The 57,671-nt window shown below is 70.2% G+C and carries 42 protein-coding genes (2 of these 42 only partly in view); 25 read left to right on the top strand and 17 right to left on the bottom strand.

The genetic code is table 11. The features are described from left to right. Positions 1-33, bottom strand: partial view of a DEAD/DEAH box helicase family protein gene (locus ACYU8V_RS06245; protein ID WP_460845966.1) — the 5' end (the start) only. The gene continues 2,139 nt to the left of window position 1, outside the view; only the first 33 of its 2,172 coding nucleotides appear in the window; its start codon is at positions 31-33; its stop codon lies off the left edge, out of view. Between the two features lie 258 nt (positions 34-291). Here ACYU8V_RS06245 and ACYU8V_RS06240 point away from each other — a divergent pair, with 258 nt between their 5' ends. The 5 genes from ACYU8V_RS06240 to ACYU8V_RS06220 all read left to right on the top strand — a co-directional run bounded on the left by ACYU8V_RS06240 (position 292) and on the right by ACYU8V_RS06220 (position 11,925). Continuing rightward, positions 292-1,215, top strand: a complete 924-nt coding sequence (locus ACYU8V_RS06240) for an ARPP-1 family domain-containing protein (RefSeq protein ID WP_460845965.1) — start codon at positions 292-294, stop codon at positions 1,213-1,215. 37 nt (positions 1,216-1,252) lie between these two features. Then, positions 1,253-1,651 carry an HIRAN domain-containing protein gene (locus ACYU8V_RS06235; protein ID WP_460845963.1) on the top strand — a complete coding sequence of 133 codons (399 nt, stop codon included), beginning with the start codon at positions 1,253-1,255 and terminating at the stop codon, positions 1,649-1,651. A 156-nt stretch (positions 1,652-1,807) separates the two neighbouring features. Continuing rightward, the gene (locus tag ACYU8V_RS06230) at positions 1,808-4,327 is read left to right on the top strand and encodes a GmrSD restriction endonuclease domain-containing protein (RefSeq protein WP_460845961.1); all 2,520 of its coding nucleotides are present in this window, start codon (positions 1,808-1,810) and stop codon (positions 4,325-4,327) included. Between the two features lie 69 nt (positions 4,328-4,396). After that, on the top strand, positions 4,397-10,420 hold the full coding sequence (locus tag ACYU8V_RS06225) for a DUF4011 domain-containing protein (RefSeq protein ID WP_460845959.1): 6,024 nt from the start codon (positions 4,397-4,399) through the stop codon (positions 10,418-10,420). A 53-nt stretch (positions 10,421-10,473) separates the two neighbouring features. Then, on the top strand, positions 10,474-11,925 hold the full coding sequence (locus ACYU8V_RS06220; RefSeq protein WP_460845958.1) for an ADP-ribosylglycohydrolase family protein: 1,452 nt from the start codon (positions 10,474-10,476) through the stop codon (positions 11,923-11,925). A 1-nt stretch (position 11,926) separates the two neighbouring features. Here the strand turns inward: ACYU8V_RS06220 and ACYU8V_RS06215 are convergent, their stop codons facing one another. The 8 genes from ACYU8V_RS06215 to ACYU8V_RS06180 all read right to left on the bottom strand — a co-directional run bounded on the left by ACYU8V_RS06215 (position 11,927) and on the right by ACYU8V_RS06180 (position 26,061). Beyond that, positions 11,927-12,391: a 5' nucleotidase, NT5C type gene (locus tag ACYU8V_RS06215; protein ID WP_460845956.1), complete on the bottom strand. Its 465-nt coding sequence runs from the start codon at positions 12,389-12,391 to the stop codon at positions 11,927-11,929. After that, entirely contained in the window at positions 12,388-13,395 is a 1,008-nt protein-coding gene (locus ACYU8V_RS06210; protein WP_460845954.1) for a hypothetical protein, read from the bottom strand. The genes ACYU8V_RS06215 and ACYU8V_RS06210 overlap by 4 nt, the downstream gene beginning before the upstream one ends. A gap of 44 nt (positions 13,396-13,439) precedes the next feature. After that, entirely contained in the window at positions 13,440-16,871 is a 3,432-nt protein-coding gene (locus tag ACYU8V_RS06205) for an AAA family ATPase (protein ID WP_460845952.1), read from the bottom strand. Positions 16,872-16,903: 32 nt separating this feature from the next. Next, positions 16,904-18,073 (bottom strand): exonuclease SbcCD subunit D, encoded by a 1,170-nt coding sequence (locus tag ACYU8V_RS06200; protein ID WP_460845951.1) that lies wholly within the window; start codon positions 18,071-18,073, stop codon positions 16,904-16,906. 61 nt (positions 18,074-18,134) lie between these two features. Then, positions 18,135-19,988: an ATP-binding protein gene (locus ACYU8V_RS06195; RefSeq protein ID WP_460845950.1), complete on the bottom strand. Its 1,854-nt coding sequence runs from the start codon at positions 19,986-19,988 to the stop codon at positions 18,135-18,137. 139 nt (positions 19,989-20,127) lie between these two features. Beyond that, positions 20,128-21,921, bottom strand: coding sequence for a hypothetical protein (locus tag ACYU8V_RS06190; RefSeq protein ID WP_460845949.1), 1,794 nt, complete (start codon positions 21,919-21,921; stop codon positions 20,128-20,130). Between the two features lie 431 nt (positions 21,922-22,352). After that, positions 22,353-23,771, bottom strand: coding sequence for a type I glutamate--ammonia ligase (gene glnA, locus ACYU8V_RS06185; RefSeq protein ID WP_460845948.1), 1,419 nt, complete (start codon positions 23,769-23,771; stop codon positions 22,353-22,355). 112 nt (positions 23,772-23,883) lie between these two features. After that, positions 23,884-26,061, bottom strand: a complete 2,178-nt coding sequence (locus ACYU8V_RS06180) for a glutamine synthetase III family protein (protein WP_460845947.1) — start codon at positions 26,059-26,061, stop codon at positions 23,884-23,886. Between the two features lie 165 nt (positions 26,062-26,226). On the opposite strand from ACYU8V_RS06180, the gene ACYU8V_RS06175 reads away from it, so the two are divergent. The 5 genes from ACYU8V_RS06175 to ACYU8V_RS06155 all read left to right on the top strand — a co-directional run bounded on the left by ACYU8V_RS06175 (position 26,227) and on the right by ACYU8V_RS06155 (position 33,737). Continuing rightward, complete coding sequence (locus tag ACYU8V_RS06175; RefSeq protein ID WP_460845946.1) at positions 26,227-26,682, top strand: RDD family protein; 456 nt, start codon at positions 26,227-26,229, stop codon at positions 26,680-26,682. Positions 26,683-26,705: 23 nt separating this feature from the next. Beyond that, positions 26,706-27,578, top strand: coding sequence for a DUF6612 family protein (locus ACYU8V_RS06170; RefSeq protein ID WP_460845945.1), 873 nt, complete (start codon positions 26,706-26,708; stop codon positions 27,576-27,578). A gap of 102 nt (positions 27,579-27,680) precedes the next feature. After that, complete coding sequence (locus tag ACYU8V_RS06165; protein WP_460845944.1) at positions 27,681-27,887, top strand: hypothetical protein; 207 nt, start codon at positions 27,681-27,683, stop codon at positions 27,885-27,887. A gap of 50 nt (positions 27,888-27,937) precedes the next feature. Beyond that, entirely contained in the window at positions 27,938-30,820 is a 2,883-nt protein-coding gene (locus ACYU8V_RS06160; RefSeq protein ID WP_460845943.1) for an ATP-binding protein, read from the top strand. A 133-nt stretch (positions 30,821-30,953) separates the two neighbouring features. Further along, positions 30,954-33,737 (top strand): hypothetical protein, encoded by a 2,784-nt coding sequence (locus tag ACYU8V_RS06155; protein WP_460845942.1) that lies wholly within the window; start codon positions 30,954-30,956, stop codon positions 33,735-33,737. Positions 33,738-33,740: 3 nt separating this feature from the next. Here ACYU8V_RS06155 and ACYU8V_RS06150 read toward each other — a convergent pair whose 3' ends face one another. Genes ACYU8V_RS06150 through lipB form a run of 5 tightly spaced genes read right to left on the bottom strand, consistent with a single transcriptional unit; the run spans position 33,741 to position 38,049 of the window. After that, positions 33,741-34,445: a DUF4191 domain-containing protein gene (locus ACYU8V_RS06150; RefSeq protein ID WP_460845941.1), complete on the bottom strand. Its 705-nt coding sequence runs from the start codon at positions 34,443-34,445 to the stop codon at positions 33,741-33,743. Between the two features lie 22 nt (positions 34,446-34,467). Then, positions 34,468-35,403 carry a lipoyl synthase gene (lipA, locus tag ACYU8V_RS06145; protein WP_460845940.1) on the bottom strand — a complete coding sequence of 312 codons (936 nt, stop codon included), beginning with the start codon at positions 35,401-35,403 and terminating at the stop codon, positions 34,468-34,470. A 21-nt stretch (positions 35,404-35,424) separates the two neighbouring features. After that, on the bottom strand, positions 35,425-36,393 hold the full coding sequence (locus ACYU8V_RS06140; RefSeq protein WP_460845938.1) for a hypothetical protein: 969 nt from the start codon (positions 36,391-36,393) through the stop codon (positions 35,425-35,427). After that, the gene (locus tag ACYU8V_RS06135; protein WP_460845937.1) at positions 36,393-37,322 is read right to left on the bottom strand and encodes an ABC transporter ATP-binding protein; all 930 of its coding nucleotides are present in this window, start codon (positions 37,320-37,322) and stop codon (positions 36,393-36,395) included. Before ACYU8V_RS06135 ends, ACYU8V_RS06140 begins: the two co-directional genes overlap by 1 nt. 10 nt (positions 37,323-37,332) lie before the next feature. Then, positions 37,333-38,049, bottom strand: a complete 717-nt coding sequence (gene lipB, locus ACYU8V_RS06130) for a lipoyl(octanoyl) transferase LipB (protein WP_460845935.1) — start codon at positions 38,047-38,049, stop codon at positions 37,333-37,335. Positions 38,050-38,227: 178 nt separating this feature from the next. Here lipB and ACYU8V_RS06125 point away from each other — a divergent pair, with 178 nt between their 5' ends. Then, a complete protein-coding gene (locus ACYU8V_RS06125) occupies positions 38,228-38,761 on the top strand; it encodes a hypothetical protein (RefSeq protein ID WP_460845934.1) in 534 nt (177 codons plus the stop codon). On the opposite strand, the gene sucB is transcribed toward ACYU8V_RS06125, so the two are convergent. Then, complete coding sequence (gene sucB / locus ACYU8V_RS06120) at positions 38,746-40,560, bottom strand: 2-oxoglutarate dehydrogenase, E2 component, dihydrolipoamide succinyltransferase (protein ID WP_460845933.1); 1,815 nt, start codon at positions 40,558-40,560, stop codon at positions 38,746-38,748. The genes ACYU8V_RS06125 and sucB overlap by 16 nt on opposite strands. A gap of 153 nt (positions 40,561-40,713) precedes the next feature. Between sucB and ACYU8V_RS06115 the strand changes: the two genes are divergently transcribed. Continuing rightward, positions 40,714-41,097 (top strand): hypothetical protein, encoded by a 384-nt coding sequence (locus ACYU8V_RS06115; protein WP_460845932.1) that lies wholly within the window; start codon positions 40,714-40,716, stop codon positions 41,095-41,097. Here the strand turns inward: ACYU8V_RS06115 and ACYU8V_RS06110 are convergent. Continuing rightward, positions 41,054-42,574, bottom strand: a complete 1,521-nt coding sequence (locus tag ACYU8V_RS06110; RefSeq protein ID WP_460845931.1) for a leucyl aminopeptidase — start codon at positions 42,572-42,574, stop codon at positions 41,054-41,056. The genes ACYU8V_RS06115 and ACYU8V_RS06110 overlap by 44 nt on opposite strands. 24 nt (positions 42,575-42,598) lie before the next feature. Here ACYU8V_RS06110 and gcvT point away from each other — a divergent pair, with 24 nt between their 5' ends. The 4 genes from gcvT to ACYU8V_RS06090 are packed head-to-tail and all read left to right on the top strand — an operon-like array spanning position 42,599 to position 45,281. Further along, complete coding sequence (gcvT, locus tag ACYU8V_RS06105; RefSeq protein WP_460845930.1) at positions 42,599-43,702, top strand: glycine cleavage system aminomethyltransferase GcvT; 1,104 nt, start codon at positions 42,599-42,601, stop codon at positions 43,700-43,702. Position 43,703: 1 nt separating this feature from the next. Continuing rightward, the gene (locus tag ACYU8V_RS06100) at positions 43,704-43,964 is read left to right on the top strand and encodes a hypothetical protein (protein ID WP_460845929.1); all 261 of its coding nucleotides are present in this window, start codon (positions 43,704-43,706) and stop codon (positions 43,962-43,964) included. 10 nt (positions 43,965-43,974) lie between these two features. Further along, positions 43,975-44,769 carry a thymidylate synthase gene (locus ACYU8V_RS06095; protein ID WP_460845928.1) on the top strand — a complete coding sequence of 265 codons (795 nt, stop codon included), beginning with the start codon at positions 43,975-43,977 and terminating at the stop codon, positions 44,767-44,769. Continuing rightward, positions 44,766-45,281 carry a dihydrofolate reductase gene (locus ACYU8V_RS06090; protein ID WP_460845927.1) on the top strand — a complete coding sequence of 172 codons (516 nt, stop codon included), beginning with the start codon at positions 44,766-44,768 and terminating at the stop codon, positions 45,279-45,281. The genes ACYU8V_RS06095 and ACYU8V_RS06090 overlap by 4 nt, the downstream gene beginning before the upstream one ends. Before the next feature lie 4 nt (positions 45,282-45,285). Here the strand turns inward: ACYU8V_RS06090 and ACYU8V_RS06085 are convergent, their stop codons facing one another. Beyond that, a complete protein-coding gene (locus ACYU8V_RS06085) occupies positions 45,286-45,537 on the bottom strand; it encodes a hypothetical protein (protein WP_460845926.1) in 252 nt (83 codons plus the stop codon). An 84-nt stretch (positions 45,538-45,621) separates the two neighbouring features. Between ACYU8V_RS06085 and ACYU8V_RS06080 the strand changes: the two genes are divergently transcribed. The 9 genes from ACYU8V_RS06080 to ACYU8V_RS06040 form a co-directional block, all read left to right on the top strand. Continuing rightward, positions 45,622-46,464, top strand: coding sequence for a L,D-transpeptidase family protein (locus ACYU8V_RS06080; RefSeq protein WP_460845925.1), 843 nt, complete (start codon positions 45,622-45,624; stop codon positions 46,462-46,464). 44 nt (positions 46,465-46,508) lie between these two features. Then, positions 46,509-47,450 carry an LLM class F420-dependent oxidoreductase gene (locus tag ACYU8V_RS06075; protein WP_460845924.1) on the top strand — a complete coding sequence of 314 codons (942 nt, stop codon included), beginning with the start codon at positions 46,509-46,511 and terminating at the stop codon, positions 47,448-47,450. 4 nt (positions 47,451-47,454) lie between these two features. Then, entirely contained in the window at positions 47,455-48,345 is an 891-nt protein-coding gene (gene dapA / locus ACYU8V_RS06070) for a 4-hydroxy-tetrahydrodipicolinate synthase (protein ID WP_460845923.1), read from the top strand. After that, entirely contained in the window at positions 48,342-50,021 is a 1,680-nt protein-coding gene (locus ACYU8V_RS06065) for a ribonuclease J (protein WP_460845921.1), read from the top strand. Before dapA ends, ACYU8V_RS06065 begins: the two co-directional genes overlap by 4 nt. Positions 50,022-50,319: 298 nt before the next feature. Continuing rightward, positions 50,320-53,001, top strand: a complete 2,682-nt coding sequence (locus ACYU8V_RS06060; protein WP_460845919.1) for a DNA translocase FtsK 4TM domain-containing protein — start codon at positions 50,320-50,322, stop codon at positions 52,999-53,001. Between the two features lie 5 nt (positions 53,002-53,006). Continuing rightward, on the top strand, positions 53,007-54,611 hold the full coding sequence (locus ACYU8V_RS06055; protein ID WP_460845918.1) for a helix-turn-helix domain-containing protein: 1,605 nt from the start codon (positions 53,007-53,009) through the stop codon (positions 54,609-54,611). 45 nt (positions 54,612-54,656) lie between these two features. Further along, positions 54,657-56,063 carry a 30S ribosomal protein S12 methylthiotransferase RimO gene (gene rimO, locus ACYU8V_RS06050; RefSeq protein ID WP_460845917.1) on the top strand — a complete coding sequence of 469 codons (1,407 nt, stop codon included), beginning with the start codon at positions 54,657-54,659 and terminating at the stop codon, positions 56,061-56,063. After that, the gene (gene pgsA, locus ACYU8V_RS06045; RefSeq protein WP_460845916.1) at positions 56,060-56,689 is read left to right on the top strand and encodes a CDP-diacylglycerol--glycerol-3-phosphate 3-phosphatidyltransferase; all 630 of its coding nucleotides are present in this window, start codon (positions 56,060-56,062) and stop codon (positions 56,687-56,689) included. Before rimO ends, pgsA begins: the two co-directional genes overlap by 4 nt. 143 nt (positions 56,690-56,832) lie before the next feature. After that, on the top strand, positions 56,833-57,671 hold the beginning of the coding sequence (locus tag ACYU8V_RS06040) for an ExeM/NucH family extracellular endonuclease (RefSeq protein WP_460845915.1). The gene runs 7,843 nt beyond the window's last position; 839 of the gene's 8,682 nt are visible here — the first part of the coding sequence; the start codon lies at positions 56,833-56,835; its stop codon lies beyond the right edge, outside the window.

The raw sequence follows: 57,671 nt of genomic DNA, 5'->3' as shown, positions 1-57,671 counted from the left end.
TATGCGATCCCGGCAGCCCGAGGCCGTGCCCATGGTTCTCCCTCGTTCCCGTCGCGTGCGATTCGCTTCCGCGGTAGATGGATATCAAATCCGTCCGACGATTACGGCCGAATGCAGATTCCGCTCCCGGCGGAAACGTCCGCCGCCCAAGGATGAGACATGCCGCCGAGGACCCTGCGGGCTATCCGCGGCAATACCGGCAAGATCATCGGAGGTCGGATTCTGTCGGGACCTCCTGATCTCCTCTCCGCATCTCGGGGCTCGTGACGCAGGCAGCAGGAGGAGTCCGACATGCGGCAGTTGCACGTAGGGATGGGAGAGACCCGCGGCGCTCTCACCGTCTTCCCCATCTGGGGAGAGTTCGCCGTGACCAGCGGGTACGTCTGGGACACGTCGGTCGCCCTGGTCGCGGAGGCACAAGGTGGCCCGACCGTCGCCTGCCTGCAGGTGTCGAACCCGGCGCCCGCGCCCCTCCTCGTCTTCGAGGGCACGATCCTCGAGGGCGGCTGGCAGAACAGGATGGTCGCTCACTCCACGCTCATCCCCGCTGCCTCGAGCGAGCCCGTCCAGGTGGTCTGTGTCGAGCAGGGGCGTTGGCACGGCGATCAGGCGCACCGCTCGCTCGGCCGTCGCGGCAGTGCGCGGGTCCGGCTCGGCCTGCGTGACTCCGCCGACCCGCAGGGTGCCGTGTGGAGTCGCGTCGCGGAGTATGAGGAGGCTCGGGGCGGCACCATGACGAGGTCGTACGTCGAGCACGCCGACCGCGCCGCCATCGACATTGCCACCCTCACTGCCGGGCTCCGTGCGCTGCCGGGACAGATCGGCGTCGTCGTGGCGATCGCTGGTCAGCCGGTCTTCGCCGAGGTCTTCCCCGACGACCTGACCCTGGCAGCCCAGTTCGAGGCGCTCGTCCAGGCTTCTGCTCTGGACGCCCTTGGTCTCCCCCGGAGCGCACGCCCGCGCGTCGGGCACGCCGCTTCCTCGAACGCGCCAGTCAGGTCGTGCCGAGCGAGCGGATGGCGGCCGGTCTCGGTCACACCGTGCGCGGTCAGAGCGAGTACGCCGATCTCGAGGCCCTGGTCTGGAACGACACCGACCTTCACCTGGTCCTCACCAACCCACGTCACCAGCTTTGCTTGGCAGTGTGAGCACGCGACTCAGGTTGAAATCCTCAAACTCCGGCGGGGAACTGCCGAAGGTGGAATCGTGTCGTGACGCATGGGCATCGACTCGGAGATCTCAAGGAGCAGAGATGGGCCTGTTCGGCACGAAGGGGAGGACCCGGAACACCGCGTCGCATCGCGCGGCGTTCTCGCCGGTCGAAGGCGAGCAGCTCTTCGTGGGGGAGAGCTTCTATCAGGAGTCGTTGGTCGCTCTCCTGGTCGGCCGTGGCCACTCTGCCGAGGGCTTCGTCGGGAGCCGGCGACCGTTGCGGGAGCCCTTCACCGCTCGCCTGACACCCGAGCTGAACAACGAGTACGACGCCAACGCGGTCGCTGTCTTCGTCGATGGACATCAGGTCGGTCATCTGTCCCGTGCCAACGCCGCCGCCTATCGGCGTTCCTTCGGGCGCAGTGTCGCCGAGGTGCCGGTGGAGATCTACGTGAAGGCCGGCGGCAACGGCTTGATCTCGATATGGCCCGTCAACTGAGTCCGCGGATCCCTTTCTCAGCATTCGATGGTCTGGTTAACGTGAGTTTCGTGTCTCTGGAGGTGCCGTGGGCATGCTGAAAGCGCCCGGCAAGCTGATCACGGACTACGACCGGTCCGACTTCGCGCTCAAGTTCAAGGGCTGAGGAGCCATTCGATGAAGGCCAACACCCTGAGTCCGATGGAGATCTTCGGAAATCAGATCCGCTACGTGGTGCCGCTCTACCAGCGGCCGTACGTCTGGAACCAGAAGGAGCAGTGGGAGCCTCTCTGGGAGGACATGCGCACCCTCGCCGAGCGGGTGTTGGAGCATCCGGTCGGGTACGGCGTACCGCCTGTATCTCCGCATTTCCTTGGGGCGATCGTGCTCGACCAGCTGCTGAGCTCGGTCAACCTGATCGGGTCACGCGCCGTGATCGACGGTCAGCAGCGGCTGACCACCCTCCAGTTGCTGCTCGATGCAGCCCAGCTCGTCGTGGCACGACACGGACGGCCTATCGACGCTGAGTCGCTCAAGGTGCTGATCGCCAACAACCCCGCCATCGCGACGGACCCGGACCACATCTTCAAGGTGTGGCCGACCGATCGCGACCAGGCGGCGTTCCGCGCGGCCATGGACGATGACGCCGTGCCCACCGCGGCCCAGGCGGCCACGAGCATCGCGAAGGCTCACGCGTTCTTCGAGCGCGTGATGACCGCGTGGGCCCTCGAGCAGGACAGCGAGCGGTCGACCGAGGAGCGGCTGGGCGCTCTCGCCGAGGCGCTTCGCCAGCACCTGCGGCTCGTCGTCATCGACCTCGAGCCGGGCGACAACGCCCAGGTGATCTTCGAGACGCTGAACCACCGAGGTGCGCCTCTGCTCGCAGCTGACCTGATCAAGAACCTGGTCTTCCAGGTTGCGACAGCGCAAGGGCTTGATGCCGCGGCCATGTACGAGCAGTACTGGAAGGAGCTCGACGGCGACTACTGGCGTCAGGTGATCGCGCAGGGCCGTCTCTATCGTCCGCGGATCGACGTCTTCATGCACCGCTGGCTGGTGATGACGCTCAAGCGAGAGGTGAAGGCCGACCGGGTGTTCACCGACTTCCGTGACAACGTGATCCTGGTCGATGGAGTGGACGTCCAGCAGGTCCTCAAGACGCTCGCGGCAGATGCCGCGGTCCACCGTTCGTGGGAGAGCCTTCCGGTGGACTCGGTGGCCGGCCTCTTCCGCTACCGAGTGCTCCAGGCCATGGACTCACAGGTGTTCGCGCCACTGTTCCTCTGGCTCACCCGTTTTCCCGACTCTGAGATGCCCCGCGAACAGCAGGAGAAGGCGCTGAGCTCGATCGAGAGCTGGGTGGTTCGTCGCATGCTCGCGCGCGTGACCACCAAGGACTACAACAACGTCGTACTCGACCTGCTGACCGCCCTCGACCGGACCGGGCCAGCTCGCGCGGGTGACACGGTCGAACGATTCCTGTCCGATGCCTCGGCGGAGTCGAGGTTCTGGCCGTCGGACGAGACCGTACGGGCGAACCTGTGGGGTGAGCGGGTCTATCGCACGATGACGCGGCCGCGGGCGCGCATGATTCTCGAAGCGCTGGAAGACGCCGCGAGAACCGAGCTGGGCGAGGGGCAGCCGGCTCCTCGGAACCTGACGATCGAGCACGTGATGCCCCAAGGGTGGCGGGAGTACTGGGACGACGCTGCCGACCCGACGCGAGCGGAGCGACGCGACGAGCTCATTCACACGCTTGGGAACCTCTCGCTGGTGACCGGTCGGCTGAACCCGGCGCTGTCCAACCGCCCTTGGTCCGACGCTGAGGCCAAGGCGAAGCACCTGGGCTCCAAGGGCAAGCGCGACTACCTGCTCCAGCACAGCAATCTCAAGCTCAACGCTCGGCTCGTCCACGAGCACCCGGACACCTGGGACGAGGACTCGATCGTCGCTCGTACCGAGGATGCGATCGAGTCGTTGATCCGCATCTGGCCGGCACCGAAGGACGCCGTCCAGCCAGACATCGTGGTCCACCAGGCCTCAGCGGCCGAGACCGCCGAGCCGATAACGGACGATAGCGACTGGGCCGTCGGTGAGGGTGCGATCCAGGACGCAGAGCGTCTCTGGTCGGAGGTCAGCCCGGTCGCGAACCGGTTGCTCATGATCCTCAGCTCCGTCAGTCCCGAGCGCATCGGGGCCGACGACCTGGCGGAGGCGCTGGCCGTCGAGTCAGGTCCAGCGGGAGTGGCCGAGATCGTCGCCGCCATCGGACAACGAGCTGCCCGACTGGGGCGGCCATCTCCGGTGTCCTGGCAGGAAGGCGCCCCGCCGGCGTACTGGATGGCGCCGGATGTCTCCGCGACGCTGGTTGCCGGGTGCCGCCCCCGCGGCGCGAGTGCGGTCTCGGCCACGACGACGCGGGAGCGCCAGGAGATCCGAGGCAGTCTCGCCCCGCTTCTGGAACGCGGACTGGTCGCTGTGGGCGACACGCTTCGCTGCGAACGGCTACGCACCGGCGAGGTCTTCACAGCAACGATCACCGCCGACGGCCGGCTCGAGACCTTGCTGGGCGTCTACGGGTCGCCGTCTCCTGCTCTCTCGGACCTGGCAGGTTCGGCTCGCAACGGTTGGAGCGACTGGGTCCACGAGGCCACGGCGGCGACCCTTGCTGAACTCCGCGCCGCGGTCGAGGGCTGAAATGAAACGCGTCGTTGACGCAGTTCTCCGGACAGGATGGCGAATGTGACGAATCTCGTTGGAACGCCCATGACGAGCTTGCGAGTCGATCTCGCTCACGTCGGAGCGATCGGCTTCAGCCATGCAAACGCGCGCTTCCCGGTGATCACCGAGCTCTCGGTCAGCGACACGGCGTTCGCCGGCTCGGCGAACGTGCGCATGACCGTCAGGCTCACCTGCCTCGGGCAGGAGATGGCGGAGCCGTGGGAGATCGAGATCCCGCACGTCGGAGCCGAGCCGGTCGTGTTCCAAGGCCCGCAGATCCAGCTCGTGTTGAAGCCGCTCGCCTTCGCTGAGGTCGACGAGCGGTTGGCCGGTGAGTTCGTCGTCGAGCTCGCGTCGGATGCGGGCGTCGCGTTCACGCGCACGTTCCCGGTCGACATCGTCGCCTACAACCAGTGGCAGCTCTACCCGAGTGCCGAGACACTCGGTGAGTCCCTCGCGACACTTGCGCCCTTCGTGCAACCGAACCATCCGGCGGTCGAGGGCGTGCTCAGACGGGCGAGGGACATCCTCGAGGCACAGACGAAGTCCGCGTCGACGGAGGGCTACCAAGGCGACACCCAGCGCGTCATCGACATCGTCCAGGCCATCTACCTGGCGCTTCAGGCCCGGCGGATCCGCTATTCGGACCCGCCGGCGTCGTGGGACGCCGACGTGCAGAAGATCCGTCTCGTGCCGGACGTGGTCGGTGTGGACGTGGCCTCGGGCGTTGGGACCTGCCTGGACACGACGATCACGTTCGCATCCTGTCTGGCAGCCGCCGGCCTGAATCCGGTTCTGATCATCATCACCGGTCATGCGCTGGTCGGCGTCATGACAGGCGAAGAGATCGAAGGTCGCGGAAAGATCGACCGCCTCCCCGAGTCTGTCGTTACTGACCTCAACGTCTTCAAGACCCTCGTCGATGGTCACTTCCTGCTGCCTGTCGAGACGACGGTGCTGACCGCTTCGACCCCGGTCGCTTTCGATGAGGCCGTTCGTGCGGGCAGCACGCGGTTGGCCAGTGCGGCGTTCGCCGCCATCACGGACGGAACTGAAGAGCTGCGACCGGGTGGCTTCGTCGGCGCCGTCGATGTCAGCCGTGCCCACCACAACGGGCTACGCCCGCTCCCGGCGGTGCTGCGGCGGGGCGACGCCGTCGAGATCGTCGAGTACCGACCGTTCACCCCGCCGGACTTCGTGCAGGCCGCGACGCCCGTCCGCACGAGCGCCAGTGGGCGCGTCCTCGTCGACAACGCGCCGGGTCGGGTGCAGAACTGGAAGCGGGCACTGCTCGACCTCTCGGGCAACAACCCGCTGCTCAAGCTCCCGAGCCGCGACACGGTCGCGCGGGCCTTCGTTCCGCCCGGCGCACTGGGGCGAATCGAGGATCATCTGCATCGAGGCGGCTCACTTCGCCTGTATCCGTACACCGAGGTCACCCAGGAAGACGTCGCTCGTGGTGTCCAGTCGATCGCGCAGCTCGACGCCGACGACCTCGCGGCGCGCCTGTTCCGCGACGGGTTGCTGTTCCTCACCTACGGTGCGGACACCTATCTGACCCGACTCCGCGGCCTGGCGCGCAAGGCGAGGTCCAGCCTCGAGGAGAGCGGCAGCACGAGCCTCTTCGCGGGCTTCGGGATTCTCAAGTGGGAGCTGGAGGGCAAGGCGATGGAGTCGCCTCTCATCCTCGCCCCGATGAAGCTGACCGGCGGGACGGGGCGCAACAAGCTGTTCGAGCTGAGCCTCGACGAGAGCGGCACGTCCACGCCCAACTTCTGCCTGCTGGAGAAGCTCGAGGAGCAGTTCGAGATCAAGATCCCGGGGCTCCGGGAGCCCCAGGAGGATGGCGCCGGCATCGATGTCGATGCCGCCTTGCAGGCCGTCCGCGAGGCGCTGATCCAGCACCAGCTGAGCTTCTCCGTCGAGGAGGGGCTGGTGCTCGGGAACTTCCAGTTCTCGACCTTCCGGATCTGGAAGGACGTGGACGATCACTGGTCGCGGTTCCTCGAGGCTCCGGTCGTCAGGCATCTCGTGGAGAGCTTCAACGAGGACTACCCGACGCCGTCGGAGACGAGCTACGCGGCCGTCGACCTCCCGCTGCCGGCTGACGAGTCCCAATACGAGGCCATCCAGGCAGCGATCAACGGGGAGACCTTCGTCCTCGAGGGGCCGCCCGGCACAGGCAAGTCCCAGACGATCACGAACATCGTCGCCGGAGCGCTGGCGTCCGGAAAGCGGGTCCTCTTCGTCGCCGAGAAGCCGGCCGCTCTCGAAGTCGTCAAGCAAAGGCTCGATGCTGTCGGTGTCGGGGCGTTCTGCCTCGACCTGCACGGTCGGACCCGCAAGCGCGCGGAGGTCGCGGCCGCGATCCGCAATGCGCTCGAGATCCAGACCGGCGTCGATCGAGTCGAGGTCGACACGATCCGGGTAGAGATGAGGTCAACAGCGCGCGAGCTGGACCGGTACGCCGAAGCGTTGCACTCCACCGACGGCGTCGGCTACTCCGTGTGGTCGGCGCGGCAACGTCTGCTCGCAGCAGGGGAGGGGCCGTCTCTCGACCTGGACCTCGACGGGGTCACGCTGTCCGACGAACAGCTCGCGTCGATCCGTCAGGCACTCGAGAACTACCCCGACACGGCCCGACTGGCCGAGAGCCAGGGCGACCAGCCCTGGCTGCTAGCCGGGTCAGGGCCTCGCATCGACGACGTCGCGCCCGGCCTGGCGCGACTGGCGCAGGTGGTCCAAGCGTTGCCGACGGCACACCCGGTGCTCGGCGCGGCGGTCCGAGCAGTCACCAGTGCGCAGGGCTTCGAGACCCTGCTTCGGATCATCGCTCAGCCGCTTCCGGCGACGCACGTCATCGACCAGGTCACATCGCCCGGCTGGGAGCACCTGTTCCAGACTTGGCGCACGACCGTCGACCAGTGGGCGACCACGCCGCCGCCCGTCCTGGCGAGGATCGACGCATCGATCCTCAACGCGCCGATCGACCAGTGGCTCGAGTCGGCCCGACAGGCGGCGGCGAGCGGCATGTTCGGTCGGAAGGCGAAGCTCAGGGACGCTGCTCAACCGCTCGCCGCGTTCTCGGCGACGGCCGTGGAGCCCGATCAGCTGGTCGCCGTGCTCGAGCAGCTGATGACAGTGCGCTCGCAGGTCGCCGACCTTCGACACCGGCTCGCGGCCGCCGTGCCAGGAATGGAGCTGCCGGAGGGCTGGCACCCGTACGGCAGCGAGGGTGTGAAGGCTCTCGACGCGCGTCGCGTCGAGCTGGCCGCGGTGGCAGAGCTTCTCAGCGACGACACCGCCACCAGTCAGGCCCTGCGCTCCATCCCCGGGAACGCGGTCAGCCTCGATCAGGTGACCGCGGCCAACCTCAGGTTGGTCGCAGAGGAGTGGCGCGCGTTCCTCGCGAACCTCGACGCTGATGACGCAACCGTCGAGCGGTGGCTCGCCGGCCGTCCGCTCGTCGATGCGTGGAGCGTGAGCATCCCCGCTTGGCGCGCCGACCAGGCCGAGGGCTTCCGTCGTCTCCGACGATTCGCCGACCTCCACGGGGGGCTCCAGCCGCTCTCGGCCGCCGGCTTCGACAAGGCGGTCGAGCAGCTCGTGACCGGTGAGGTCTCGGCGTTCGACGCTCTTTCGGCGTTCGAGCGAGGTCTCGCCCGGGCGTCGTTGCACCGGCTCTGGCATGTCGGAGCGCTCGACCGCTTCGATGCGGAGGCGCACGACGTACGCGTCCACCGCTTCGCGACGGCCGACTCGCGGTGGCGCAAGGTCCAGTCGGCCGTGATCCCGGACCTCGCGGCTGAGCGGAGACCCTTCTCGCCTGGCACCGTGACGGGTCAGGTGGGTGAGCTCCTGCGCGAGGTGAACAAGGTCCGTGGCGGAAAGCCGCTGCGCTTCCTTCTCGAGCATTACCACGAGACCCTGTCAGCGATCATGCCCTGTTTCTTGATGAGCCCGGAGTCGGTTGCCCAGTTCCTCCGCCCAGGACTCTTCACCTTCGACCTCGTGGTGATCGACGAGGCCTCCCAGGTCCGGGTGGCCGAGGCAGTCGGTGCGTTGGGTCGCGCCAAGTCCGCGGTGATCGTCGGCGACAGCAAGCAGATGCCGCCGACCGGGTTCGGAGGAAGTCGCTTCGCCGAGCAGGAGTGGGATCCGTACGCCGAGGTGAGCGAGATCCCGGCCGACCAGGAGAGCATCCTCACCGAGTGCATCCAGTCGCGGATCCCTCGTCGCTGGCTGTCGTGGCACTATCGCAGCCAGTCCGAGGGCCTGATCGCCTTCAGCAACGCGAACTACTACGAGGGTCGCCTCGCATCCTTCCCCACGCCCAACGACAGCGACCCGCGGATGGGCCTGCGTCTGCGTCCCGTCGCCGGTAAGTTCCTCCGCAGCGGCAAGGGCGCGGAGCTCCGCACGAACCCGATCGAGGCGGCCGCCGTGGTCGACGACGTACGCCGCCGCCTTCACGACCCGGAGGAGTCCGGGAGCTCGATCGGCATCGTCACGTTCAACGCCCAGCAACAGGCACTGATCGACTCGATGCTGCTCGACAGCGACGACGAGCTCATCCGCGAGGCGTACAACCGGGAGGGCGACGCCCGCCTGTTCGTGAAGAACCTGGAGAACGTGCAGGGCGACGAGCGCGACGTGATCCTGTTCTCGATCGGGTACTCCAAGGACGACAACGGGAAGCTCCCGCTCCAGTGGGGCCCGCTGAACGCGGAAGGCGGCGAACGTCGCCTCAACGTCGCCATCACGCGCGCTCGCAAGCAGGTGGTGGTCTTCTGCTCGTTCCAACCCGAAGACATCGATCTGAGCCGGACCGGCGCGAAGGCCATCGCTGACCTCCGGAACTACCTCCTCATTGCGCGCGACGGGGTCGAGTCCAACGCCGCACTCATCGCCCGCAAGCCAGGCGAGACCGATCGGCACCGTGGCGAGATCGCTGCACGGCTGAGAGCCGCCGGACTGGTGGTCGATGAGGACAAGGGACTGTCCGACTTCCGGGTCGACCTGGTCGTTGCGAGCCCGGGCAACCCCGAGCGCCCAGCGCTGGTGATCCTTCTCGACGGTCCGCGGTGGGCGCGGGGCCGGAGGACCCAGGACCGCGACGTCGTCCCGGTCGAGGTTCTCGGGGCGCTGATGGGTTGGCCGGACGTGATGCGGATCTGGCTACCCGATTGGGTCAGCAACGCCGACCTGGTGGTTGAGCGGGTACGGGCTCGTGCAGATGCGGCGCAGGCCGAGCTCGCGAAGCGCAACCCGGTTGTCGACCGCGCGGAGGAGACGCCGACGGATCCGGTCCGCGAGCCGGCCGCGGTCCTCGAGCCGGCCGGGGTCCCCGAGCCGGCGGCGGTCCTCGAGCATCCTGACGTTCCCGAGGCCGATGTGCAGACGGCGTCATCCCTGGACTCCATCGCTCGTGTCGTTGCCGAAGACACCACGGCTCCGGAGTCGAACGACGCGATTGCGCGCTCCGCATCGCCGGAGAGTGCGATGTCGGGAGAGGTCGACGCCGGAGGCGCGGAGTTCGTCCCGGCCAGCGCCGGGGTCATCGGCGCGCGAGAGGTTCTCGATGCCTTGCCCGACCCGGAAGCATCCGCCCTGGTCCGTGCCCAACTGCTGGACGTCATCGACGCCGAGGGACCCGTCGCCATGGCGCGTCTGCTCCGGCTCACCGCCCGTCGGTTCAACCTGAACACCGTGCGTGCCGCGCGTGCGGCAGAGATTCTCAGGCTGGTGCCTCGCGAGCGGGTCAGGACGAGCAGGCAGTTCGGTGACTTCGCTTGGCCCGCGCGGCTGGACCCCACCGGCTGGACGGGTTTCCGCTACGTCGACCCCGACGCCAGCAGGACGCTTGAGGAGGTGGCTCCCGAAGAGATCCGGAACGCGATGCGCGCGGTTCTCGACGAGTTCGAGATCGAGCTGGCCGACGACCTGCTTCGCCGTACGGCCGAGCTGTTCGGAGTGACGCGTCTGGGGGCCAACGTCCGTAGCCGGCTGGAGGGTGTCTACCACGCCTATCTCGTGCCGAACGACGGTGAGTCGCCTACCGAGGACTGAGGAGCTGGCGCCTACCGAGGTGTTGTGTCGGGGGTCTTCACCATGCTGTCGGAATGAAGCTGACCCCCGCACAGATGGACCGTGCCTGCGGCGTGCTCCTCGGTGGAGCGGCCGGAGACGCGCTCGGTGCCGGCTATGAATTCACGTTCCCCGGTCCCGACCTGGTGCCTGTGATGAAGGGCGGAGGTCTGGGCGGCCTCGCGCCGGGGGAGTGGACCGACGATACCGACCAGGCGATGGCCATCGCGGGCGTAGCTGCGACCGGACTCGACCTCCGTACGCCCGAGGCGCTCGACGGGATCGCCGCCGGCTTCCTGGAGTGGTACGCCGCCGGGCCGGCCGATATCGGCATCCAGACCAGCAATGTCCTCAGCCTGGCGTCGTCGGCCCGCCCGACGAGCTCGGGCATGACTGCCGCAGCGCGGGCCGTCCACGAGCGGACCGGGCGCAGCGCAGGCAACGGCTCGCTGATGCGAACGGGGCCGGTGGCGCTTGCCTACCTGGACGACCCGGTCGGACTGGTCGAGGCGGCGATGGCGGTGAGTGCCTTGACCCATCACGAAGATCTCGCGACAGAGGCTTGCGCCGTCTGGTGCCTGATGATCCGGCACACGGTGCTCACCGGACGACTCCCATCATGGAGCGACATTGCGACCTGGGTGCCGTCGCCCGACCGTTGGCGTGAGGTCCTGGCCGAGGCCGAGCGCACGGCGCCCGGGGATTTCCGGCAGAACGGCTGGTCGGTCGGCGCACTCCAGGCCGCCTGGTCGGCGATCACCCACACACCCGGCGACCACTGCGGCCAGCTCGTCGATGCGCTCGGCACGGCGGTCCGCATCGGCCACGACACCGACACCGTCGCCGCCATCGCAGGTGCTCTGCTCGGCGCCCGCTGGGGTGCCAGCGCGGTCCCTGCGGCGTGGCGCCGCGTCCTCCACGGCTGGCCGGGGCTCACCGCGGCCGACCTCGATCGGCTCGGGCACCTCATCGCATCGAGCGGCCAGCCCGGGGTGTACGGATGGCCGCTGACCGACCGGATCGACTACTCGGTGTACCGGTCACCGATGGCGCGGGTGAACCACCCGTACGACGACGGCGTGCTGCTCACCGACGCCTCTGCGCTCGACGAGCTGCCTGAGGGCATCACCGCGATCGTCAGCCTGTGCCTCCTCGGCCGCGACCAGGTCCCTGCTGGCGTCGAGCACGTGGGCTACCGGCTCATCGACCATGCTGCCGCGGACGTCAACCCCAACCTGGATTTCGTGCTCACCGACGCAGCGCGGACCGTGGCAATGCTGAGAGCAGAGGGTCACCGGGTGCTGCTGCACTGCGTCGCGGCGCAGAGCCGCACGCCGGCGGTCGGCGTCGCCTACGCACTCCTGCTCGGCGTACCCCTCGACGAGGCGCTGCCTGCGGTGTGCTCGGCTCTGCCGGCCGCCGCTATCAATCCCGGGTTCCGGGCGGCACTGACGCGGATGTCCGCCCGCGGTGGTCTGTCGGACTAGGTCAGGACCGCTCGCGCAGATAGGCGACCACGGACGGCCAGTCGGGGAAGTCCTCAGACCCGAACTCGATCAACTCGCCCTCGAAGTCGGCGGCCCCGTTGTGCGCGGCCCGGTCGTCGACGAGGAAGTCGCCACGGTTGAGATCCTTGTGGTGGGACAGGATCAACCGCTTGTACGCCGGGCTGCCCTCGTCGTCGCCCAGGTGGAGGTGCACCCACTCGACCTTGTGCTGCCAACCCGACGGGTTCCTCCACGGTGCGGTCGAGAGGATGTAGGTGTCGAAGAGACCCGCGAGCTCGTGGAACGCGTCGATCGCGCCCGGCATCGCCGGCATGAGGGCGAAGATCCCGGGGATCTCGTCGGCATTGTCGGTGTACCTCTTCGCAACCGTTCGGTCGATGCCCTGCAAGCGGGTCGTGAAGTCGACGAGCGTGTTGTCCATGTCGATGTAGAGGATCTTCTTCATACGATCGCTCCCGCGTCGGACGACTGCTCGGCCGCCACCTGCAGCGCCCGGTACACCATCTTCTGGTCGCCCAGACGGCGTCCGAGCTGCCGCTCCAGTCCGGCGATTGGGACCAGATTCTGCGGCGCTCGCTGGTCCTTGTACTCCACCGAGGCGTACCGAGGCAGGAGCCGCTGGGACAGCGCCGCGAGCTTGACCGCCTCGCTCGCCGGCAGAGTGGCGGCGCACTCGACGCGCACCACCCCCACCCAGGGGGAGCCGGGCCGGCATGGGAGTCGCAGATACCAGGCGTACCGCTCCCAGCTGGTTCCCATCAGGAACACCGGTGTCCGCTCGCCGGCACCGAGGCGGGCGACGACGGCGTTCAGCTCCGGCGGGAGGTAGATCGCCCGATGCGTCTTGATGAACCCCAGCGCACGCGGCAGGTGGTCGCGTGAACGAAGCGGACCATCGATGACGAGGAGATCGGTGTCCGGTACGGCGCAGTGCGCGGTCGCCGCCGCGCGCGCGTTCGCAGCAGTCACGAGTTCAAGCGCGAGCAACTCGCGCTGCAAGGCCGCCGACAGCGTGACTGCGGGGGACTCCGACTCGTCGGCAGCGACGTGATGAGCCCGAAACTCACCGGCCCGAGTCGCCACGTCGGTGGTGTGCGCATCCGTGGTGAAGAGTCCGCGCCGCTGCTCCGAGACGAGCATGTGCGCGCCACCTTCGAGACAGCAGCACACGGCGCCCGACGCGTAGGAAGCCGCGACGCCAAGACTTGCGTTCGTCCCGTCCGGGTCCGGGATCCACACCCGGGCCTCGATGCGACGGACCCCGTCGACGAACACGACCGCTCCGGGCTCGGGGCCCTGCGGCGGCACCACCACCGGCTCCCACTGGTCGACAGGAGTCTCGACGCTGGCGTCGATGCGGGCTGTGGAGTCCGGAACCGAGGTTGCGTCCCCGGAGTCCTCCATCGCTGATCCGTACGCCGGGTCCCAGCCGTCGATGTGGAACCGCATCCGGCCGCCGCTGGTCGGTCGGCCGGCAGCGCCGACAGGGTCGTTCATGCGGACTCCTTCTCGACCCGCGACGTCCGGTTGTCGTGGCTGACCAGGAATCGGGTCGGGGTCCGTTCGGCGAGCGCCGCGACGTGGGTAACCACGCCGACCATCCGTTCACCCTGTGCGAGGTTCTCCAGCGTCGCAGCGACCGTCTCCAACGCGTCGGGGTCCAACGTGCCGAAGCCTTCGTCGAGGAAGATCGAGTCCAGCCGCGCGGTTCCGCCCACAGCCAGCGAGGCGAGTTGCTCGGACAACGCGAGCGCGAGCGCCAGCGACGCCTGGAAGGTCTCTCCGCCGGAGAGGGTCCGCACGGATCGTTGGGAGTCGGCATCCAAGTGGTCGATCACATAGAACTCGCCCTTGTCGTGGGTGAGGGTGAACTGGCCGTCGGAGAGCTGGAAGAGCCTCTCGGATGCACCAGCGACCAGCGTGTCGAGGGCGGCGGTGGCGAGCCACTGCTGGAACTTGTCTGAGCGCAGCAGCGTCCGCAGCTCCCCGGCGACCACGGACCGCTCCCGGGCATCTTCTGCCTTGGTGACCACGTCGCTCTTGCGCGCCAGCGCCTCTCCGAGTTGCTGGGTGGTCGCGGCGGCTTGGGTGTAGGCCACCGCGACAACGCGTTCCGCGGCGCGTGGGTCCGCTTCGACCTCGTCGGCGGGGAGGCCGTTCTCGGTGAGTGTCTCGACCAGTGACGCCAGGTGGCCTGTCGCATCGTCGGCGGCGATCCTTCGCGCCTGCTGAGCGGCTGCGGCCGCCTTGGTGTGCTCGACCGAGCGTGCGGCGGCCCACGCGACCAGCTCGGCGAAGCAGCCACCCAGGTCGGTGGTGAGGCGATCGGCGGGGAAAACCGGCGGACCCCACGCCGCGAGGGCGTCGCGGGCGGCGCTCAGTGCGTCGCGGTCCGCCGTGACCGCCGCCTGCGCTGACTGCAGTTCCTGCGCAGCTGCCGAGGCCTGGGCTCGAGCTTCGTCGGCGATGCAGGCAGCAGTGTTGCGGGCTTCGGCCAACCGGTCCGCTTCTGCGAACAGCGGCGGTAGCTCGTCGGGACCCGGCAGGTCACGGATCCGGGCGGTCAGGTCCGCCTCCTGGGCACTGAGCTGCTCCTGGCGAGCCGCGGCGGCGGATGCCGCGGCAGCGACCTGGGTAGCGGTCGCGCTCAACGAGGTGGCGGTCGCCTCCGCCTGCTCTGAGAGGGTACCGCGACGATCTGCTTCAGCCTCCGTCTCCTGCGCCACGGAAGTCGCGGCGGGCAGAAGGTCGGCCTCGAGCTCCTCCGCGGTCCGTCCGGCCCAGGTGGACAACGCGCCCCATCCGGCGCTGCTGTCGGCGCTGGTCGTGTCGACGTCGGGCGCGCCATCGGCTTCGACGCCGGTATGGGCGCGCACCAGGGCGGAGCGGTGAGCGTCGCTGCGTTCCCGGACTTCGCTGACCCTCCCGCGTGCTGCCGCGAGGGCCTTCTCGGAGTTCTCCATCGCTTCGGCGGTCTGGTCGCGGCGAGTGAACGCCGCGACGGCCCTCTCCCGTACGGCGCTCACGGTCTCGGTGGCGCTGGCAGCGAACCTCTCCGCGGCCGCGGCACTCAGCCCGTCGCCAGTCAGAGGAGCCGGATTGGGAACGGACTGGTCATCGCTCTCGAGGTCCGCCAGCGTCGTGACGATCCGAGCCACGGCGGATCGGATCGATCCGCCGAGAGCGTCGTGTCGGGCGGCGAACGACTCCAGCGCTCGCACTGCCTCCCGATGCTGCTCCTCAGCGGTGCGGTGAGCGGTCTTCGCGCGCTCCCACGTCGAGGTCAGCGCCTCGACGTCGGGTCCGTCCGAGGTCGGGGGGAGAGTGGTGACGGTCTGGGTGCAGACCGGGCACTCGTGACCGACGGCGAGTGTGGGCCGCAGCGCGGCAGCGGCGTGGAGGGATCGGGACGCATCCAGCTGCGCCCACGCCGCGTCGAGGAGCGCGGTGGCGTTGCTGAGCATCGCGTCGGACCGGGCGACCTCGGACCGGAGCTGTTCGACGGTCGCCTCCTCGCTGTCCCAGCCGTAGCTGTCCGACACGAGGACGGCGATGTCGGTGTCCAGCGCGGAGAGGACGCGCGGGTCGGGAAGCCCGAAGCAGGCGGCCGAGGCGTCGGCCGAGGCTTTCTTGGCCTCGTGCAACGCCTCCTCAGCCGCGGCCAGCTGCGCAGCCGCCTCCCCAGCGGCCTCGGCAACATCGTCCAGGTCGGCCGGCACGACGACGGCTCGTACCCGCCGGAGGCGGTCCTGGATGTCAGCGAGCTTCGTTGCCGCCTCATCTCGGGCGGCGCGCGCCTCCTGCGCAGCGATGCGCGCCTGCTGAGCGAGCTCCGTCCCGCGCTGCGCCGCAGCCGTCGCGGTGGCTGCTGCCTTCGTGCTCTGCTCGGCGTCCTGATGCGCAGTCACCAGCGACGCACGCACCTGCTCGACCTGGCTGTGCACCTCGGCTGCTGCCTCGAGACGGCTTCGCTGTGGACCGGCCTCGAACACCTTGGTCGCATCCACGTACGCGGCAGCGGAGGCCGCCGCCGCCTCGGCGGCAGCCGAGTAGGCACCGGTGGCCCGGGTGAGAACGGCCTGCCGGTCGGCGAGTCCCTCGGGCGCGCGCAGCCGGATCAGGGCCTCGGCTGCATCGGCTGCCTGCTGGGCGGCCTCCCGGTGCTTGGCTTCCTCGGTCCGAGCGGTCAGGACGGGTGCGACCAGGTCGCTGATCGTCTCGTCGAGGACAACAAGGGAGTCGCGACGGGTGGTGGCTTCGGCGAGCGCGGCCGGAGTGACCTCCGCCAGTTCTCGGAGCTGGTCGGCGTACATCTCCACCTCTTTGTCGGCCTCCTTCGCCCGCGCCCCGGCGATCCGGCCGATGTGCTCGTAGTGCCCGCCGCCGAGCAGCTTGAGCAGGATGGTCTGTCTGTCCCTGGGGGTGGCCTTGAGAAACCGCCCGAACTCGCCCTGGGGCAGCACGACGCACTGGCAGAAGTCGTCGAACTCCATGCCGAGGAGCTCGGCCACTGCAGGGGTGAGGTCTCGGACCTCGGAGACCAGCACCTCGGTCTCTGCCGGGGCGTCGCCAGGTACAGGGCATGCGGCTGGGTCGAGGAACCGCTCGAGGCGCGCGGCCTTCTGCTGGATGGTCTGTCCGACGCGCCGCACCTCGCGGACCACTTGGTAGCGGCGCCCGGAGACGTCGAAGATGAGCGAGACGGTGCACCGGTTTGTCGTCGGCGCGAGCGCGTAGGAGATCGCGTTCGCGCGCTCCCACCGGTGCGCGGTCCCGTACAGCGCGAAGGTGATCGCGTCGATGATGGTGGACTTCCCAGAGCCGGTCGGTCCGACGAGGGAGAAGTAGTCGACGTCGGTGAAGTCGACCGACGCCGGCTCGCGGAACGAGGCGAACCCGTCGAGATCGAGGCGGACTGGGCGCATCTGGTGACTCCTGCTGGGGCTGGGCCGGCGCGTCAGCGGCCGGCAGTGAGCTCGTCGTTGATGGTGTCGAACATGGCGCGGACCCGTTCGTCGTCGGAACCGACATGGGCGCAGTACTCGGCGAACAGTTCCGCCGGACTCTTCGCCGCGACCTGGACGCTGGAGACCTTGCCCGAGCCGGTGTTGGTGAAGTCGGAGTGGATGTGGATCTCGAGGGCGTTCGGGAGCGCTTCGACGATGTCGTCCCGCAGGCCTGCGTATGTCGACTGCCTGACCCTCACCCGCAGCCAGTCCTCTCCGTACTCCTCGGCGGCGGCGCGTAGCTGCTCCACGGTCCCCTCGACGGTCCGCAGTCGACGAGCTGACCTCAGTGGCAGATCGGTGACCTTCGCCGGTGCGCCGGGGGATGCCTCGACGAGCAGGACGGTCGGGGTGTTCTCCTCCTCGCCGAAGTCGACGGCCAACGGTGACCCGGAATAGTGGACCGGGCAGCCGGCCGGCAGGTCCTGACGTCGGTGCAGGTGACCCAGGGCGACGTAGTGGGTGTCGACGGGGAAGATCCCGGCCGGTACGTGGTACTCGAAGATGGACTGGGCCATGCGTTCCCCACCACCGAATGCGCCGCCCGTGCAGGTGACGTGCGAGGTCATGATGTTCACCCCGTCCGGGTCATAGCCGCCGTGCAGGTGGTCGACGATGTTGCGTACCCACTGGTCGTAGGAGCCGACATTGCGTGCCGGGACGTTGTCGCCGGGCGTGATCAGCTGAGCGGCTCGGACGGCGTAGCGCTGGGAGAGGAACGGTATGACGGCGACATTGACTGGCTCGTCGGTCGACCGAGCCCTGAACGAGTAGACGCCGCCCTTGTCGCGGGCGCGCGCCTGGCCGTACAGGTTGATGCCCGCCGCCCCCATGAGCGGCCGGTAGGCCTCGAAGGTGGGGCCGTGGTCGTGGTTGCCGGCGATCGCAATCACCTCGATCCCGTCCTTGGCGAGCGTGAGCAGTGTGCTGACCACCAGGCGCTGGGAGTCTGCGGTGGGCGTGGCGGTGTCGTAGATGTCCCCGGCGATGACCACGGCGTCGACCTCGTGGGCGCGTGCGTGGCCGACGATCTCGGCGAGCACGTTCTTGTGCTCGTCGAGTCGCGGGCGCCCCTTGAGCGTCTTGCCGACGTGCCAGTCGGAGGTGTGCAGGAACTTCATCGTCGACTCCTGAGCGTCGGTCGTGCGTCGTGGGTGGCGGCTGCTGCGAGGACGGGCAGGGTCAGAACGGGGGTGGCTCGTCGCCGATTGCTCCGTCGTCCTCGTCGAGATCGGGCAGGAGCGCGAACGGGTCTGCCGCGGCTGGATGCGTCGCAGCCCCCGCGGTGGCGTCGCCTGATGCCGACGAGGTGAACGTCGGGTCGGTGACCTCGGACAGTCGCGTCGCCCAGGCGGGAAAGGGGAACTCGACAGCGAGGGGCACCGGGATCTCGGGTTGGGAGATGAACATGGTTCCCGGCTTCGCCAGCGTCGCCCTGCCGCGCTGGGATGCCGGCAGGAACCCGTATTCCGGACGGCCTGCTTCCGCAGGGTCGAGGCGGCCCACGATCTTGATGGAGGAGTTCGAGACGATGCGTCGCTCGACCTCGGACGCAGTCTGTTGTGCACCGATGAGGATGATGCCCAGCGAACGACCGCGCTCAGCGATGTCGAGGAGGACATCCTTGATGGGCGAGGAGCCGTCTCGCGGCGCGTACTTGTTCAGCTCGTCGAGCATCGTGAACAGGAGACCGCCTGCTCCCGCGGCCTCCTTCCGCTCCGTCTCGGCGTTCAGGACGACACCGACAACGAACCGTTGTGCCCGGTCGTGCAGAGCGTGGAGGTCGACGACGGTGACCTGTTGGTTCGCCGTCGAGACGCGTCGAGCCGAGCTGTCCGGGAGGTCGCCGCGGATGATCGGGGAGAGGTGGCGCTGCGAGGACCGCAGTCGCCGCAAGAAGGCGTTGACGGTGCCGATGCCGGTGACCGGACCGGCCCATCGGGGCCGATCGAGATCATCGGTGACCTTGTCCGCGATGAAATCGATCAGCTCGGGCCAGGTTCGGATCTGCACGCCGTTGATCGACACGGCTCCGTCGTTGCCTGCCGCGGTCGCCTCCGACTTCAGCCGAGCGGCCACCTGGTGCACGACCATCGTGTACTGGTTCTTGTCGTCCTCGGCGTCGGCGAACACGAACCGCAGCAACTCGCGATCGCAGAACTCAGCGAGCGTCCACCAGAAGGCGTTGACCCCCGACGTACGGCCGCGGACGTTGGGGCGCCCCGTCTGGTCATCGGCGAGGGGAGGGGAGTAGAAGCCGACCGAGGAGAAGGGTGTGGCCGTCAAGCCCAGTCGGGTGTACCTGGCCGACTGGGTGTCGGTCAGCTTGTTGTTGGCTTGGTCGAGGAACAACAGGTCTTCGCCCTTGACCGAGAAGATGAGGGCCTTGGCGTTGACCGCCCTCGGACCGAGCGCTCCGCAGGTGAACACCGCGTGGAGCAGGAAGAGCGCGAAGCTCGTCTTGGTGGCGACCCCAGAGATACCGGAGATCGAGACGTGTGCGCCTCGAGTGCCATCGAGGAACTCGAGGTTGCAGAAGACGGGCGCACCGTCACGCCCCAAGCCGACGGGGATCTTTGCGTCCATCTGGTCGAAGTACAGAGCGCGATCGCGTTCGATGCCGGCGGCCCTGTGCGCGAGGCTCCCGGGGCGGGGCGGCACGTAGCACTCAGGGTCGACCCGGGTAGCGGTGACCTCGGCGACCTCCTGGATCTGACCAGGCATGATGCCTTCGGCGATCAAGAAGACATCGGATCCGAAGGTGGCGCCCTCGTGGCGGGACACGACGTCAGTCACGACGCCGGAGGTGACGACAGTGCCGACACCGGGCACGTCGCGCGAGCAGGTGACGACGTCGTCGAGCTGGAGGTACGCGTCCTGCGAGATGGCGACGTGGAACTTCAACGGGGTCGAATCAGCCGTGCCTGCGACCATCCCCACCTCGCTCGCGATGAGCTGGTGGCCAGTCTGTTGACCGTCACTCTCGGACGTGCTGCTCAACGGGTCCGGTGTCGACGGGGGCGACTGGCTGCTCATGCCGAACATGCTCCTGACTTGACGGGCTCCAGCGACGGGCGTCGCATCGGGTGGTGCTTCTGGCTCTCGCCACCGTAGGGACGACCCCCGACAGAGCTGTCCGCAGGTCGACGTCGTGAGGATGGCGAGGGGTTCCTCATCACGGCTCGTATCGGGCGACGATGCCCTGCAACAGGTCATCGGCAGGCAAGTTCGCAAGACGTGCATCGGGTCCGGCCATGCGGCGACCACTGGCCTCAGCGTGGGGGGAGATCCCGAGGTGGTCCCGGGCCTGTTTGAGCGTGGCTCCGCGGGCTCGTAGCGCGTTGACCGCGACTCCGTACCGTCGTGCCCGCTCCTCCCACGTGGCTGATATTCGGAGCTTGGCACCCACCTCCATGGACACGTTCTCCACGACGGCTGCCGGCACGGCGGGAAGGATCTCTGAGATGCGACGTTGCCGATCTTCGTGGGTCATGAGGGGGAAACGATCCAGCTCCTCGGCCCCCAGCTCCGCGAGTGCCGTCGCGACGAGGGCAGGAATCTCAGCTCGCGCGTTCGACTGCATGTCGCGCTTGGCATTCGATTGATGCTCCCGTGCGCGGAGGACCTCGGCAGGGCTGGGGCATCCCGGGACCAAGCGCACAACGTCTGGCCCGACCGTGCGGAGGTGATCGTCGGCCTCGAGGCAGACGTCCTCGGGGGCCTCCCTGACCGCCATGGACATCTTGCGCTGGTCGATCCCGAGCAGAGCGGCGGCGTCCTTCTTCGATACGCCGGCTGCGAGGAGTGCGCGGGCAACGGTCGCGTAACGGAGCTCCCGTTCGGATCGCTGCGGATCGAGCGATCGGGACACCTGCTGCGCCACGAGGCCGGCGCGTGCATGGCCGAGCTCGGCGTAGGCCGCCTCGATCGATCGACGCAGCTCGGCAGAGCTCGACATACCCAGCCGGTCGCGCTCTGCCGGGCTGAGGCTGCCGAGATAGTCGGCTGCGGTCATGGCCGCACGCGCCTCATCGCGCTCCTGGAGACCCGCCTTCTCGACCAATCGGCGAAGCCTCCTTTCGATCAGGCGAGCGACTCGGGGTTCCTCGTTCGAGGTCAGATCCCGTACGAGCGTGCTCGTCCGTTCGTGCTCGAGGTGGTCGAACGACTCGTCCGCGAACACGGCCGCGGCCAGCTTCTTCGCACGCTCGTCCAACGGCCCACCGACGCGACGCTCGTAGATGTCCTTCAACGAGCGTGCGAAGTGGAGCATCTCCTGGAAGTCCTCGACGACGTAGTCGAACCGGTCGCCCAACAGGTACGTCGGGTCGCTGACCAGGCGTTCGATCGCGGCGCGGTGCGCCGGGTGCAGAAGCGTGCGCGTCCTGACCACGTGAGCGGTGCCGACCCGGGCGAGGTCGGACCAGCGGCGGTTGCGCTCCCCGTCCACGGTCACCGGCCGGGAAGGTCCCGCGAGGAGGTCGATGTCGGAGATCGCGTCGGTGTCCGCGACAAGGCTCCCATCGGCCTCGATGTAGACGAACGGCCATTCGAGCAGGTGCTCGAGCGCGGTCCCGGGCGGTAGGGCCAGCTCCGGCAGTTGCAAGATCTCGGAGTCAGTGGGCTCCAGCCGCTGCAGTTCCTCGAGTGCCAGAGGCCGCCAGTCGATCCCCTCCGCCCAGCCGTCGGCCCGCGTCGCCCACTGATCGACGAGTCCGGGGACGGCGGCTGCGGCCACTTCCCCCACGTAGTGGCCGGTCGAGTCCGCGTGCTCGACGCTCCACGTGTCCAGATCGTCACCGGCCGGGCCGCTTGACTGGATGAACTCGTCGTCCGCGGTCCGGCGGGCTGCCACGAAGAAGTCCGCATCGCCGTCGCGGACAGCGGCACAAGCTGCGCGGAGGTCGTCCATCGTGGGCTTCTGGATGTCATCTTGACCGTCGACGCTCAGGTACCACTGCAAGGTCAAGGCCACCCACCTGTGAAGCCTGCTGCGCGCTGTGTGACCGCCCAGCAAATCCGGAGACTGCTCTTCGTCGCCCGGCCAGTCGGCCGAAACGCGCTCTTCTGTGCAGCCTAGTGAAGGAGGTCGGATGCCATGGGGGATTCGACGCGAATCGCGACTCAGTTGTGCCGGTTACGTCGAGATTCGGCTCAAAGCCGCGGTGTTGGCGCTGCCCAGTCGCTGGGCGCGGATGAGGCACGGGAGGTTGTGGTACACGAGCGAGTGGTGAGCCGATCGAGATGCTCGGCTATGTGCACCAGAGATGCAACGGGCCAACGCCCCGACAACGAGAAGCGCCGCCGAACGACCACGAAGGTCGCCGGCGGCGTTCTCCCCAGGTCAGCGATGGTCTCGATACGCCCGCGCCATGGCTCGAGCTACTCGACCACGACTGATCAGATGTCGTAATACAGCTCGAACTCGTGCGGGTGCGGCCGCAGCTGGACCGGGGCGATCTCGTGGGTGCGCTTGTAGTCGACCCAGGTCTCGATCAGGTCCGGGGTGAAGACGTCGCCCTTGGTGAGGAAGTCGTGGTCGGCCTCGAGGGCCTCCAGGACGGCACCGAGGGAGGTCGGGACCTGGGCGATCTCGGCCATCTCGTCCGGCGGGAGCTCGTAGATGTCCTTGTCGATCGGGGCGGCGGGCTCGATCTTGTTCTGTACGCCGTCCAGGCCGGCCAGCATGAGCGCGGAGAACGCGAGGTACGGGTTCGCCGACGGGTCGGGGAACCGGGTCTCGATGCGCTTGGCCTTCGGGTTGGTGCCGGTGATCGGGATGCGGACCGACGCCGAGCGGTTGCGCGAGGAGTAGACCAGCGAGATCGGCGCCTCGTAGCCGGGCACCAGGCGGTGGAAGGAGTTCACCGTCGGGTTCGTGAACGCCAGGACCGCGGGGGCGTGGCGCAGGATGCCGCCGATGTACCAGCGGGCCATGTCGGAGAGGCCGGCGTACCCGGTCTCGTCGTAGAACAGGGGAGACCCGTCCTTCCACAGCGACTGGTGCACGTGCATGCCCGAGCCGTTGTCGCCGAAGATCGGCTTCGGCATGAAGGTGACCGACTTGCCCTGCTCCCAGGCCGTGTTCTTGATGATGTACTTGAACTTCATGACATCGTCGGCGGCCTTGAGCAGCGTGTCGAAGCGGTAGTTGATCTCCGCCTGGCCGGCCGTGCCGACCTCGTGGTGCGCCCGCTCCACCTGCAGGCCCACGGCCTCCAGGTTGGCGCTCATGTCGGCGCGCAGGTCGGAGTAGTGGTCGTACGGCTCGACGGGGAAGTAGCCGCCCTTGAACCGGGTCTTGTAGCCCAGGTTGTCGCCCTCGGCGCCCGAGTTCCACCAGCCCTCGATCGAGTCGATGTGGTAGTAGCCCTCGTTCGCGCCGGTCGAGTAGCGGACCTGGTCGAAGATGTAGAACTCCGCCTCCGGCGCGAAGAACGCCGTGTCCGCGATGCCCGTCGAGGCTAGGTAGGCCAGCGCCTTCTTGGCGATGTTGCGCGGGTCGCGCGAGTACGCCTCACCGGTGATCGGGTCGTGGATGAAGAAGTTCATGTTCAGCGTCTTGCGCTTGCGGAACGGGTCCAGGTACGCCGTCGTCGGGTCCGGGAACAGCGCCATGTCGGACTCGTTGATGGCCTGGAAGCCGCGGATCGAGGACCCGTCGAACCCGAGACCGTCGTCGAAGACGGACTGGTCGAACGACGACACCGGCACCGTGAAGTGCTGCATGATGCCGGGCAGGTCGCAGAAGCGGACGTCGACCATCTCGACGCCCTCGTCCGCGATGAACTTGAGCAGCTCTTCGCTGTTGTTGAACACGCCTTCTCCTTGACTGAAGCGGGGCACTTTCGTTGCCTGGAAACCTACACCGGTGAAAACGGCATGCGGCCGCCGTCCACGGAGGACGACGGCCGCAGCATGATCAGCTCGCTCAGCGGATGAACAGCATCTCCTGGTACGTCGGGAGGTTCCACAGATCGTCCGCGACGACGGCCTCGAGGGCGTCGGCCGGCTCGCGGACCGCCAGCATCGCCGGGAGGACGACGTCCTTGACGTACTGCGCCTCGGCGAGGCCCTCGTGCTCGTGCTGGCCCGCGACGGCGTCCTGGAGACCCTTGATGGCGGCGCGCAGCGCGGCGACGAGCCCGGAGAGCTCGTTCAGGTCGGTCAGGTCGGCGTCGACACCGGCGGCCTTGAGGGAGGCCACGTTGGCGGCGAGCTCGGTCTGGTAGCGGACCGCGGCCGGGAGGATCGTCGTCTTGGCGATCTCCTCGGTCAGGTTGGCCTCGACGTTGATCGCCATCAGGTACTGCTCGAGGGCGACCTCGTAGCGGGCCTCCAGCTCGGCCTCGTTGAAGACGCCGTACTTGCTGAACAGCTCCTTGGCCTCGCGGGTCTGGTACTCCGGGAGCGAGTCGACGGTGGTGTCGAGCTTCTTCAGGCCGCGGGTCACGGCCTCCTCGTGCCACTCGCTGGAGTAGCCGTTGCCGTTGAAGACCGCGGCACCGTGCTGGTCGATGACCTTGGCCAGGACCTCCTGGACGGCGGCGTTGAACTCGGTGCCGGACGCGATGGATGCCTCGATCTCGGTGGCGAGGTAGTCGAGCGCCTCGGCCATGATCGTGTTGATCGTGATCATCGGCGCGGCGACGGTCTGGGCCGAGCCGACGGCGCGGAACTCGAACCGGTTGCCGGTGAAGGCCATCGGCGAGGTGCGGTTCCGGTCGCCGGCGTCCTGGGTGAGGACCGGCAGGCTGTCGACGCCGACGGAGAGGGCGCCCTTCTGCTTCGAGGAGGTCGCACCACCGTTCTTGATCTGCTCGAAGACGTCCTGGAGCTGGTCGCCCAGGAAGATCGAGATGATCGCCGGCGGGGCCTCGTTGGCGCCGAGGCGGTGGTCGTTGCCGGCGGACGCGATGGCGACGCGCAGCAGGCCGCCGTACAGGTGGACGGCGCGGATGACGGCGGCGCAGAACACCAGGAACTGGGCGTTGTCGTGCGGGCTGTCACCGGGGTTGAGGAAGTTGCCCTGGTTGCCGTTGCCGAAGGAGAAGTTGACGTGCTTGCCCGAGCCGTTGACGCCGGCGAACGGCTTCTCGTGGAAGAGCGCCTCGAAGCCGTGCTTCTTGGCGATCGCCTTGAACGTCGACATCAGCAGCTGCTGGTGGTCGGCGGCGAGGTTGGCCTTCTCGAAGACCGGCGCGATCTCGAACTGGCCGGGCGCGACCTCGTTGTGGCGGGTCTTGGCCGGAACGCCGAGCTTGAACAGCGCGCGCTCGGTGTCGAACATGAAGTTCTGGACGCGCTCCGGGATGGCACCGAAGTAGTGGTCGTCGAACTCCTGGCCCTTCGGAGGCTTGGCACCGAAGAGCGTGCGACCGGCGTTGAGCAGGTCGGGGCGGGAGTTGACGAAGGAGGTGTCGACCAGGAAGTACTCCTGCTCGGGGCCGCAGTAGGACACGACGTTGTCGATGTCCTTGTGGCCGAAGAGGGTCAGCACGCGCTTGGCCTGCTCGGACATCGCGTTCTGCGAGCGCAGCAGCGGGGTCTTGTAGTCGAGGGCCTCGCCGGTCATCGACACGAAGATGGTCGGGATGCACAGGGTCGAGCCGTTGTGGTTCTCGACGATGTACGCCGGCGACTGGACGTCCCAGCCGGTGTACCCGCGCGCCTCGAACGTGGCGCGGATGCCGCCGTTGGGGAAGGACGACGCGTCGGGCTCGCCCTGGACCAGGATCTTGCCCTGGAACTCCCAGATCGCGGTGCCGTCGCCGACGGGCTCCATGAACGAGTCGTGCTTCTCGGCGGTGAGGCCGGTGAGCGGGTAGAAGACGTGCGCGTAGTGCGTGACGCCCTTCTCCATCGCCCAGTCCTTCATCGCGGCGGCGACGACGTCGGCGATGGCGGGGTCGAGCTTCTCGCCCTTCTCGATGGTCGCTGCGACCGACTTGTAGACCGACTTCGGGAGACGCTTGGCCATCACCGGGAGCGAGAAGACGTTCTCGCCGAAGATCTCGGGCGAGTCGCCCTTGCCGTCGAAGAACGGGACCGGGGCCTCGTTGGCCTCGATCTCGCGGATCGCACCCAGGCGGGTGGGGTTCGCGGTCATGTACAGCTCCTCGCAGTGACGCGCAGTGCGTCGGATCGGTTCGGTTACTGACCGGACGCTACGGAGGTCAGGTTTCGCGGGATTGCCCGATTGTTTCGGGCATGTAAACAACTTTCGGAACGGGCGGCGGCACCGGCGCAGGTACGGCGTCCTACGCTCTACGCCGTGCCGACCACGACTGCGCCCACGACGATCCCCGACGCGTCCTGGCTGCGCCGGATGCTGGCGCTGGCGGTGGACTGGGCGCTGTGCATCCTGGTCGTCACGGCGTTCGTGGGCCCGACGGCGATCCCGTTCTACTCGGCGTTCCACCACGAGACCCCGGACCCCAGCTCCTCCGGCTGGGTCACCACGGTCTTCGTCATCGAGTCGACGGTCATGACCTGGCTGGGCGGGGGCTCGATCGGCAAGCTGCTCACCGGGCTCTGCGTCATCCCCGCCGACGGGCGGCTGCGGCGGCTGCACCCGGCGAAGATCATGCTGCGCCAGATCCTGATCCTGCTCGTGATCCCGCCGCTCGTCTTCCGCAACGACGGCCGCGGCCTGCACGACCTGGCGGCCGGTACGTCGACCGTCACGTTCGCCACGATGCGCGGCCTGATGGGTCCCCGGGGGAGGTAGGGCGACCACGTAGGCTCCCGGCCATGCGTGCAACCACAGCCCTCATCCGACGTACCTCCGTGGGCGCGGTCGCCGCCCTGCTCGTCTCGGGCCTCGCCGCCTGTGGCAGCGGAGGCAGCGACAGCCCGCTCGCGGCGGGCTCCACCTCGACCCCCACGACGTCGACGACCTCGATGGGGTCCGACCCGTCGCCGACCGCCGCGTCCAGCGCGCCGAGCGCCGCCGCCGGCTCCTCGCTCACGGCGGCCGAGATGACGGCCATCATCAAGAAGGGCGTCGGCGCGATCGACACCGCGCACGAGACCCTCACCATGGACACGACCGCCGCCGGGTCCTCGGTCCAGGTGCACGGCGAGGCCGACGTCCAGATGAAGCCGATGGCGATGACCATGACGATGACCATGGCGGGCACCAAGATCGAGGAGCGCTTCGTCGACGGCGCGATGTACATGCAGATGCCCGGGGCGACCACCGGTGGGAAGTGGATCAAGGTCGATCTGGCACAGGTGAGCTCGATGATGGGCGGCAGCGGGATGAGCGACGCTCTCACCAACCCGCTGGGGCTGATGGACAAGATGGCCGGCTTCATCGACTCGGCGACCTACGTCGGCCCCGACAGCGTCAACGGCGCGGCGGTCAAGCACTACAAGATGACCATCGACCTCAAGGCCGCGATGGCCCAGATGTTCCCGAACCTGCCGGGCTCGGCGTCCGCCAGCATCGGCTCGAAGGCCGACGAGGACATCTGGGTCGACGACCAGGGCCGCGCGGTCAAGACCGAGGTCGACTTCGGCACCGGCTCCATGACGACCGTCCTCAGCGACTTCGGCAAGAAGGTCAGCGTCCAGGCGCCGCCGGCGAGCCAGGTCACCACCGCTCCCGGCATGGGCGGCTGAGGTACCGCAGGGCCCGAATTCAGGGATTTGTCCCGATGCCGGAGGCGGGGTCTTAGGGCGAGCGTCGTCCTCAGTCAGCACCACTGAACTGAGGAGAACCCGATGTACACCCACCCCGCCTTCGACATGGCCCGCGTCGTCACCGAGGACCGCGTCCGCACCGCCGAGCAGCACCGCCTGGTGAGGATCGCCCGGCAGGCCCGTGCCGACCAGCGCGCCGACGCGCGGTCCGCCCGGGCCGCCGCCCGGATCGCCGACACCGCCGGTCGCACCCGCCGGCCGCTCCTCGCGGCGATCTTCGCCCACTGAGTCCTGCGATGCCCGGCGAAGAGGGCCGGTACGGCGGCATACTCGGCGACATGCGTTCCCGAGCGCCGCTGGTCGGCCGGGCGCCTGAGCTCCAGGCGCTCGAGGCCGCGCTGGCCGCCGCCGGGGAGCAGGCCGGGCAGGTCGTCCTGGTCGCCGGTGAGGCCGGCGCGGGCAAGACCCGCCTGGTCACCGAGCTGCTCGCCGCGCACCCGGAGGTCCCCGCACTGGTCGGCGGGTGCGTCGAGCTGAGCCAGGCGGCGGTGCCGTTCCTGCCGCTGGCCGGGGCCCTGCGCCGCCTCGCGAACGAGCGTGGGGACGAGGCCGCCGCGGCCCTCCTCGACGGCTCCGCCGCACCGCTGCTCGCCCTGGTCCCGAGGCTGAGCACCGGCGACCCGAGCGGGGCGGCGCAGGACCCGCTGCGGCTGTTCGAGGCCCTTCCGGTCCTCCTCGACCGGATCGCACCGACCGGGCCCGCCGTCCTCGTGATCGAGGACCTCCACTGGGCCGACGCCTCCACGCTCGACCTGGTCCGGTTCCTGGCCCTGACCGCGATGCCGGGCCGGCTCGTGCTGGTCACCTTCCGCAGCGACGAGATGCGCCGGCGGCACCCGCTGCGACCGCTGCTCGCCGAGCTCGCCCGGCTTCCCGTCGTCACGCGCGTCGACGTCCAACCACTCGGGGCCGAGCAGGTCACCGAGCTGGTCGGCTCGCTGGTGGGCGGCGCGGCATCGTCGCTGCCGCTGGACCGGATCGTGGACCGGGCCGAGGGCAACCCGTTCTTCGTCGAGGAGCTGGTGGCGGCGTACGCCGGGCAGGGGACTGCCGCACCGTCCCCGCTGGACGACGTGCTCGATGCGCGCCTCGACCGGCTCCCCGACACCGCGTGGGCCGCCGTCGAGGTGGTCGCCGCGATCGGGCGTCGCGCCTCGCACGCGCTCGTGCAGCAGGTCGCCGACCTCGACCCTGCGGCACTGTCCGGAGGCCTGCGCGCCGCCGTCGAGGACGGAGCGCTGGTGGTCGACCCGATCGGCTACACGTTCCGTCACGCGCTGCTGCAGGAGGCGGCGTACGCGAGGCTCCTCGCGGGCGACCGGATCGCCCTGCACCAGCGCATCGCCCACGCGCTCGTCGCCGACCCCGGACTCGCCGAGGGCGGTGCCCAGGCGGCCGCGGGGGAGATCGCCTTCCACGCCGAGCAGGCCGGCGACCTGGAGACGGCGTACGCCGCCTCGATCAGGGCGGCCGAGCGTGCCAGCGAGACCTATGCGATCACCGAGGCGCACGTCCACTACGAGCGGGCGGTGAGCCTGGCGTCGCAGGTGAGCGGGGACGCGGGCGAGCCGAGCCTGGGGGAGCTCCGCATCGCCGCGGGACTGGCCGCGTCGCGGGTCGGTGACAACGTCGCGGCGCGGGCCCACTACGAGCGCGCACTCGAGGCCGTCCCGAGGTCGGACCTCGCCACCGTGCTGGTCGCGACCCGGCTGCTGGCCGAGATGCTGTGGATCGTCGGCGAGCCCGGACGAGGCGACGAGCTGGTGCAGGCCGCGCTCGACGACATCGGCTCCGAGCCGGGCGTCGCCCGTGCCGAGCTGCTGGCACAGCAGGGCATGAAGGCGGTCGTCCGGGGCGCCTACGAGCTTGCCGAGGGGTGTGGCCGCGAGGCCCTCGCGCTCGCCCGGGCGCACGGATCGCGGTGGGGCGAGATCCGTGCGCTCGAAGCGACCGGGTGTGCGCTGGTGTTCCAGGGCGCCGACGTCGAGGAGGGGCTGGCGATGGCCCGCGAGGCGCTCGCCCTGGCCCTCGCCGACGGCGATCTCGACGCCTACGTGCACGCCGGCGCGAATCTGAGCACAGCCCTGGATTCGGCCGGACAGCTGGCCGAGTGTGACCGGGTCACCGAGGAGACGGTGCGGCTGTGCGAGGAGCGGGGATTCGCCGGCGCCATCCTCGACTTCCAGCGGCTCAATCTGTGCTGGACGCTCGTGCGCAGGGGCGACTGGGACGAGGCCGCCGCGATGCTGCGGCGGCTGCGGTTCAGCCGCCACGAGGGCATGATCCGCAACTTCCGCTGGGTGAACGCCGCGATCCTCGCCGCCCGCCGCGGTCAGTACGACGAGGCCCGGCTGTGCCTGGACGCGCTGGTCTCGTCCGGGGGCGCGGTCGGACCGCAGTGGGAGGGGCCCCAGGCCTGGATCCAGCTGCTCATCGGCCTCGGCACCGGCGACGAGCAGCTCCTCAAGCTGGGCACGGCAGCCCTGGTCGGCGCGCCCGTCGACCCCGCCACGATCGTCCACTACCCGACGGCGGCCCGCGCGCTCGCCGACCGGGCGCTGGCCGACCCGGGAGTGGCCGAGGAGGCGTTGGCGACCTGCGCCGAGCTCGCCGACCGGCTCGCGGCGCCGCCCGGCCTGTCAGAGCCGATGCGCCAGGAGCGGGAGCGGCTGCGGCGGACGATCGAGGCCGAGAGCGCTCGCGCGACCGGCACCGATTCCTCCGCGTGCTGGCAGGCGGTGCTCGACGTACCGAGTGAGGGGCCGGACGCGGCTGACTGCCTGTACGTCGCCTGGCGGCTCGCCGACGCCACGTACGCCGAGGGCGGCGACCCCTCCGCGATCCTCGTCCCGGCCTGGGAGCGGGCGACGGCGATCGGGTCGGTGCTGGCCGCCGACCTTGAGCGGTCCGCCCGCCGGGCCCGGGTGCGGCTGCCCGGCATGGCCCGCGACGAGACCGCCGGCGTCGTCGACCACGGCCTCACCGCACGGGAGCGCGAGGTCCTCGCGCTGGTGGCGCGGGGCGCGACGAACCAGGCCATCGCCGACCAGCTGTTCATCAGCGCCAAGACCGCGTCGGTGCACGTCTCGAACATCCTGGCCAAGCTGGGTGCGACGAACCGCGCGGAGGCGGGCGCGATCGCCCGCGACCTCGGGATCTGATCCACCGACTCCTTACGGCCGGACGCCTCAAAAGGTAGGGCGCATCCCCGATGCCCGGAGCCTCGTCTTAGCGCGAGCATCGGCCCCAGTCGACCCCGGTCGGGTCGGTGTCGCTCCCTGAAAGGACCACGTGATGAACAGACTCGATTCCTCCGGGCCACGGCTCGCCGCCAGATTCGTCGCGGCCGCGGCGCTGTGCGCGGCGTCGCTGGCCGTCGCCGTACCGGGAACCATCGCACCCGCCATGGCCGGTCCGGATGGGGCTCCGGCCCTTCCTGCCGGCGCGAGCGAGACCCAGGTCGCCCTGGCCTGGCAGGCCAGCACGACCCTGGCGACCGTGGGAAGGGCCCCTGCACTGCGGTCGGACGAGCTTCCGTCCGACTGGGGTGCCGGGAACCCGCCGCCCAGCTTCGACGGCGGCACCTCGCCGACCGAGGTCGGCGACGAGCCGCCGTCCGTCGGGATCACGCCGGTCCGGAACCGGCCCGGCGGCTTCGACGGCATCACCGAGCTGCAGCAGAAGCTGGCCGACGACGGCCACAACGCCGTCGGCTACCTGGGTGCCAGCCCCTCGGTGTGCGAGGGCAACGGCTTCGTGCTCGAGACCGTCCAGGACGCGGCCCGCGTCTTCACCACGGACGGCGCACCCCTCACCCGCACGGTCGCGATCGGTCAGCTGCTCGGGGACGGCGAGGCGGAGGTGTCCACCGGCCCGCTGGCCCTCGGGACCTACGCGCACGCCCACGAGCGCTGCTACTTCGACGCGGCCATGGACCGCTTCATGATCAGCACGCAGCGCTACTCGACCGACGGTGGTGCGTCGATCGAGCTGGCGGTCAGCCGGACCGACGACCCGCGCGGGAGCTGGGACGTCTACAACCTCCCGGTCAGCGGTGACGGCAGCGACGGTGCCGCTGCGGTCCCGGGTTGCTCCTGCACGCCCGCGCTGCTCGCGATCGGGGCCGACAGCAACGGGATCTTCCTGTCCACCACGCTGTTCGGGTCATCGGGCACGTCGTCCGGCTTCCGTGTCTTCGCGATCTCGAAGACACAGCTCGTCGACCGGACGGCCACCACGGCGGTCGCGATCACGGAGGCGCGACCCGCCGACGGCACGCCGTACCCGGTCGGCCCGACGCCGGCCCAGACGCCGCCGGGAGCGACGTACGCCGAGAGCCACGGGGGAACCGAGTACCTGACGGCCGCGTGCGGCCCGATGCGCGGCGCGGTCTTCGTCCTGGCGATCACGAACACGGCATCGTTGGCGGACGCGAACCCCTCGCTGTCCCTGGTGCAGACGAAGGTGGAGACCGAGGCCACGCAGGGCGAGGCAGAGGCCGTCGTACAGCGCGAGGGCGACCGCCCGCTGGCGCGCTACGTGCGTCGGCAATGGGGTCCCGCGCCGCTCGAGTTCATCCTCGACGCCGAGCGCTGCTCGGGCGCGGAGTACGCCGACGGGCGGCTGTGGGTCAGCCAGGCCACCCAGGTGCGGACCGGCCGGGGGCCGGCCACTGCCGGTGTCGCGTGGTTCCAACTGGTCCCCGACGTGGGCGACGGCACCCTGTCGGTGAACGTTGCCAAGCAGGGCTACCTCGCCGTCGCCGGCAACAGCGCGATCACCAGCTCCATCGCCGTCGACAGCACGGGGCACGGGGCCATCGCCTTCGAGCTGGTGGGCCCGGACTACTTCCCCTCGGCCGCGATCGCACCGATCGACGAGTCGGGCGCCGGGCCGGTGCGGATCGTCGGCCGCGGGCAGGTCCCGCTGGACAGCTTCGCCGGCTACGAGTGGTTCGGTTCCTCCGACCGCACGGCCAACGCCGACGACTTCTCGACGGCGAGCGTCGGGGCCGACGGCCGGATCTGGACCGCGGTCAGCTACCAGCCCCGGGTCGACCGCGAGCTGCTGACGAGCTGGTCCACGCGCATCACGGCCGTCGACGCCCGATCCGGTACGCCGGTCGCCACCGCGCGCACCGACGAGGCCCCCGACGCCCCGACGACCTTCAGCTCGGCCGTCGGCCCGACCGTGCCCTTCTTCGTCGGGCATCTCGACCAGGACGGCCGCCCCTCCCCGTACGCCTACCGGATGGTCGGGACGGACCCGAGGACGAGCCCGTCGACCACCCGGGTGCCGGCCGTCATCATCCCGCTGCGCCTGACGATGCCGGACGGATCGGTCTGGGACGCGACCTCGGACGCCGACCGCGCAGCCGCGTCACCCCTGTTCAGCGACGCGCAGTTCCCCTCGGGCAAGACCCAGTACGGCGACGCGATGATGCGGGCGCAGCTGTGGAGCGATGGTGGCAGCGACCCGGCGTACCACGTCGTGCTCGGCGATCCCGACGTCCACCCGGCGGTCGACCTGGTCGTGCCGCAGGGGAGTGGCGACGTCGTCACGAACCCGAACGGCACCCACAGCGCGGTCGTCGACAGGTCGTGGCTCCAGACGCAGATCCACCGGATCGTCAGCTCCGCGGGCATCTCACCGCGGACGCTGCCGATCGTCATCGGTCACCAGACGCGCACGCCGTCCTTCAAGGGCGAGCACGGCTGGTGGGATACCGCGGACGGCGGTCGGCAGACGTGGATCTACGGGTCGTGGTCCGACGACCCCAGCCCGCTCCCGGACGCGGCGGTCCTCAGCCACGAGGTCGCCGAGTGGTTCGCCGACCCGTTCACCGACAACATCGTGCCGAGCTGGCAGTCCCCGTTGCCCGGTCCGGCGAGCAGCTACGGATGCCAGCGGCTGCTCGAGACCGGCGACCCGCTCGTGGGCGCCACCCGGATCGTCGACGGCTACCACCTGCAGGACGAGGCCCTGCTGCCGTGGTTCACCCGGGAACAGCCGTCGTCCGCGTTGAACGGCGCGTACACGCTGTTCGGGACGTTCTCCTCGGTGGCGCCGAGCTGCTGAGGCTCAGCGCCCCCGCAGGCCTCCGCGCTGACCCTTCATCGAGGTGGGCACCGGTCCCTTCGGGATCGGTGCCTTGCCCCGCTGGGAGTCCAGCGCGCGCAGCCGGTTGAGCAGGTCGGTGATCTCAGCGGGCTTCACGTCGCGGCCCAGCTTCTGGATGTGCCGGACCAGCTTCGGCAGCGGGACCTGGCCCTCGTCGTTGCCGACGATGACGTCACGGACGGGGAAGTCGCCCGCGACCCGCTCGTGTCGCTTGTGCTCGCTGATCAGGACCGGCTTGATGCGGTTCGGGTTGCCTTCGGCGACCAGGACGATCCCCGGAGGGCCGACCACGCGGTGCACGAGGTCCTGCTGCTTGGTGAAGCCGACGACCTGCTCGACGTGCCAGCCCTTGCGCAGCATCGACAGCGCCCGCGCGGCGGCGCCGGTCTGGCCCTCGAGCTGCAGGTAGACGGCCTTCTGGGCGCGTCGGCTGAAGACGATCATCATCAGCAGGAAGCCGAGCAGCAGGCCCGAGACGATGGCGAAGATCAGGCTGACCGTGCTGCCGCCGGTCGGGAAGAACATCGCGGAGAAGCCGACGGCGGCGCCGACCACGAAGGCGCCGAGCATCCACCACACGACCGCCGGGTCGACCTGGCGGGTCATCCGGAAGGTCTCGCGGACCTGCTGGCGGCGGCTCATCTGGGTGGGGTCGAGATTCGACATCGGGTGATGCTGCTCCTGTGTGTCAGCGGACGGCGAGTCCGCGAAGTTCGGCTGCCTGACGGTACAGGCGTCCGGCGCGGTACGACGAACGCACGAGCGGGCCGGACAGCGCGCCGGCGAAGCCGATCTCCTCGGCCTCGGCCTGGAGCTCGACGAACTCCTCGGGCTTGACCCACCGCTCCACGGGGTGGTGGCGCAGGCTCGGGCGGAGGTACTGGGTGATGGTGATCAGGTCGCAGCCGGCCTCGTGCAGGTCGCGCAGCGCCTGCGAGACCTCCTCGCGGGTCTCGCCCATGCCCAGGATCAGGTTGGACTTCGTGACCAGCCCGAACGCCCGCGCCGCGGTCAGCACCTCCAGCGAGCGCTCGTAGCGGAAAGCCGGCCGGATCCGCTTGAAGATCCGCGGCACCGTCTCCAGATTGTGGGCCAGCACCTCGGGACGGGACTCGAAGACCTCGGCCAGCAGGTCGGGGTCGCCGTTGAAGTCGGGCACCAGGTTCTCCACCCCGGTGCCGGGGTTGAGCTCGTGGATGGCGCGCACCGTCTCGGCGTACAGCCACGCGCCGCCGTCGGGGAGGTCGTCACGGGCGACGCCGGTGATGGTGGCGTACTTGAGCTCCATCTTCTGCACCGACTCCGCCACCCGGCGGGGCTCGTCGCGGTCCAGCGGCTCGGGCTTGCCGGTGTCGATCTGGCAGAAGTCGCAGCGCCGCGTGCACTGGTCGCCGCCGATGAGGAAGGTCGCCTCGCGGTCCTCCCAGCACTCGAAGATGTTGGGGCAGCCGGCCTCCTGGCACACCGTGTGCAGCCCCTCGGACTTCACCAGGCTCTGCAGCGCGGTGTACTCCGGACCCATCTTCGCGCGGGTCTTGATCCACGACGGCTTGCGCTCGATCGGGGTCTCCGCGTTGCGTACCTCGAGCCGGAGAAGCTTCCTACCGTCGGGTGTGGTGCTCACAGCAGGCCAGTCTACTGACCGTCAGGGCACGTCCCTCCGGCGGAAGGCGGCGCCCCCGGCGAGCACGAGGGCCAGGCCGACGACGGCCCACAGCACGAAGCCCTGCGCGGCACCGATGTGGTGGACGCCGGCGTACCGGATGTCTCCCTCGAGGTGCCAGTCGTTGGTCGTGTAGGTGACGTTGTGGAACAGCACGGCCGCCGTGTTGAGGGCCGGGCTGAGCGCCTGGAGCCGTCCGGTGTCGAGGCCGTGGATGAAGGCGGTGCTGACGGCCAGCACGGCGAGGGTGGTGCCGAGCGCCGCGACGGTGTGCCGGACGAGGGTGGTGAGGGCGAAGGCGGCGATGCCGATCAGGGCCGCGAAGGCGGCCCCCTTGCCGGCGACCGCGAAGGCGTCGCCGGTCCACTCCGACTGCCATGGCAGGTCCCGCACCTGGGCGATGCCGCTGAACGCGATCCACCAGACCGCCTTCACCAGCAGGCTCACCGCCGCTCCCAGTACGCCGATGGCGACGAGCTTCGCGCCGTAGAGCTGGAGTCTTCGCGGGTTGAAGATCAGCTGGTTGCTGATCGAGCCGCTGGACCAGTCCGCACCGGCGTAGGTCATGGCCGCGAGGGCGATGGCGCCGACGACCAGGAGCGCGGCCGCGGGCGCGAAGCCCGCGACGGCGTCATGGGCCTTCATCTCGTTGTAGGACAGGAACCACTCGGGCCGGGGCCCCTGCTCGGCGATGCACTGGTCGCGCGTCGTCCCGGGCCCGTTCCAGCTCTCGGCCACGCAGCGGTCGATCTGGCGCTGGAAGGCCGGGGAGCTCATCTGCCGCTGCGCACGCGCTTCGGCCCTCGCCCATGCCTGCGCGTCGTGCGGCTTGGTGTTCGCCGTCCAGATGATCAGCATGGCCAGCGGCATGAGCAGCGCGATGGGGACCAGGACGCGGACCGCCCGGCGCCACCGGATGCGGTCGAGCTCCACGCGGATGAGGTGGCGCATCACGCAGCCCCCTCCGCAGCCAGGTCCTGGCCGCTGGTGAGCTCCAGGTAGACCGATTCGAGGTCGCGGCGTACCGGAGCGAGCTCGCTGAGCCACACGCCGGACCCCGCGAGCAGCTCGCTGACACGCTCGGGCGCGACGCCGTCGACGACCAGCGCCGCGCCGTCGCGTCGTACCGACAGGTCCGCGGCCGACAGCACTCCTTCAGCCCGGTCCAGGTCCGTCGGCACCAGGCGTACGCCGGTGGTCGGGGTCAGCAGGTCGCTGACCGGACCCGCCGCGAGGGTGCGCCCCCGGCCCAGGATCGTGACCGACGTGCACACCTGCTGCACCTCGGCGAGCACGTGCGAGGACAGCAGCACGGTCACGCCGCGCTCCGCCATCGCGCGGATCATCTCCCGGTTCTCGCGGATGCCGGCGGGGTCGAGGCCGTTGGAGGGCTCGTCGAGGATGAGCAGCTCAGGGTCGCGGAGCAGGGTCGCTGCGACCGCCAGCCGCTGCTTCATGCCGAGCGAGTAGCCGCTGTACCTCTGCTTCGCGCGCTGGCCGAGGCCGACCGCCTCGAGGGCCTCGTCGACCTTGCGGTCGGGGAGGCCGACCGAGCGCGAGAGCAGCAGCAGGTTGTGCCGCCCGGTCAGCCCGGGCGAGAACTTCGGTGACTCCACGACGGCACCGATCCGGCTCATGACGGCCGGTTGGTGCTGGGGGACCGGCTCGCCGAACAGCGCCATCCTCCCGGCGGTCGCGCGGCTCAGGCCGAGCAGCATCCGGATGGTCGAGGTCTTGCCGGACCCGTTCGGACCGAGGAACCCGTGCACCTCGCCGCGCGCGACGCGCAGGTCGACGCCGTCGACAGCCCAGCGGGCACCGCCGGCCAGGCTCCGGTACTGCTTGCGAAGACCCTCGGCGTCGACGACCAGCTCAGGCATGCGCCCGAGGCTACGCAGATGCGGGACGCAGCACGGGGATGCGGGGCATCTTCGCCGGGTCGGGGCGCGGCTCGTAGTCGGGGGTCGGCGTGTAATCGCCCCACGCGAGGAGCTCGTCCAGGTGGCGTCGTACGACGGGAAGCACCTCGGCGACCGTCACGTCGCGACCCAGCTCACGCGACAGCGACGTGACGGACGCATCGGCGATCCCGCACGGCACGAAGCGGTCGTACCAGCCCATGTCGACGTCGCAGTTCAGCGAGAACCCGTGCATCGTGACGCCGCGGCTGACCCGGATGCCGATCGCGGCGATCTTGCGCTCCGGGCCGTGCTCGTCGGCCCGCAGCCACACGCCGCTGCGGCCGGGCACGCGGGCCGTCGTCACGCCGAGCTCGGCGCACGCCGCGATGAGCGCCTCCTCGATCCGGCGCACATAGTCGACGACGAGGACGTGCTGGGGGAGCGTCACGATGGGGTAGCCGACCAGCTGCCCCGGCCCGTGGAAGGTGATCTTGCCGCCGCGGTCCACGTCGAGCACCTCGGCGCCGCCCGGGTCGGCCGGTCGCTCCCAGGGCTCGGTCCGCTTGCCGGCCGTGAACACCGGCGGGTGCTCGAGCAGCAGCACGGTGTCCTCGCGTGCGCCGCCCGCGACCTCGGCGTGGATGGTCCGCTGCAGGTCCCAGGCCGCCTGGTAGTCGACCTGGCCGAGCTCGACGTACTCAGTCACATCGATCAGGCTACTCGCCGCATTGGACCGAGCGCGTCTCCGGAGTCGCCGGCGGCGGCCACAGAACCGCTGACATCCCCGGCGAGGATCCCGCCGGCGCCTCCTCTCACCGCGCTGCCGGTCGGAGGCCTGTGGATGACCGGATGCGGATCTCGCCCGGACCGCGTAGGACTGGGGCATGCGGATCTCGGGCCTGCGCGCACTCGGCACCGGCGCTGTCATCGCCCTGGTGCTGGTGGTCGGTGCGCTGCTCCTCGGACTCGGCCGGCCCGACGCGGCGCCGCGACCGGTCGCCGACGTCGCACCGGCCGCCCGGTCGGCCGGACCCGTCGCCGCGGTCCGCGCCCTGGTGGTGCTGCGCGACTGGGACCGCGCCCGGGCGCACGCGTGGGCGCACGGCGACGCCACCGCACTGCGCCGCCTGTACGCCGACAGGTCGGCCGCCGGACGGCGTGACCTGGCCATGCTGCGGCGCTGGTCGGCCCGGGGCCTGCGGGTCCGCGGGATGTCGATGCAGCTGCTCGGCGTACGGCTCGAGGTGCGGACGGCCCGGCGGATCGTGCTCGTGGTGACCGACCGGCTGGTGGCGGCGTACGCCGTCGGCGGCGGCCACCGCTATCCGTTGCCCCATGACAACGCGTCGACCCGCCGGTTGGAGTTCCGGCGGGTCGAGGGGCGTTGGGTGCTGCGGTCGGCTCAGACCTCGAACTGACCGGCCTCGAGGCGCTTCTTGACCTCCTGCAGGAAGCGGCCGGCGCCCGCGCCGTCCACCAGCCGGTGGTCGTAGGTCAGCGCGAAGTAGCACATGTGCCGGATCGCGATCGTCTCGCCGAGGTGCTCGTCGTCGATGACGACCGGGCGCTTCACGACGGCGCCCGGGCCGAGGATCGCGACCTGCGGCTGGTTGATGATCGGGGTGTCCCACAGCGCGCCGACCGACCCGAGGTTGGTGATCGTGAAGGTGCCGCCGGACAGCTCGTCCGGACCGATCTTGTTGGTGCGCGTGCGCTGCGCGACGTCGGCGATCTTCTTGGCCAGGCCGGAGACGGACAGGTCGCCCGCGTCCTTGATGACCGGCGTGATCAGGCCCTTCTCGGTGTCGACCGCGATCGAGAGGTTCTCCCGGTCGAAGTAGGTCACCGTGCCGGCATCGGTGTCGATGGCGGCGTTCAGGGTCGGGTGCGCCTTGAGCGAGTCGATGGCGGCCTTGGCGAAGAACGGCAGGTAGGTGAGCTTCACACCCTCGCGGGCCAGGAACTCCTCCTTCACGCTCTCGCGCAGCCGGGCCACGTTCGTCACGTCGATCTCGACGACCTGGGTGAGCTGCGCGGAGGTCTGCAGCGACTCGTTCATCCGCTTGGCGATGATCGCGCGCAGGCGGCTGATCGGGACCGTCTGGCCGCGCAGCGGCGACGGCGAGGGAGCCGGTACGCCGCCGCTCGGGGCTGCCGCCGCGGGGGCAGCGGGGGCCTCGGCCGCGGGAGCCTTCTTGGCCTCGGCGGCCGCGATGACGTCCTGCTTGCGGATCCGGCCACCGACGCCCGAGCCGGTCACCGACGCGAGGTCGACGCCGTGCTGGTTGGCCAGCTTGCGGACCAGCGGGGTCACGTAGCTCGGGCCGTCCGCGGACGGCTCGGGGGCGGGCTTCTCGGCGACCGGCGCGGGCTCGGGCGGGAGCTGTGCGGCGGGAGCCGGCGCGGCCGGGGCCTCCTGCTTCGGGGCCTCCTGCTTCGGCGCCTCCTGCTTCGGGGTCTCCTCGGCGGGCGCCTCGGCAGCGGGAGCCGGGGCCTCGGGCGCGGCCGGGGCGGGCTCGGGAGCGGCGGGGGCGGCCGCCGGCGTACCGCTGCCGATGATGGCGAGCTCGGCGCCGACCTCGACGGTCTCGTCCTCGGCGGCCTTGATCTCCAGCAGCGTGCCGGCGACCGGCGAGGGGATCTCGGTGTCGACCTTGTCGGTGGAGACCTCGAGCAGCGGCTCGTCGACGGCGACGCTGTCGCCGACCTGCTTGAGCCAGCGGGTCACGGTGCCCTCGGTGACCGACTCACCCAGCGCGGGCAGGGTCACGGCGGTGCCACTGGCACCGGCGGCGGAACCGTCGGGGGCCTCGGTTCCCGCGGTCGCGTCGGGGGACGGCGTCTCGGGGGCGTCGGGCGCAGCGGGAGCGTCGGGGGTCTCGGCCGGCGCCTCGGCAGCGGCGGGCTCCTCCTGGGGCTCCGCGTCGGCAGCGGCCGGCGCCTCGGGCTCGGCCGCGGGGGCGGACGCGCCACCCTCGTCGGCAGCGCCGATCACGGCGAGCACGGCACCCACCTCGACGGTGTCGTCCTCGGCGGCCTTGATCTCCAGCAGCGTGCCGGCGACGGGCGAGGGGATCTCGGTGTCGACCTTGTCGGTGGAGACCTCCAGCAGGGGCTCGTCGACCGCGACGCTGTCACCGACCTGCTTGAGCCAGCGGGTCACGGTGCCCTCGGTGACGGACTCTCCGAGTGCCGGGAGGGGTACTTCAGTGGCCATGTTTCCTCGACTTCGTGGGTCGGTGTGCGACAGAAGCGCGCCAGACGTGGACTGCGGACCCCATCCTTGCACCACGTGTGACACAGCCCGCAACGGCCCGGACCGTCTCTCGGAACATCTGTGGCGGCGACGCCGGTCGGGCACACTGGGAGCATGGCGTTCTGGGATCGGTTCCGTCGCGCTCCGCGGATGAGCGGGCCCGCGCGTGATGCGACACGCACCGGCTCGACCCGCGTCCGCGCGGCCGACGAGGCGGACCAGGCGCACCTCGAGCAGTGGATCGGCTCCCACCGTGGCGTGGAGGGCTTCATCGAGCCGCGGACCGCGGTCAGCGAGGTCACCCTGCTGCTGGTCGCGCACGACGGCGAGTGGACCCGGCGCCGGGTGCCCTCGACCGAGTGGGCGCACAAGTTCTGCAACGCCCGCCAGGTGCCGTCGTACGACGCCGGGGTGGTCGGCATCCCGCAGCGGATGCGCGACTACAACTCCCGCATCACGCGGGAACGGAAGCAGCAGCGCCAGGAGCGTCAGCAGTAGCCAGGCCGCGCGCCAGCTCGACCAGCGTGGCGAGCCCGTAGCCGGTCGAGCCGGGCGTCAGGTGGCCGACCGGGCCCCCGCGGTTGAAGGTCGGGCCGGCGATGTCGAGGTGCGCCCAGGGCAGGCCGCCGGTGAACTCGCGCAGGAACGCCGCCGCGAACAGTCCGCCGCCCCACCGGATCCAGTCGTGCTGGGCGAGGTCGGCGATGCGGCTGGAGTGGATGCGCTCGTCCATGAAGTCGGGGATCGGCATCGGCCAGGCGTCCTCGCCGGCCGCGGCCGCCGCGGCGAGCACGGCGTCGACGATCGCGTCGTCGCCCATCACTCCAGCGATCTTGTCGCCTAGCGCCTGGACCATGTGCCCGGTCAGCGTGGCGATGTCCACGACCAGGTCGGGCCTGCGCTCGACGGCCAGGCCGAGGCAGTCGGCGAGGACCAGGCGGCCCTCGGCGTCCGCGTTCTGCATCTCCACGGTGGTGCCGCCGAAGATCGTGATCACGTCGCCGGGCCGCATCGCGGCGGCGCCCACCATGTTCTCGGCCAGCCCGACGAAGGCCGAGATCTCCACCGGCAGGCCGAGGCGCGCGACCGCCAGCGTGGCCTGGACGACCGCGGCCGCGCCGGCCATGTCCTCCTTCATGGTGGCCATGCTGGAGCCCGGCTTGATGGTGAGGCCGCCGGAGTCGAAGGTGATGCCCTTCCCGACCAGCGCGAGGTGCGCGACCGGGTCCTTGGGGCGGTAGCGCAGCTCGGCGATCCGTGGGGGTGCGGCCGACCCGGCGCCGACCGCGAGCGTGCCGCCGCAGCCCAGCTCGGCGAGCCGCTCCTCGTCGTACACGTCGACCTTGATCTTGGTCGCGAGGTCCTTGTTCGCGGCCTTCACCGCGGCACCGATGGCGTCGGCGAAGGCCGGCGGCGTGAGGTCGGCCGGAGGAGTGTTCACCCAGTCGCGCATGACGCCGGTGGCGTCCGCGATCACCTGGGCGTCCTCGACGGCCCGCGCGATCTCGGCGCGTCGCGCCGCGGGGGAGAGGAGGACGACCTCCGCCGGGGCCGTCGTCTCCGCCTTGCTCTTGTACGCCGTGAACGCGTAGCCGCCGAGCCGGAACCCCTCGACCACGGCGCGGGCCAGCTCGGGGGTGTCGGCCGGGAGCGCCAGCGCGATCGACGCCGCGGTGCCGGTGGCCCGGGCCGCGTTGCCGGCCGCGCGTCGTACGGCCTGCGCATCGGACGCGTCACCGAGCCCGACCAGCACCAGCAGCGGCGACCCGATCACCCCGTTGGTCGGCACCTTCGCCACCTCGCCCGGGCGGCCGGTCAGCGACAGGGTCGCGAGCAGGCCCTTGAGCTTGCGCCCGTACGCCGCCGCCACGTCCTCGCCCCCCGGCGCCAGCGCCGGGCCGGGCACGACGCCGACCACCACGGCCTCGGCCTTGGTCTTGGCGGGGCTCGCGGTGCGCAGGGCGTAGGTCGTCACGTCCCGCACGATATCTTCCGGGCTATGGCCGACGACCTCCTCCAGTCCCCGCTGCACGATCGCCACGTCGCCCTCGGCGCGAAGTTCGCCGAGTTCGGCGGCTGGTCGATGCCGCTGCAGTACGCCGGCGTGGTGCCCGAGCACACGGCCGTGCGCACCGGCGTGGGGATCTTCGACGTCAGCCACCTGGGCAAGGTCGTCGTGCGCGGGCCGGGTGCGGCGGCGTACGTGAACGCCCGGCTGAGCAACGACCTGGGCCGGATCGGGCCCGGTCAGGCGCAGTACACGCTGTGCCTCGACCCGGAGACCGGCGGGATCGTCGACGACATCTTCAGCTACTACAAGGACGACGACCACGTCTTCCTCATCCCCAACGCCTCCAACAACACCGAGGTCCACCGCCGGCTCGCCGAGGGCGCCCCGGACGGTCTCGAGGTGCTCAACCACCACCGCGACTACGTCGTGATCGCGGTGCAGGGCACCAGGTCGGACGAGACGCTGGACGCGGCCGGGCTGCCGGTCGGTCACGACTACCTGACCTTCATCGAGGCCGACTACGCCGGCGAGCCGGTGATCGTGTGCCGCACCGGCTACACCGGGGAGCGCGGCTACGAGCTGATCGCGCCGAACGCCGTGGCCGGCGAGCTGTGGGACGCACTGCTGAAGGCGGGCGAGCAGTTCGGCATCGCGGCCTGCGGCCTCGGGGCGCGCGACACGCTGCGCACCGAGATGGGCTACCCGCTGCACGGCCAGGACATCTCGCCCTCCGTCACCCCGAACGAGGCCCGCCTCGGCTGGGCCGTCGGCTGGAAGAAGGACGAGTTCTGGGGCAAGGACGCCGTGGCCGCGGAGAAGGCCGCCGGCCCGCGGCGCAAGCTGGTCGGCCTCAAGGCCACCGGCCGCGCCATCCCGCGCCCGCACATGGGCGTCTCGATCGGCGCCGACTTCCGGGTCGGCGAGATCACCTCCGGCACGTTCTCGCCGACGCTGAAGCAGGGCATCGCCCTGGCGCTGGTGGGCTCCAACGTGGCCGACGACGCCGAGGTCCTCGTCGACGTACGGGGCAAGCAGGAGGTCTTCGCCATCCACAAGCCACCGTTCGTCGACACGTCCGTGAGGGAGTCCTGACATGGCCGCACTGCCCGAGGACCCGCCGACCTTCCGCGCACCCAGCCCCGCCGACCGGCCCTGGTGGTGGCGGCTCGAGGACGCGTCGGGTGCCGTCGTCGAGGTCGCCGAGGAGCACGCCGGCCAGCGGTTCCCCAGCCAGGCCGACGCCGAGTCCTGGATCGGTGAGACGTACGGCGACCTCGCCGACGCCGGCGTCGTACAGGTGACACTCTTCGAGAACGACCGCGAGGTCTACGGACCCATGTCGCTCTCGGCCTAGGCTCGGGGTCGTGCGGCAATACCTCGACCTGGTGCAGCGCGTCCTCGACGAGGGGACGTCCAAGGGTGACCGGACGGGCACCGGAACGCTGAGCGTGTTCGGGCACCAGATGCGCTTCGACCTGTCCGCGGGCTTCCCGCTGGTCACCACGAAGAAGATCCACACCCGCTCGGTGTTCGGCGAGCTGCTGTGGTTCCTGCGTGGCGACACGAACGTGCGCTGGCTGCAGGAGCGCGGCATCACGATCTGGGACGAGTGGGCCGACGAGAACGGCGACCTCGGACCGGTGTACGGCGCCCAGTGGCGCTCGTGGCCGGCCCCCGACGGACGCCACATCGACCAGCTGGCCCAGGTGGTCGACCAGATCCGCACCACCCCCGACTCGCGCCGGCACATCGTCTCGGCCTGGAACCCGGCCCTCGTGGACGAGATGGCGCTGCCGCCGTGCCACTCGCTGTTCCAGTTCTACGTCGCCGACGGACGGCTGAGCTGCCAGCTCTACCAGCGCTCGGCAGACATCTTCCTCGGGGTGCCGTTCAACATCGCGTCCTACGCGCTGCTCACCCACATGGTCGCCCAGGTGGCCGGTCTCGAGGTCGGCGACTTCGTGCACACCCTCGGTGACGCGCACCTGTACTCCAACCACCTCGAGCAGGCGCGGCTGCAGCTCACCCGCGAGCCCCGGCCGCTGCCGCGGCTGGTGCTGAACCCGGAGATCAAGGAGATCGACGGGTTCGACCTCGAGGACATCGCCGTCGAGGGCTACGACCCGCACCCCGGCATCAAGGCGCCGATCGCCGTATGACCACCCCGGCGGGCCGACGGGTGACGATGGTCGCCGCCGTCGCCGAGAACGGCGTCATCGGCAACGGCCCTGACATCCCCTGGCACGTGCCCGGTGAGCAGAAGGTGTTCCGCGAGAACACGATCGGCACCGCGCTCATCCTCGGCCGCACCACGCACGAGTCGATCGGCCGCCCGCTGCCCGGGCGGACCACGATCGTGCTGACCCGCGACTCGTCGTGGTCGGCCGAGGGCGTGCTCGTCGCGTCGTCGGTCCCCGCCGCGCTCGAGCTGGCCGACGAGGTGCTCGCCGACCAGCCGCCGGAGACGCCGGTGACGATCGGCGGGGGAGCGGTGGTCTACCGCTCCGCCCTCCCGTACGCCGACGTACAGGTCATCAGCGAGATCCCGCTGTCGCCGGAGGGGGACGTCCGCTACCCCGAGTTCGACCCGGGCCGGTGGCGCGAGGCCTCCCGCGAGCCCCGCGAGGGGTTCACCCTGGTCACCTACGAGCGCGTCTTCGCCTGCGGCTGAGCGGTCAGCGGCGGAAGCTGCGGACGTACCCGTAGACCACCATCACGAGTCCGCCCGCGGCGCCCAGGCCGATCGACACCGGGAAGGACAGATCGGTGAGCAGCACGAGGAAGAGCGTCAGGAACCCGACCCACGCCAGGTAGAAGAGCGTGGCCAGGACCCACCACCCCGGCGTCCGGACGTCATAGGTCCGGGAGAACGAACCGCTCCAGGTCCTGCCGATGAAGAACGAGCGCTGCCCCCCGAAGATCCCCATGCGGCCATCTTGTCCCACTCGGCCGCAACCGAATCCCGGCGCCGCGCGTCAACAGGGCAGAACCCCCGTGACCGAGGAGTCCCCATGCTGCGCCGCATCGCCCTCCTGACCGTGCTCGTCGCCCTCTGCTCGACCGGTGCGTACGCCGTCGGGCTGGTGCACGCCGGCCGGCTGCCCTGGAAGCAGGCGGACGCCGCCACCGCGCCCCGGCAGACCGAACGGCCGACCCCGCGGCCGACGCCGGCGCCGGCGCCCACGATGAGCCCGTCGCCCGTCGTACCGGCCCCCGCGCCTCTGCTGGCGCCGGGTGACGACGGTCCGGAGGTCTCCGAGCTGCAGGCCCGTCTCGCCCAGATCGCCTGGTTCTCCGGCGCGCCCAGCGGCCACTACGGCGACGTCACCGAGGCGGCCGTGCGCGGCTTCCAGGCCAAGCGTGGGATCGCCGTGACCGGCGCGGTCGACCGGCGCACGATGCGGCGGCTGCTCGCGATGACCACGGCGCCGACCGCCGCGCAGCTCGACGACGACCCGCTGAACAACAACACCCCGGGCGCGCTCGACCCGCGCTGCGAGACGGGGCGGGTCATCTGCGTCGACAAGACCTCGAGCACGGTGCGCTGGGTCGTGGACGGGGTGGTGCGCAAGACCCTCGACGCGCGCTTCGGGGCGTCGTACTCCCCGACCCGGGAGGGCGTCTTCCACGTCTACTTCAAGAGCCGCGACCATGTCTCGCACCTCTACGGCTCCTCGATGCCGTACGCGATGTTCTTCTCCGGCGGGCAGGCGGTGCACTACTCCTCGGACTTCGCCGCCCGCGGCTACAGCGGCGCCTCCCACGGCTGCGTCAACATCCGCGACGAGGCAGGCGTCTCCTGGCTGTTCGACCGCGTGCAGGTCGGCGACGAGGTGGTCGTCTACCGCTCCTGAGCGGGCCGGCACGTGCGTGCCCGGCTCGACACTAAGGTCGGAGCATGGATCTCCGGGTGATGATCGAGCCGCAGCAGGGCGCGACGTACGACGACCAGTGCCGCCTCGCGCAGCTGAGCGAGGAGCTCGGCTTCGAGGCGTTCTTCCGCTCCGACCACTACCTGCACATGAGCGGGGACGGGCTGCCCGGCCCGACCGACGCCTGGACCACACTGGCCGGCCTGGCCCGGGAGACGACGACGATCCGGCTCGGGACGCTGATGACCAGCGCCACCTTCCGCCACCCCGGGGTGCTGGCGATCCAGGTGGCCCAGGTCGACGCGATGAGCGGTGGCCGGGTCGAGCTCGGCCTCGGCGCCGGCTGGTTCGCCCAGGAGCACACCGCCTACGGCATCCCGTTCCCGGACACGGCCGAGCGCTTCGAGAGGTACGCCGAGCAGCTCGAGCTGATCACCGGCCTGTGGCGCACCCCGGTCGGCGAGCGCTACTCCTACGCCGGCGCCCACTACCGCCTCGAGGACGGCCCGGCGCTGCCCAAGCCGGTCCAGACCGGCGGCCGCGCGGGCGGGCCGCCGATCGTCATCGGCGGCATGGGGGCGCGCAAGACGCCGGCCCTGGCCGCGGCGTACGCCGACGAGTTCAACCTGCCCTTCGTCGACGAGGAGGCCACCCGGCTGCAGTTCGGCCGGGTGCGGGCCGCCGCCGAGAGGATCGGCCGCGAACCCGACGATCTCGTCTACTCCAACGCGCTGGTGCTGTGCTGCGCGGAGAACGAGGCCGACCTCGCGCGCCGCGCGGCCGCGATCGGCCGCGAGGTCGACGAGCTGCGCGCGAACGGGCTCGCCGGCACCCCGCAGGAGGTCGTCGACAAGATCGGGCGCTACCAGGCGCTCGGCAGCCGGCGGATCTACCTGCAGACCCTCGACCTCACCGATCTCGACCACCTACGCCTGGTCGCAGCCGAGGTTCTGCCCCGGCTAGGCTGATTGCATGACTTCGGCACCTTTCGGCACCCTCCTGACCGCCATGGTGACGCCGTTCCGCGCGGACGGCTCCGTCGACCTGGACGCGGTGCAGAAGGTCGCGAGGCACCTGGTCGACAACGGCAACGACGGCATCGTGGTGTCCGGCACGACCGGCGAGTCGCCGACGACCACGACCGCCGAGGACGGCGAGACCCTCGCGGCCGTCAAGGACGCGGTCGGCGACCGCGCCAAGATCGTCGCGGGCGTCGGCACCAACGACACCCGCCACTCCGTCGAGCTCGCCCGCCAGGCCGAGAAGGTCGGCGCGGACGGGCTGCTGCTGGTGACGCCGTACTACAACAAGCCGAGCCAGGCCGGGGTGCTCAGCCACTTCCAGCAGGTCGTGACCGCCACCGACGTCCCGGTGATGCTGTACGACGTGCCCGGCCGCACCGCCACGCGGATCGAGCTCGACACCTACCGGGCGGCGCGCCAGTGGGACACCGTCACCTCCGTCAAGGACGCGACCGGTGACCTGGCCCGCACCGCCCAGCTGGTCGACCTCGGCTACGCCGTCTACTCCGGCGACGACGTCAACACCCTCGGCTACCTCGCCTACGGCGCGGTCGGCCTGGTCTCGGTCGTCGCCCACGCCGCCGGCAACGAGCTGCGCGCCATGATCGAGGCGTTCCAGCGCGGCGACCACGCCGAGGCGCTGCGGATCCACACCGGCCTGGTGCCGGCGTACGAGGCGGTCATGGGGGTGGCCAACTACGGCGCCACCACCGCGAAGGCGGCGATGGAGCTGCTCGGCGTACTCGACAACCGCGCGGTCCGCTCGCCGCTGGTGGCCCTCGACGACGCGGAAGTCGCGGCCCTCGCCACGGCTCTGCGTGCCGCCGGGGTGCTCTCGTGATCGACGAGAAGCTCGGGACGCCCCCGGCGCTCCCCGCCGGCGCGCTGCGCGTCATCCCGCTCGGCGGCCTCGGCGAGGTCGGGCGCAACATGACCGTCTTCGAGTACGACGGCCGCCTGCTCATCGTCGACTGCGGCGTGCTGTTCCCCGAGGACCACCAGCCCGGCGTCGACCTGATCCTGCCCGACTTCGGGCCGATCCGGGACCGGCTCGGCGACGTCGAGGCGCTGGTGCTGACCCACGGTCACGAGGACCACATCGGCGCCACGCCGTACCTGCTGCGCGAGCGCCAGGACATCCCGCTGGTCGGCTCCGAGCTGACCCTCGCACTGGTCAACTCCAAGATCCGCGAGCACCGGCTGCGCCAGACCTCCTTCACCACGGTGAAGGAGGGCGACCGGATGAGCTTCGGGCCGTTCGACCTGGAGTTCGTGGCCGTCAACCACTCCATCCCCGATGCGCTCGCGGTCGCGATCCGCACCGGTGCCGGGCTGGTGCTGCACACCGGCGACTTCAAGATGGACCAGCTGCCGCTGGACGGCCGGATCACCGACCTGCGTGCGTTCGCGCGACTGGGGGAGGAGGGCGTGGACCTGTTCCTCACTGACTCCACCAACGCCGAGGTCCCCGGCTTCACCACGGCCGAGCGCAAGATCACCCCGGTCCTGGACCAGGTCTTCCGCGAGTCCGAGCAGCGCATCATCGTCGCCTGCTTCGCCTCGCACGTGCACCGCGTGCAGCAGGTCCTCGACGCCGCGGTCGCGCACGGCCGCAAGGTCGCCTACGTCGGCCGCTCGATGGTCCGCAACATGGCGATCGCCCGCGACCTGGGCTACCTGACCGTGCCGCCGGGCGTGATGGTCGAGGCCAAGGAGCTGGCCCAGCTGGCGCCCGAGAAGCAGGTGCTGATCTCCACCGGCTCGCAGGGCGAGCCGATGTCGGCGCTGTCGCGGATCGCCAACCGCAGCCACAACTTCGTGCACCTCGAGCCGGGCGACACCGTCGTACTGGCGTCCTCGCTGATCCCGGGCAACGAGAACTCCGTCTACCGCGTGATCAACGGCCTGGCCAAGAACGGCGCCCGCGTCGTGCACAAGGGCAACGCCCTCGTGCACGTCTCCGGCCACGCCAGCGCCGGCGAGCTGCTCTACTGCTACAACATCGTCAAGCCGCGCAACGTGCTCCCGGTGCACGGCGAGATCCGGCACATGCTCGCCAACGGTGAGCTGGCCAAGCAGACCGGCGTCGAGAACGTCGTGTACGCCGAGGACGGCGTGGTCGTCGACCTCGTCGACGGTGTCGCGTCGCGGGTCGGGAAGGTCGACGTCGGCTACGTCTTCGTCGACGGCCAGACCGTCGGCGACGTCACCGAGACCGAGCTCAAGGACCGCCGGATCCTCGGCGAGGAGGGCTTCATCTCGGTCATCGTGGTCGTCGACTCGGTCGCCAACAAGGTCAGCGCCGGCCCCGAGATCCACGCCCGCGGCCACGCCTGGGAGGACTCGATGTTCGACGACATCAAGCAGCCCATCATCGACGCGGTCAACTTCCAGCTCTCCGAGGGCAACACCGACACCTACCTGCTGCAGCAGACCGTCCGCCGCACGATCGGGCGGTGGGTCGGGAGCGTCCACAAGCGCCGCCCGATGATCGTGCCGGTGGTCGTCGAGGCCTGACCCGCGAGGCGTCACCTCTGCACCCGCGAGGCGTCACCTCTGGACCCGCGAGGCGTCACCTCTGCACCCGCGAGGCGTCACCTCTGCACCCGCGAGGCGTCAGATCTGCACCTGCGAAGCGTCACTCCGGCACGCCGTGGGCCGCCGCTGACAAATGAGCGTGCACAGCTGACGTCTCGAGGGTGCACACGTGACGCCTCGGCGGTGCAGAGGTGACGCTTCGCGAACCCTCAACCCCCACCTGACCCTTCCGCGTGTTGCACCTGTGACTCAAGTGCCCAATGGGTAGGTTGTGAGCATGGCGACCCGTACGTCTTCCCCGACGGGTTCGCGCAGCCGCACGACCACCTCGTCCCGCACCGCCAGCAAGTCCGGAACCTCCCGGGCGAGCAGCGCCAAGGGACGGGGGACCAGCAGCTCGCGACCCCGTGGTACGACCAGCAACAAGAGCCGCTCGCGATCGACCGCGAAGCGGCCGGCACCGCGCGCCGTGCGCAGCGGGCCGGGACCCATCGCCACCTTCTTCACCGCCATCGCGCGGGGGATCGCCGCGGTCTGGCTGGGCATCGCCCACGCCGTCGGTGCGGTCGTGCGCAGCGTCGTCGGGGGAGCCCGCGACATCGAGCCCGAGCAGCGTCGCGACGGCGCCGGGCTGCTGCTGTTCGGCGTCGCGTTGATCGTCGCCGCCGCCGTCTGGTTCGAGGTGACCGGCGGCGTCATGGACTTCGTCCGCACCGTCACCTCCGGCACGGTCGGCAAGATCGCCTGGCTGGTGCCGCTGATGGTCCTGCTCGCCGGCTGGCGGCTGATGCGCGACCCGATCACCAACGGCCCCGCCGGCCGTCAGGTCATCGGCTGGACCGCGCTGTCCTTCGGCATCCTCGGCATCGTCCACATCTCGGCGGGCAACCCCCAGCCGGTGAACGGCGACACCATGCCGCTGCGCGACGGCGGCGGCGCGGTCGGGTACGTCGTCTCCGCCCTGCTGCTCGACCTCATGCGCAGCTCCTACGTCGTCGTCCCGCTGCTGGCGCTGCTCGCCTTCTTCGGCGTCCTAGTCATCACCGCGACGCCGCTGCACCGCGTGCCCGACCGGCTGCGCGACCTGTCCCACCACCTGTTCGGGCACTACCCGGAGAACGACCCCGACGCCACCCAGGCGATGCGCCTCGATGACACCTTCGAGCGCACCGGCGACCCGGCGTACGACACTCCGCTGCTGCGTGAGGACAAGCCCAAGCGCCGCAGTCGCACGAAGCCGGCCGAGGCGACGCCCGAGGAGTCGATGGAGCTCCTCGAGCCGATCGACATCCCGCTCACCGACGGCACCGACGGGGACGAGCCGACGCCGGCCGACATGGGCCCGCTCGAGAAGCGCGCCCTCGGCCGTCGCGGCGCCAACGCCGAGACCGGGCTGCCGGCCGCGTTCGTGCCGCCGGCCGAGGTCGAGGAGGTCCCGCCGCCGCACGCCGAGCTCCCGGTCCGCGCCGAGCAGCTCTCCCTGTCCGGCGACATCGTCTACACGCTGCCCGACGCCCAGGTGCTCAAGCCCGGTGACGCGCACAAGACCCGCAGCGCGGCCAGCGACGACGTCGTACGCCGCCTGCAGACCGTGCTCGACGAGTTCAACGTCGACGCCCAGGTGACCGGCTACACCCGCGGCCCGACCGTGACCCGCTACGAGATCGAGCTCGGCACGGGCGTCAAGGTCGAGAAGATCACCAACATCACCCGGAACATCGCCTACACGGTCGGTACCTCGGACGTGATGATCCTCAGCCCGATCCCCGGGAAGTCGGCGGTCGGCGTCGAGATCCCCAACGTCGACAAGGAGACCGTCTCGCTGGGCGACGTGCTGCGCTCGAACGCGGCGCGCACCGACCACCACCCGATGGTCGCCGGCCTGGGCAAGGACGTCGAGGGCGGCTTCGTGGTCGCCAACATGGCGAAGATGCCGCACCTCCTGGTCGCCGGCGCCACCGGCTCCGGAAAGTCCAGCTTCATCAACTCGCTGATCACCAGCATCCTGATGCGGGCCACGCCCGACGAGGTGCGGATGATCATGGTCGACCCCAAGCGCGTGGAGCTGAACAACTACGAGGGCGTCCCGCACCTGATCACCCCGATCATCACCAGCCCGAAGAAGGCCGCCGAGGCGCTGGAGTGGGTCTGTCGCGAGATGGACATGCGGTACGACGACCTCGCCAACTTCGGCTTCCGCCACATCAACGACTTCAACAAGGCCGTCCGCGAGGGCAAGGTCGAGGTCCCGCCGGGCAGCGAGCGCCAGCTGACGCCGTACCCGTTCCTGCTGGTCATCGTCGACGAGCTGGCCGACCTGATGATGGTCGCGCCGCGCGACGTGGAGAGCTCGATTGTCCGGATCACCCAGCTCGCCCGCGCGGCCGGCATCCACCTGGTCCTGGCCACCCAGCGACCCTCCGTCGACGTCGTCACCGGCCTGATCAAGGCCAACGTGCCGAGCCGGCTGGCGTTCGCGACGTCCAGCCTCGCCGACTCCCGGGTCATCCTCGACCAGCCGGGCGCGGAGAAGCTGGTCGGCCAGGGTGACGGCCTGTTCCTCCCCATGGGTGCGAGCAAGCCGATCCGCGTGCAGGGCTCGTGGGTGACCGAGAAGGAGATCCACTCGGTCGTCAAGCACTGCAAGGGCCAGCTCGAGCCGAGCTACCGCGAGGACGTGACCGCGCCGGCCGCGAGCAAGAAGGTCCTCGACGACGACATCGGCGACGACATGGACCTGGTGATCCAGGCCATCGAGCTGGTCGTGTCGACGCAGTTCGGGTCGACCTCGATGCTGCAGCGCAAGCTGCGGGTCGGCTTCGCCAAGGCGGGCCGGCTGATGGACATCCTCGAGAGCCGTGGCGTGGTCGGGCCCAGCGAGGGCTCCAAGGCGCGCGACGTGCTGGTCAAGCCCGACGAGATCGATGCAGTGATCTTCACCATCCAGGGGGAGGCGTGAGCTCCATGACCGACACCACCAACGAGCAGCTCAGCGGACCGAGCGGCGCCACCGGCGTCGAGGTCCGCCGCAACGTCACCCTGGCCGCCGCGGTCGGGACCCTCGCCGGTCTGCTGACCCTGGCCTTCGCCGTGCGGACCCTCGCCGGCCACGGGGGAGCCCTGGACTGGCTGGCGCTGGGCGTCATGGTGCTGGTCACCATCGCGTACGCCGGCACCCTGGTCGACTCCCGCGCGCCGCTGATGATCGTCGACGACCGCGGCGTCCGGCTGCGCCAGGGCGCCCGCTGGAAGGGCATCGCCTGGCCGGAGATCGAGTGCCTCGAGCACCTTCCGCGCAAGGCCCCGTTCCGCGACGGCCACCTCCTGGTGGTCGCGTACGACGACCGCCAGCTCGTCGTGCCGCTCACCATGGCCACGCGCGTGGTCGGCGCTCCGGCGGACTCGCTGAGCGACGTCCTCGCCGACCTGGCGCACGGTCGCGCGGACGTCGTCGAGGTGGTGCCGGGCTTCGACGCCGAGGACGAGATCCCCGAGGCCCCTGCGGCCCCCGAGATCTCCGCGGCTCCGGAGCTGGCCGACCTGCCGCCGGCTCCGTCGGCCCCGCCCGCCTCCTTCGCCCCCGCGACCGAGGTCGAGGACACCACCGACCTCACCGGGCACGTCCCGGTGACCACCGAGGACGACGAGACCGGCGAGATCGAGCCGGTCCGGGACGAGATCGTGGCCGAGGAGCCGCCGGCCCCGGGCCGCACCACCATCCTCGCGGCGCGCATCGACATGGCGGGCAGCGAGCGGCCCGCGACGCCGTACGAGCCGCCGGCGATCGAGCGCCATGACGATCACGGCGACCCCCACGAGTCGACCGTGGTGCTCGAGGAGCTCGCGGTCCATCCCGCTGCGATCCCGGTCATCGGCCCGCAGCTGGCCGTCGCGCGTCAGCGGCTGAAGCTGACCATCGACCAGCTCTCGGACCGCACCCGGATCCGCCCGCACGTCATCGAGGCCATCGAGGTCGACGACTTCGGGCCGTGCGGCGGCGACTTCTACGCCCGCGGCCACCTGCGCACGCTGTGCCGGGTCCTCGGCATCGACGCCGCCCCGCTGGTCACCATGTACGACGACAACTACGCCGACGCCCCGGTCGACCCGCGCCGGATCTTCGAGTCCGAGCTGGCCACCGGCCACGGCGGCTCGATCCGCAGCACCCGCGGCGGACGCAACTGGTCGGTCCTCATCTCCTCGGTGATGGCCGCGGTGCTGATCTGGTCGGTGGCGCAGCTGGTGCTGGGCGGCCGCGCGCCGATCGACAACGTCCCGCAGCTCAACCAGAGCGGCGGCCCGTTCCACAGCAACACGGCGAAGGCGGACCCGGTGAAGGTGGTGCTGAACGCCGCGGGCGGCGGCGCGAAGCTGGTCGTGCGTGACGCCAACGGACGCATCGTCCTCGACGGCCCGCTGGCCTTCGGCCAGACCGCGAACCTGTCCGTGGTGCCGCCGGTGCGGATCTGGACCTCGGACGGCTCGGTCACCGTGTCGATCGCGGGCAAGCCCGCCAAGGCCCTCGGCTCGACCGGCCAGGACGCCTCGGGCACCTTCATCGCCCGCTGACGTTTCCGCGCATGACCGGGCCACCCGGCATACTCAGGACCAGTCATGACCACTTCACCGCCGCTCTCCGTCGCCCTGCTCACGCTCGGGTGCGCCCGTAACGACGTCGACTCCGAGGAGCTCGCCGGGCGGCTGGCCGCCGACGGGTTCCAGCTGGTCGAGGATCCGGAGGACGCGGACACGGTCGTCGTGAACACCTGCGGCTTCGTGGACGCGGCCAAGAAGGACTCCATCGACACGCTGCTCGCCGCAGCGGACCTCAAGGAGACCGGGCGGCCGCAGGCGGTGGTCGCGGTCGGCTGCATGGCGGAGAGGTACGGCGACCAGCTCGCCGACTCGCTCCCCGAGGCCGACGCCGTCCTCGGCTTCGATGACTACACCGACATCGGCGCCCGGCTCCGCTCGATCCTGGCCGGCGAGAAGCCGCACCCGCACACGCCCAAGGACCGGCGGCTGCTGCTGCCGATCACCCCGGCCGAGCGCCAGGGGAGCGACGTGGCCGTGGCCGGCTCGTCCGGCACCCGCACCCGGCTCGACTCCGGCCCGATGGCGCCGCTGAAGCTGGCCAACGGCTGCGACCGGCGCTGCACCTTCTGCGCGATCCCGATGTTCCGAGGCTCCTTCGTCAGCCGGCGCCCCAGCGAGGTGCTCGACGAGGCCCGCTGGCTCGCGACCCAGGGCGTCAAGGAGCTGTTCCTGGTCAGCGAGAACAACACCTCCTACGGCAAGGACCTGGGCGACCTGCGGCTGCTCGAGACGATGCTGCCGGAGGTGGCGGCCATCGACGGGATCGAGTGGGTGCGCGTCTCCTACCTGCAGCCCGCCGAGACCCGCCCGGGCCTGATCGAGGCCATCGCCCACACCCCGGGCGTCGTGCCCTACTTCGACCTCTCCTTCCAGCACGCCAGCAACCCGGTGCTGCGCCGGATGCGCCGCTTCGGCGACGCCGAGAGCTTCCTGGGCCTGCTCGACCAGGTCCGCACCCTCGCGCCCACGGCCGGCGTGCGCTCCAACGTCATCGTCGGCTTCCCCGGCGAGACCGAGGAGGACGTGCAGATCCTCACCGACTTCCTGATCGCCTCGCGGATGGACGTGACCGGCGTCTTCGGCTACTCCGACGAGGACGGCACGGAGGCAGAGGGCTTCGACGGCAAGCTCGACGAGGACGAGATCCGCGCCCGGGTCGAGCACGTCACCGACATCGTCACCGCGGTCAACGCCGAGCGGGCCGAGGACCGCATCGGCGAGGAGGTCGTGGTGCTGATCGAGGCGCTGGAGTCCGACGAGGAGGGCCACGTCGAGGGTCGTTCCGCGCACCAGGGCCCCGAGGTCGACGGTACGACGTACCTCTCCGGGCTGGTCTCGCCGCGCATCGGCGACCTGGTGCGGGCCCGGGTGGTGGCCAGCGACGGGGTCGACCTGATCGCCGAGGCGATGGGGGAGTCCGCGTGAGCCAGGCCGAGACCGCGGCGAAGCCGTCCAACTGGAACGTCCCCAACGCGCTCACCACGCTGCGCATCGTGCTGGTGCCCGTCTACGGCTGGGCGCTGCTGCACCACGGCGGCGAGGACATCGGCTGGCGGGTGGCGGCGTACCTCATCTTCCTGGTGGCGATGATCACCGACAAGGTCGACGGCGACCTCGCGCGCAAGCACAACCTGATCACCGACTTCGGGAAGATCGCCGACCCCATCGCCGACAAGGCGATCACCGGGATGGCCTTCATCGGGGTGTCGATCATCATGGACACCTGGTGGATGTGGGCGATCACCGTGGTGGTCCTGCTGCGGGAGTGGTCGGTGACGCTGCTGCGGCTCTCGATCATGAAGTCGGTCGTGATCGCCGCCGCGCGCAGCGGCAAGATCAAGACGCTCACCCAGGCGCTCGCGCTCGGCGGACTGACGCTGCCCTGCCTGGAGGCCACCGGCGCGTGGGACATTCCCGGCAAGATCATCTACGTGCTGTCGCTGATCCTGCTCGCGGTCGCGACGGTCCTGACCATCACCTCGGGCTATGAGTTCTTCCGCGACGCGGCGCGGCAGCGGAACGCCGTACCTGAGAAGAACCTGAATTCGTAACCAAGCCGTTACCAACGGTTCTGGCCATTTCCATTGTCTGGTCCCGCCCGGCGTGATGAGGTCTGAGGACTTCCCCTCCGCCGGGCGAACTCGGGTGTCTCTGCGGATCTTTTTGTTCCCTCGACCTCGGAGTTCTGCGGATCATGCGCCTCTCGGCACGTAGCATCGCTGTTTTTCTCGCCCCCGTCCTCTCGATCGTGGGCGTCGCCGCGCTCGCGCCGAGCGCCTCCGCGAACGCCGCCGGCACCGGGCTGGTGATCAACGAGGTGTCGGTCAGCAGCAGCTACACGAACAAGTTCGTGGAGCTGTACAACCCGACCTCGTCGGCGATCGATGTCTCCGGCTACAGCCTCCAAGGCTTCGCTGCGAGCGCGACGGGGGGCTCCAACTCCTTCGTCGACCTGGTCGGCAGCGTGCCGGCGCACGGCAGCTACCTGATCCAGGGTGCAACGATCTCGGGAGGGACCGGCGCGCTGCCGACTCCCGACGTCGCGTCCACGGGTGTGGGCTTCGGTGGCACCGCAGGGCGCATCTACCTGCTCAACGTCTCGCCGAAGGTCGCGACGGCCGGGGCCGTCGTGCCGAGCACCGTGGTCGACCTCGTGGGCTACGGGACGCAGACGAACAACTCCTGGGAGGGCAGTGACGTCGCGCCCGCGCCGACGTCGCCGAAGTCGATCTCGCGCAACGCGTCCCACGCGGACACCGACGACAACAAGGCCGACTTCACGCTCGGCAGCCCGACGCCGACGAACTCGGGCCCCGTGGCGCCCGCACCCCTCGTCCTCACCAACCCCGGCGACCAGAACGCCCAGGCGGGCGTCGCGACGACGATCAGCCTCGCGAGCAAGGCCTCGGGCGGCACGGCGCCGTACACGTGGGGTGCGACGGGGCTCGACGCCTCCGGTCTCGGCCTCTCCCTCAACACCTCGACCGGCACCATCTCCGGCACCCCGGCCACCGCCGGCACCTACCCGGTGAC

It is taken from the genome of Nocardioides ultimimeridianus, assembly GCF_054777895.1.
The sequence above is the reverse complement of the archived record's forward strand: the minus strand, read 5'-3'. Positions and strand labels throughout refer to the sequence as shown.

Bases quoted from the DNA above. Each gene is read 5' to 3' on its own strand.
- ACYU8V_RS06125 (WP_460845934.1), top strand. From the start codon at position 38,228: ATGCGGATCTCGGGCCTGCGCGCACTCGGCACCGGCGCTGTCATCGCC.
- ACYU8V_RS06140 (WP_460845938.1), bottom strand. From the start codon at position 36,393: ATGCGCCACCTCATCCGCGTGGAGCTCGACCGCATCCGGTGGCGCCGG.
- ACYU8V_RS06155 (WP_460845942.1), top strand. From the start codon at position 30,954: ATGAACAGACTCGATTCCTCCGGGCCACGGCTCGCCGCCAGATTCGTC.
- ACYU8V_RS06075 (WP_460845924.1), top strand. From the start codon at position 46,509: ATGGATCTCCGGGTGATGATCGAGCCGCAGCAGGGCGCGACGTACGAC.
- ACYU8V_RS06085 (WP_460845926.1), bottom strand. From the start codon at position 45,537: ATGGGGATCTTCGGGGGGCAGCGCTCGTTCTTCATCGGCAGGACCTGG.
- sucB (WP_460845933.1), bottom strand. From the start codon at position 40,560: ATGGCCACTGAAGTACCCCTCCCGGCACTCGGAGAGTCCGTCACCGAG.
- ACYU8V_RS06100 (WP_460845929.1), top strand. From the start codon at position 43,704: ATGGCCGCACTGCCCGAGGACCCGCCGACCTTCCGCGCACCCAGCCCC.
- ACYU8V_RS06170 (WP_460845945.1), top strand. From the start codon at position 26,706: ATGCGTGCAACCACAGCCCTCATCCGACGTACCTCCGTGGGCGCGGTC.
- ACYU8V_RS06220 (WP_460845958.1), top strand. From the start codon at position 10,474: ATGAAGCTGACCCCCGCACAGATGGACCGTGCCTGCGGCGTGCTCCTC.
- ACYU8V_RS06240 (WP_460845965.1), top strand. From the start codon at position 292: ATGCGGCAGTTGCACGTAGGGATGGGAGAGACCCGCGGCGCTCTCACC.
- ACYU8V_RS06205 (WP_460845952.1), bottom strand. From the start codon at position 16,871: ATGCGCCCAGTCCGCCTCGATCTCGACGGGTTCGCCTCGTTCCGCGAG.
- ACYU8V_RS06225 (WP_460845959.1), top strand. From the start codon at position 4,397: ATGACGAGCTTGCGAGTCGATCTCGCTCACGTCGGAGCGATCGGCTTC.
- ACYU8V_RS06180 (WP_460845947.1), bottom strand. From the start codon at position 26,061: ATGACCGCGAACCCCACCCGCCTGGGTGCGATCCGCGAGATCGAGGCC.
- ACYU8V_RS06200 (WP_460845951.1), bottom strand. From the start codon at position 18,073: ATGAAGTTCCTGCACACCTCCGACTGGCACGTCGGCAAGACGCTCAAG.
- ACYU8V_RS06195 (WP_460845950.1), bottom strand. From the start codon at position 19,988: ATGAGCAGCCAGTCGCCCCCGTCGACACCGGACCCGTTGAGCAGCACG.
- ACYU8V_RS06080 (WP_460845925.1), top strand. From the start codon at position 45,622: ATGCTGCGCCGCATCGCCCTCCTGACCGTGCTCGTCGCCCTCTGCTCG.
- dapA (WP_460845923.1), top strand. From the start codon at position 47,455: ATGACTTCGGCACCTTTCGGCACCCTCCTGACCGCCATGGTGACGCCG.
- ACYU8V_RS06135 (WP_460845937.1), bottom strand. From the start codon at position 37,322: ATGCCTGAGCTGGTCGTCGACGCCGAGGGTCTTCGCAAGCAGTACCGG.
- ACYU8V_RS06210 (WP_460845954.1), bottom strand. From the start codon at position 13,395: ATGCGGTTCCACATCGACGGCTGGGACCCGGCGTACGGATCAGCGATG.
- ACYU8V_RS06235 (WP_460845963.1), top strand. From the start codon at position 1,253: ATGGGCCTGTTCGGCACGAAGGGGAGGACCCGGAACACCGCGTCGCAT.
- ACYU8V_RS06090 (WP_460845927.1), top strand. From the start codon at position 44,766: ATGACCACCCCGGCGGGCCGACGGGTGACGATGGTCGCCGCCGTCGCC.
- gcvT (WP_460845930.1), top strand. From the start codon at position 42,599: ATGGCCGACGACCTCCTCCAGTCCCCGCTGCACGATCGCCACGTCGCC.
- ACYU8V_RS06115 (WP_460845932.1), top strand. From the start codon at position 40,714: ATGGCGTTCTGGGATCGGTTCCGTCGCGCTCCGCGGATGAGCGGGCCC.
- ACYU8V_RS06060 (WP_460845919.1), top strand. From the start codon at position 50,320: ATGGCGACCCGTACGTCTTCCCCGACGGGTTCGCGCAGCCGCACGACC.
- ACYU8V_RS06055 (WP_460845918.1), top strand. From the start codon at position 53,007: ATGACCGACACCACCAACGAGCAGCTCAGCGGACCGAGCGGCGCCACC.
- ACYU8V_RS06215 (WP_460845956.1), bottom strand. From the start codon at position 12,391: ATGAAGAAGATCCTCTACATCGACATGGACAACACGCTCGTCGACTTC.
- ACYU8V_RS06160 (WP_460845943.1), top strand. From the start codon at position 27,938: ATGCGTTCCCGAGCGCCGCTGGTCGGCCGGGCGCCTGAGCTCCAGGCG.
- ACYU8V_RS06230 (WP_460845961.1), top strand. From the start codon at position 1,808: ATGAAGGCCAACACCCTGAGTCCGATGGAGATCTTCGGAAATCAGATC.
- rimO (WP_460845917.1), top strand. From the start codon at position 54,657: ATGACCACTTCACCGCCGCTCTCCGTCGCCCTGCTCACGCTCGGGTGC.
- ACYU8V_RS06150 (WP_460845941.1), bottom strand. From the start codon at position 34,445: ATGTCGAATCTCGACCCCACCCAGATGAGCCGCCGCCAGCAGGTCCGC.
- ACYU8V_RS06165 (WP_460845944.1), top strand. From the start codon at position 27,681: ATGTACACCCACCCCGCCTTCGACATGGCCCGCGTCGTCACCGAGGAC.